This is a genomic window from Jilunia laotingensis (genome assembly GCF_014385165.1).
GTDB classification, from domain to species: Bacteria; Bacteroidota; Bacteroidia; order Bacteroidales; family Bacteroidaceae; genus Bacteroides; species Bacteroides laotingensis.
This window is the reverse complement of record NZ_JACRTF010000001.1, coordinates 3,056,586-3,114,256: the sequence shown is the minus strand read 5'-3', so window position 1 is coordinate 3,114,256 and position 57,671 is coordinate 3,056,586. Positions and strand designations below refer to the sequence as shown.

The 57,671-nt window shown below is 40.6% G+C and carries 56 protein-coding genes and 2 tRNA genes (2 of these 58 cut by a window edge); 28 read left to right on the top strand and 30 right to left on the bottom strand.

Going from position 1 to position 57,671, the window contains the following annotated elements:
- From H8744_RS11840 to H8744_RS11830, 3 genes are all read right to left on the bottom strand, one after another.
- Nucleotides 1-1,492: the 5' portion of a phospho-sugar mutase gene (locus H8744_RS11840; RefSeq protein ID WP_262435024.1), read on the bottom strand. The gene continues 254 nt to the left of window position 1, outside the view; only the first 1,492 of its 1,746 coding nucleotides appear in the window; it begins with the start codon at nucleotides 1,490-1,492; the stop codon falls past the left edge of the window.
- Between the two features lie 180 nt (nucleotides 1,493-1,672).
- The gene (locus H8744_RS11835) at nucleotides 1,673-3,310 is read right to left on the bottom strand and encodes a C69 family dipeptidase (protein ID WP_262435023.1); all 1,638 of its coding nucleotides are present in this window, start codon (nucleotides 3,308-3,310) and stop codon (nucleotides 1,673-1,675) included.
- Nucleotides 3,311-3,353: 43 nt separating this feature from the next.
- Complete coding sequence (locus H8744_RS11830; RefSeq protein ID WP_262435022.1) at nucleotides 3,354-5,003, bottom strand: M23 family metallopeptidase; 1,650 nt, start codon at nucleotides 5,001-5,003, stop codon at nucleotides 3,354-3,356.
- Nucleotides 5,004-5,202: 199 nt separating this feature from the next.
- Between H8744_RS11830 and ald the strand changes: the two genes are divergently transcribed.
- Entirely contained in the window at nucleotides 5,203-6,309 is a 1,107-nt protein-coding gene (gene ald, locus H8744_RS11825; protein ID WP_262435021.1) for an alanine dehydrogenase, read from the top strand.
- A gap of 140 nt (nucleotides 6,310-6,449) precedes the next feature.
- Here ald and H8744_RS11820 read toward each other — a convergent pair whose 3' ends face one another.
- The 7 genes from H8744_RS11820 to H8744_RS11790 all read right to left on the bottom strand — a co-directional run bounded on the left by H8744_RS11820 (nucleotide 6,450) and on the right by H8744_RS11790 (nucleotide 11,768).
- Nucleotides 6,450-7,391 (bottom strand): NAD(P)H-dependent flavin oxidoreductase, encoded by a 942-nt coding sequence (locus H8744_RS11820; RefSeq protein WP_262435020.1) that lies wholly within the window; start codon nucleotides 7,389-7,391, stop codon nucleotides 6,450-6,452.
- 119 nt (nucleotides 7,392-7,510) lie between these two features.
- Complete coding sequence (locus H8744_RS11815; protein WP_262435019.1) at nucleotides 7,511-8,212, bottom strand: DUF4858 domain-containing protein; 702 nt, start codon at nucleotides 8,210-8,212, stop codon at nucleotides 7,511-7,513.
- 21 nt (nucleotides 8,213-8,233) lie between these two features.
- A complete protein-coding gene (locus H8744_RS11810) occupies nucleotides 8,234-8,755 on the bottom strand; it encodes a DUF4943 family protein (RefSeq protein WP_262435018.1) in 522 nt (173 codons plus the stop codon).
- A gap of 20 nt (nucleotides 8,756-8,775) precedes the next feature.
- Nucleotides 8,776-9,834 carry a putative outer membrane beta-barrel protein gene (locus H8744_RS11805; RefSeq protein WP_262435017.1) on the bottom strand — a complete coding sequence of 353 codons (1,059 nt, stop codon included), beginning with the start codon at nucleotides 9,832-9,834 and terminating at the stop codon, nucleotides 8,776-8,778.
- The gene (locus H8744_RS11800; RefSeq protein ID WP_262435016.1) at nucleotides 9,818-10,363 is read right to left on the bottom strand and encodes an RNA polymerase sigma factor; all 546 of its coding nucleotides are present in this window, start codon (nucleotides 10,361-10,363) and stop codon (nucleotides 9,818-9,820) included. The genes H8744_RS11805 and H8744_RS11800 overlap by 17 nt, the downstream gene beginning before the upstream one ends.
- Before the next feature lie 171 nt (nucleotides 10,364-10,534).
- Nucleotides 10,535-11,383 (bottom strand): carboxylating nicotinate-nucleotide diphosphorylase, encoded by an 849-nt coding sequence (gene nadC, locus H8744_RS11795; protein ID WP_262435015.1) that lies wholly within the window; start codon nucleotides 11,381-11,383, stop codon nucleotides 10,535-10,537.
- Nucleotides 11,376-11,768 carry a DUF4783 domain-containing protein gene (locus H8744_RS11790; RefSeq protein ID WP_262435014.1) on the bottom strand — a complete coding sequence of 131 codons (393 nt, stop codon included), beginning with the start codon at nucleotides 11,766-11,768 and terminating at the stop codon, nucleotides 11,376-11,378. Before H8744_RS11790 ends, nadC begins: the two co-directional genes overlap by 8 nt.
- Before the next feature lie 127 nt (nucleotides 11,769-11,895).
- Between H8744_RS11790 and rlmH the strand changes: the two genes are divergently transcribed.
- A complete protein-coding gene (gene rlmH / locus H8744_RS11785) occupies nucleotides 11,896-12,369 on the top strand; it encodes a 23S rRNA (pseudouridine(1915)-N(3))-methyltransferase RlmH (protein WP_262435013.1) in 474 nt (157 codons plus the stop codon).
- 113 nt (nucleotides 12,370-12,482) lie between these two features.
- On the opposite strand, the gene H8744_RS11780 is transcribed toward rlmH, so the two are convergent.
- Nucleotides 12,483-15,953, bottom strand: coding sequence for a T9SS type A sorting domain-containing protein (locus H8744_RS11780; RefSeq protein WP_262435012.1), 3,471 nt, complete (start codon nucleotides 15,951-15,953; stop codon nucleotides 12,483-12,485).
- A 181-nt stretch (nucleotides 15,954-16,134) separates the two neighbouring features.
- Between H8744_RS11780 and H8744_RS11775 the strand changes: the two genes are divergently transcribed.
- Nucleotides 16,135-18,078, top strand: a complete 1,944-nt coding sequence (locus H8744_RS11775; protein ID WP_262435011.1) for a PKD domain-containing protein — start codon at nucleotides 16,135-16,137, stop codon at nucleotides 18,076-18,078.
- Nucleotides 18,079-18,198: 120 nt separating this feature from the next.
- Here the strand turns inward: H8744_RS11775 and H8744_RS11770 are convergent, their stop codons facing one another.
- The 6 genes from H8744_RS11770 to H8744_RS11745 all read right to left on the bottom strand — a co-directional run bounded on the left by H8744_RS11770 (nucleotide 18,199) and on the right by H8744_RS11745 (nucleotide 25,142).
- The gene (locus H8744_RS11770) at nucleotides 18,199-20,397 is read right to left on the bottom strand and encodes a DUF3857 domain-containing protein (RefSeq protein WP_262435010.1); all 2,199 of its coding nucleotides are present in this window, start codon (nucleotides 20,395-20,397) and stop codon (nucleotides 18,199-18,201) included.
- The gene (locus H8744_RS11765; protein ID WP_262435009.1) at nucleotides 20,394-22,220 is read right to left on the bottom strand and encodes a transglutaminase-like domain-containing protein; all 1,827 of its coding nucleotides are present in this window, start codon (nucleotides 22,218-22,220) and stop codon (nucleotides 20,394-20,396) included. The genes H8744_RS11770 and H8744_RS11765 overlap by 4 nt, the downstream gene beginning before the upstream one ends.
- Before the next feature lie 377 nt (nucleotides 22,221-22,597).
- Nucleotides 22,598-23,053, bottom strand: a complete 456-nt coding sequence (gene queF / locus H8744_RS11760) for a preQ(1) synthase (RefSeq protein WP_262435008.1) — start codon at nucleotides 23,051-23,053, stop codon at nucleotides 22,598-22,600.
- Between the two features lie 69 nt (nucleotides 23,054-23,122).
- Nucleotides 23,123-23,797, bottom strand: a complete 675-nt coding sequence (gene queC / locus H8744_RS11755; protein ID WP_262435007.1) for a 7-cyano-7-deazaguanine synthase QueC — start codon at nucleotides 23,795-23,797, stop codon at nucleotides 23,123-23,125.
- Nucleotides 23,798-23,810: 13 nt separating this feature from the next.
- Nucleotides 23,811-24,491, bottom strand: a complete 681-nt coding sequence (locus tag H8744_RS11750) for a queuosine precursor transporter (RefSeq protein WP_262435006.1) — start codon at nucleotides 24,489-24,491, stop codon at nucleotides 23,811-23,813.
- 153 nt (nucleotides 24,492-24,644) lie between these two features.
- Nucleotides 24,645-25,142 (bottom strand): RNA polymerase sigma factor, encoded by a 498-nt coding sequence (locus tag H8744_RS11745; RefSeq protein WP_262435005.1) that lies wholly within the window; start codon nucleotides 25,140-25,142, stop codon nucleotides 24,645-24,647.
- Between the two features lie 161 nt (nucleotides 25,143-25,303).
- Here H8744_RS11745 and H8744_RS11740 point away from each other — a divergent pair, with 161 nt between their 5' ends.
- On the top strand, nucleotides 25,304-26,590 hold the full coding sequence (locus H8744_RS11740; protein ID WP_262435004.1) for a DcaP family trimeric outer membrane transporter: 1,287 nt from the start codon (nucleotides 25,304-25,306) through the stop codon (nucleotides 26,588-26,590).
- Nucleotides 26,591-27,062: 472 nt separating this feature from the next.
- Here the strand turns inward: H8744_RS11740 and H8744_RS11735 are convergent, their stop codons facing one another.
- Complete coding sequence (locus H8744_RS11735; RefSeq protein WP_262435003.1) at nucleotides 27,063-28,583, bottom strand: OmpP1/FadL family transporter; 1,521 nt, start codon at nucleotides 28,581-28,583, stop codon at nucleotides 27,063-27,065.
- A 216-nt stretch (nucleotides 28,584-28,799) separates the two neighbouring features.
- Here H8744_RS11735 and H8744_RS11730 point away from each other — a divergent pair, with 216 nt between their 5' ends.
- The 6 genes from H8744_RS11730 (at nucleotide 28,800) to H8744_RS11705 (ending at nucleotide 33,526) form a co-directional block, all read left to right on the top strand.
- A complete protein-coding gene (locus H8744_RS11730; protein WP_262435002.1) occupies nucleotides 28,800-29,819 on the top strand; it encodes a 2-hydroxyacid dehydrogenase in 1,020 nt (339 codons plus the stop codon).
- Between the two features lie 45 nt (nucleotides 29,820-29,864).
- A complete protein-coding gene (locus tag H8744_RS11725; RefSeq protein WP_262435001.1) occupies nucleotides 29,865-30,569 on the top strand; it encodes a pirin family protein in 705 nt (234 codons plus the stop codon).
- Nucleotides 30,570-30,600: 31 nt separating this feature from the next.
- A complete protein-coding gene (gene pdxH / locus H8744_RS11720) occupies nucleotides 30,601-31,245 on the top strand; it encodes a pyridoxamine 5'-phosphate oxidase (RefSeq protein ID WP_262435000.1) in 645 nt (214 codons plus the stop codon).
- A 66-nt stretch (nucleotides 31,246-31,311) separates the two neighbouring features.
- On the top strand, nucleotides 31,312-32,043 hold the full coding sequence (locus tag H8744_RS11715; protein ID WP_262434999.1) for an MBL fold metallo-hydrolase: 732 nt from the start codon (nucleotides 31,312-31,314) through the stop codon (nucleotides 32,041-32,043).
- Between the two features lie 11 nt (nucleotides 32,044-32,054).
- The gene (locus H8744_RS11710; protein ID WP_262434998.1) at nucleotides 32,055-33,128 is read left to right on the top strand and encodes a DUF4468 domain-containing protein; all 1,074 of its coding nucleotides are present in this window, start codon (nucleotides 32,055-32,057) and stop codon (nucleotides 33,126-33,128) included.
- 11 nt (nucleotides 33,129-33,139) lie between these two features.
- Entirely contained in the window at nucleotides 33,140-33,526 is a 387-nt protein-coding gene (locus H8744_RS11705; RefSeq protein WP_305067368.1) for a VOC family protein, read from the top strand.
- Nucleotides 33,527-33,612: 86 nt separating this feature from the next.
- Here H8744_RS11705 and H8744_RS11700 read toward each other — a convergent pair whose 3' ends face one another.
- Complete coding sequence (locus tag H8744_RS11700; RefSeq protein ID WP_262434997.1) at nucleotides 33,613-33,801, bottom strand: hypothetical protein; 189 nt, start codon at nucleotides 33,799-33,801, stop codon at nucleotides 33,613-33,615.
- Between the two features lie 101 nt (nucleotides 33,802-33,902).
- On the opposite strand from H8744_RS11700, the gene H8744_RS11695 reads away from it, so the two are divergent.
- Nucleotides 33,903-34,640, top strand: a complete 738-nt coding sequence (locus H8744_RS11695) for a class I SAM-dependent methyltransferase (RefSeq protein WP_262434996.1) — start codon at nucleotides 33,903-33,905, stop codon at nucleotides 34,638-34,640.
- Between the two features lie 175 nt (nucleotides 34,641-34,815).
- Here the strand turns inward: H8744_RS11695 and H8744_RS11690 are convergent, their stop codons facing one another.
- Nucleotides 34,816-35,424, bottom strand: coding sequence for a TlpA family protein disulfide reductase (locus tag H8744_RS11690; protein WP_262434995.1), 609 nt, complete (start codon nucleotides 35,422-35,424; stop codon nucleotides 34,816-34,818).
- Between the two features lie 138 nt (nucleotides 35,425-35,562).
- Here H8744_RS11690 and H8744_RS11685 point away from each other — a divergent pair.
- A tRNA-Thr gene (locus H8744_RS11685) sits at nucleotides 35,563-35,636 on the top strand.
- 198 nt (nucleotides 35,637-35,834) lie between these two features.
- On the top strand, nucleotides 35,835-36,059 hold the full coding sequence (locus H8744_RS11680; RefSeq protein WP_262434994.1) for a winged helix-turn-helix domain-containing protein: 225 nt from the start codon (nucleotides 35,835-35,837) through the stop codon (nucleotides 36,057-36,059).
- 317 nt (nucleotides 36,060-36,376) lie between these two features.
- On the opposite strand, the gene H8744_RS11675 is transcribed toward H8744_RS11680, so the two are convergent.
- The gene (locus H8744_RS11675; RefSeq protein WP_262434993.1) at nucleotides 36,377-37,057 is read right to left on the bottom strand and encodes a hypothetical protein; all 681 of its coding nucleotides are present in this window, start codon (nucleotides 37,055-37,057) and stop codon (nucleotides 36,377-36,379) included.
- Nucleotides 37,058-37,449: 392 nt separating this feature from the next.
- Here H8744_RS11675 and H8744_RS11670 point away from each other — a divergent pair, with 392 nt between their 5' ends.
- The 8 genes from H8744_RS11670 to H8744_RS11635 all read left to right on the top strand — a co-directional run bounded on the left by H8744_RS11670 (nucleotide 37,450) and on the right by H8744_RS11635 (nucleotide 43,998).
- Nucleotides 37,450-38,769, top strand: a complete 1,320-nt coding sequence (locus H8744_RS11670) for a tyrosine-type recombinase/integrase (RefSeq protein WP_262434992.1) — start codon at nucleotides 37,450-37,452, stop codon at nucleotides 38,767-38,769.
- 186 nt (nucleotides 38,770-38,955) lie between these two features.
- A complete protein-coding gene (locus H8744_RS11665; protein ID WP_262434991.1) occupies nucleotides 38,956-40,074 on the top strand; it encodes a hypothetical protein in 1,119 nt (372 codons plus the stop codon).
- A 255-nt stretch (nucleotides 40,075-40,329) separates the two neighbouring features.
- Nucleotides 40,330-40,656 carry an excisionase family DNA-binding protein gene (locus H8744_RS11660; protein WP_262434990.1) on the top strand — a complete coding sequence of 109 codons (327 nt, stop codon included), beginning with the start codon at nucleotides 40,330-40,332 and terminating at the stop codon, nucleotides 40,654-40,656.
- Between the two features lie 3 nt (nucleotides 40,657-40,659).
- A complete protein-coding gene (locus H8744_RS11655; protein ID WP_262434989.1) occupies nucleotides 40,660-40,989 on the top strand; it encodes a hypothetical protein in 330 nt (109 codons plus the stop codon).
- Nucleotides 40,986-42,107, top strand: a complete 1,122-nt coding sequence (locus H8744_RS11650) for an AAA family ATPase (protein ID WP_262434988.1) — start codon at nucleotides 40,986-40,988, stop codon at nucleotides 42,105-42,107. The genes H8744_RS11655 and H8744_RS11650 overlap by 4 nt, the downstream gene beginning before the upstream one ends.
- 134 nt (nucleotides 42,108-42,241) lie before the next feature.
- A complete protein-coding gene (locus H8744_RS11645) occupies nucleotides 42,242-43,309 on the top strand; it encodes a DUF6371 domain-containing protein (protein ID WP_262434987.1) in 1,068 nt (355 codons plus the stop codon).
- Between the two features lie 4 nt (nucleotides 43,310-43,313).
- The gene (locus H8744_RS11640) at nucleotides 43,314-43,700 is read left to right on the top strand and encodes a RusA family crossover junction endodeoxyribonuclease (protein WP_262434986.1); all 387 of its coding nucleotides are present in this window, start codon (nucleotides 43,314-43,316) and stop codon (nucleotides 43,698-43,700) included.
- 4 nt (nucleotides 43,701-43,704) lie between these two features.
- Entirely contained in the window at nucleotides 43,705-43,998 is a 294-nt protein-coding gene (locus H8744_RS11635; protein ID WP_262434985.1) for a hypothetical protein, read from the top strand.
- A gap of 231 nt (nucleotides 43,999-44,229) precedes the next feature.
- Here H8744_RS11635 and H8744_RS11630 read toward each other — a convergent pair whose 3' ends face one another.
- From H8744_RS11630 to H8744_RS11610, 5 genes are all read right to left on the bottom strand, one after another.
- Nucleotides 44,230-44,727 carry a hypothetical protein gene (locus H8744_RS11630; protein WP_262434984.1) on the bottom strand — a complete coding sequence of 166 codons (498 nt, stop codon included), beginning with the start codon at nucleotides 44,725-44,727 and terminating at the stop codon, nucleotides 44,230-44,232.
- Nucleotides 44,728-44,962: 235 nt separating this feature from the next.
- On the bottom strand, nucleotides 44,963-45,580 hold the full coding sequence (locus H8744_RS11625) for a hypothetical protein (RefSeq protein WP_262434983.1): 618 nt from the start codon (nucleotides 45,578-45,580) through the stop codon (nucleotides 44,963-44,965).
- Nucleotides 45,573-45,740 carry a hypothetical protein gene (locus H8744_RS11620; protein WP_262434982.1) on the bottom strand — a complete coding sequence of 56 codons (168 nt, stop codon included), beginning with the start codon at nucleotides 45,738-45,740 and terminating at the stop codon, nucleotides 45,573-45,575. Before H8744_RS11620 ends, H8744_RS11625 begins: the two co-directional genes overlap by 8 nt.
- 453 nt (nucleotides 45,741-46,193) lie before the next feature.
- The gene (locus H8744_RS11615) at nucleotides 46,194-46,427 is read right to left on the bottom strand and encodes a DUF2442 domain-containing protein (RefSeq protein WP_262434981.1); all 234 of its coding nucleotides are present in this window, start codon (nucleotides 46,425-46,427) and stop codon (nucleotides 46,194-46,196) included.
- Nucleotides 46,424-46,690 (bottom strand): helix-turn-helix domain-containing protein, encoded by a 267-nt coding sequence (locus tag H8744_RS11610; RefSeq protein ID WP_262434980.1) that lies wholly within the window; start codon nucleotides 46,688-46,690, stop codon nucleotides 46,424-46,426. The genes H8744_RS11615 and H8744_RS11610 overlap by 4 nt, the downstream gene beginning before the upstream one ends.
- Before the next feature lie 168 nt (nucleotides 46,691-46,858).
- On the opposite strand from H8744_RS11610, the gene H8744_RS11605 reads away from it, so the two are divergent.
- The 4 genes from H8744_RS11605 to H8744_RS11590 all read left to right on the top strand — a co-directional run bounded on the left by H8744_RS11605 (nucleotide 46,859) and on the right by H8744_RS11590 (nucleotide 48,111).
- Nucleotides 46,859-47,023 (top strand): hypothetical protein, encoded by a 165-nt coding sequence (locus H8744_RS11605; protein ID WP_262434979.1) that lies wholly within the window; start codon nucleotides 46,859-46,861, stop codon nucleotides 47,021-47,023.
- A gap of 11 nt (nucleotides 47,024-47,034) precedes the next feature.
- Nucleotides 47,035-47,208: a hypothetical protein gene (locus H8744_RS11600; protein ID WP_159102447.1), complete on the top strand. Its 174-nt coding sequence runs from the start codon at nucleotides 47,035-47,037 to the stop codon at nucleotides 47,206-47,208.
- An 18-nt stretch (nucleotides 47,209-47,226) separates the two neighbouring features.
- Nucleotides 47,227-47,559, top strand: a complete 333-nt coding sequence (locus H8744_RS11595) for an SH3 beta-barrel fold-containing protein (RefSeq protein ID WP_025833788.1) — start codon at nucleotides 47,227-47,229, stop codon at nucleotides 47,557-47,559.
- Nucleotides 47,560-47,817: 258 nt separating this feature from the next.
- On the top strand, nucleotides 47,818-48,111 hold the full coding sequence (locus tag H8744_RS11590; RefSeq protein WP_262434978.1) for a hypothetical protein: 294 nt from the start codon (nucleotides 47,818-47,820) through the stop codon (nucleotides 48,109-48,111).
- A 334-nt stretch (nucleotides 48,112-48,445) separates the two neighbouring features.
- Here the strand turns inward: H8744_RS11590 and H8744_RS11585 are convergent.
- From H8744_RS11585 to feoB, 3 genes are all read right to left on the bottom strand, one after another.
- A tRNA-Cys gene (locus H8744_RS11585) sits at nucleotides 48,446-48,517 on the bottom strand.
- Nucleotides 48,518-48,568: 51 nt separating this feature from the next.
- Entirely contained in the window at nucleotides 48,569-48,787 is a 219-nt protein-coding gene (locus H8744_RS11580; RefSeq protein WP_262434977.1) for a hypothetical protein, read from the bottom strand.
- Complete coding sequence (feoB, locus tag H8744_RS11575) at nucleotides 48,784-51,255, bottom strand: ferrous iron transport protein B (protein WP_262434976.1); 2,472 nt, start codon at nucleotides 51,253-51,255, stop codon at nucleotides 48,784-48,786. The genes H8744_RS11580 and feoB overlap by 4 nt, the downstream gene beginning before the upstream one ends.
- Before the next feature lie 161 nt (nucleotides 51,256-51,416).
- Between feoB and tilS the strand changes: the two genes are divergently transcribed.
- Nucleotides 51,417-52,706 carry a tRNA lysidine(34) synthetase TilS gene (gene tilS / locus H8744_RS11570; RefSeq protein ID WP_262434975.1) on the top strand — a complete coding sequence of 430 codons (1,290 nt, stop codon included), beginning with the start codon at nucleotides 51,417-51,419 and terminating at the stop codon, nucleotides 52,704-52,706.
- A 221-nt stretch (nucleotides 52,707-52,927) separates the two neighbouring features.
- Here the strand turns inward: tilS and H8744_RS11565 are convergent, their stop codons facing one another.
- On the bottom strand, nucleotides 52,928-53,764 hold the full coding sequence (locus tag H8744_RS11565; RefSeq protein ID WP_262434974.1) for a 4Fe-4S binding protein: 837 nt from the start codon (nucleotides 53,762-53,764) through the stop codon (nucleotides 52,928-52,930).
- A gap of 268 nt (nucleotides 53,765-54,032) precedes the next feature.
- On the opposite strand from H8744_RS11565, the gene rho reads away from it, so the two are divergent.
- Together rho and H8744_RS11555 are read left to right on the top strand one after the other, a co-directional pair.
- Nucleotides 54,033-56,075, top strand: a complete 2,043-nt coding sequence (rho, locus tag H8744_RS11560) for a transcription termination factor Rho (protein WP_262434973.1) — start codon at nucleotides 54,033-54,035, stop codon at nucleotides 56,073-56,075.
- Between the two features lie 221 nt (nucleotides 56,076-56,296).
- Nucleotides 56,297-57,671: the 5' portion of a tetratricopeptide repeat-containing sensor histidine kinase gene (locus tag H8744_RS11555; protein ID WP_305067489.1), read on the top strand. The gene runs 416 nt beyond the window's last position; 1,375 of the gene's 1,791 nt are visible here — the first part of the coding sequence; the start codon lies at nucleotides 56,297-56,299; its stop codon lies beyond the right edge, outside the window.

Here is a 57,671-nt window from a genome sequence, read left to right as displayed (position 1 = left end):
TCCACAGAATAACTTTAGAGCCCGCCAGTTCGCGCGGTGGATTGTTACGGAAATCAACCATCATCTGTTTGATTTCGTCCGCGCCACTCTTACCCGGTTTCACTACGCTGATCCCTTTCTCTTTAGAGAAGCCGTATTCTACATAAATATCCAACAAGAGTTCGTACAACGTCTTACCATTATCCTTAGCCCATGCAGCTACTTCAGCAATCAGACAGCAAGCGGAAACAGCATCTTTGTCGCGCACGAAATCTTCGGCCAGGAAGCCGTAGCTCTCTTCGCCACCACCGATATAGACTTTCTTGCCTTCGTTCAGACGAATCTCGCGAGCAATCCATTTGAAGCCCGTGTAGCAATCCATCATCTCGATACCGTTCTTATCGGCAATCTTCTTAATCAATTCCGTGGTAACGATGGTCTTCACAACAAATTCTTTTCCCGTCATCTTGCCCAGTTTCTTATACTGAGTGATGATGTAATAAAGATACATCAAGCAAGTCTGATTACCGTTGATCAGCACCCATTCGCCCTTGTCATCCTTGCAAGCGATGCCTACCCGGTCAGCATCCGGATCACTTGCCATTACCAGATCGGCATCGATCTTTTTGGCCAGATCGACAGCCATCGTCAACGCCTCGGCATTTTCCGGATTCGGAGATACGACTGTCGGGAAGTTACCGTCTTTTATCATCTGTTCGGGCACGGTATATACATTCTCAAATCCCCACATCTTCAAAGCGCGTGGGATAAGCATCATACCTGTACCATGAATCGGAGTATAAACAATCTTCATATCTTTCTGGTGAGCGATCGCTTCCGGATCGATAGAAACAGTTTTCACTTTCTCCAAATAAGGCTTGTCGATATCTTCACCCACTACTTGGATCAGAGCAGGATTGCCTTGGAATTTAATATCGGCTGCAGAAGTAATCTTGTTTACTTCGTCAATGATCCCTTTATCATGCGGAGCCAGTACCTGCGCACCATCATCCCAATAAGCCTTGTAGCCGTTGTATTCCTTCGGATTATGAGATGCAGTCAGGATAATACCGCTCTGGCAGCCCAAATAGCGGATGGCAAAAGACATTTCCGGTGTCGGACGCATATCTTCAAAAAGATATACCTTAATACCGTTTGCAGAGAAGATGTCAGCAGATATCTTGGCAAAAAGATCACTGTTGTTACGGCAGTCATACCCTACGACTACTGAAATCTGAGGAAGATCTTTGAAATTCTTATTCAGGTAATTAGACAAGCCTTGAGTCGCAGCACCTACCGTATAGATATTCATCCGGTTTGTACCCACGCCCATAATACCGCGCAAACCGCCTGTACCGAACTCCAGATCTTTATAGAATGCTTCTATCAAATCTGTCTTATCCTCATTTGCCAACATGCGTTTCACTTCAGCCTGAGTTTCGGCATCATATGCCGGGGTAAGCCACTTTTCGGCCTTCTCAGTCACCTGTTTGATCAAGTCTTGATTATCCATCTATATCGTTATTTATTGGTTAATGATTTATTTCTTGTCTCAGTCACAAATGTAAATAAATTAATTGGAAAAACAGAGGTTTAATAATGAAAAATGAATAATGAAAAGTAGGCTGCGCTATCAGGCTGCAAAGTGTCTTAATCGTTCACTTTTCATTATTCATTCTTAATTATCAATTATTCACTTCATTTTGTATCTTTCTCCCGTCTGCTTCACATACTCGTCAAGGAACTCTTTCGGGTAGCCCGGACGAACCACTCCGGCAGGCTGACCGATGGAATTACGCTCAAACTTACCGTCTTTCATCTTACGGATCACCCCGTCGGCATATTTCACAATGATGAATTCACCCAAACGTTTCCAAGTATCGAAAGTACTCTGCGCTGTGATATTCGTATAATTCGTAAGAAAAGCTTTAGCTTCAGCGGGGTCTTTCTGATAAAGCCGGGTAGCCATGTCCTCAATACCAGCCTGTGCGTTGTGGAAAGTGCCTTCCAATTCTTTCTGAGTGTCACGGATATCACCGATCATCAGGTCATAACGCGGATACACCATATTAGACACCCAATTGAAAATCCAGAAAGAGGAATCCCAAGAGAAGGTGATATAATCGGCACCTCCGACACGGCTGTAACACACAGGAACCTTATCCGTACAACAATATACCGGAGTGAAAACAGTCATATTGGCATCATCCGTACCAAACCAGAGTACACCGCCCACAGGATCAGGCATACTGGCACGCATCTGTGCAACAAATACAAAACCGGATTGTTGAGTTGAAATAGGACGTTCATTGAAGTATTTTTGACCATCTACTTCAAATTCAAGCGGAGAAAGACGATAAGGAGTCTTGTAAGGACCGGCACCGAAATCATTAGTGATATCCAGCGGTGTTCCTTCATAATGATCACGCATAGCGTTCTGTACATCTTGTACCGAAATCTTACGGGAAGGCTTGATGAACAACGGCATCGGTTCGTCTGTTTCCCCCTGAATATAAGGAAGGTAAGCATTTCCTTTATCGGTAAACATATTGAAATAACTCCAAACGCGGGCTTCGCAATAACGCCGCGCACCGAAATCAAGCGGAGCATATGCCTTTGCAAAACTGAAATCCTTGTTTACACCATTGAAGTATCCCTTTTCACGAGCAAAAGAGATCACATCCGGTGAGTACATACAGTTTTCCTTATCATTCATATCGAACTGATGGATACGTGCCTGGTTGGCATGAGCCGAAATACAATCATCGGGCACACGAACTGCAACCCATACTGCACCGCGGACACCGGGACCTTTACCAATCATCTCCATAATCCAGACTTCGTTGGGATCGGCAAGCGTGAATGATTCTCCTTCGCTATAATAGCCATACTCCTGTACAAGATCGGTCATGATCTTGATAGCCTCACGAGCTGTACGCGAACGCTGCAGACCGATATATATCAGACTTCCATAATCGATTATTCCGGTAGAATCCGCCAATTCGGGACGTCCTCCAAAAGTAGTTTCCCCAATAGTGACCTGATACTCATTCATATTGCCAATCACATTGTATGTCTGACGAGCTTGAGCAATCTTACCTAGATACTTACCGGTATCCCACTCGTAAACATCTAGCATAGTCCCCTTTTTGTAAGTAGCTGCCGGATAGTGATACAGTTCACCGAAGAGTCCGTAGGAATCGGCAGAATAGGAAACGATAGTCGAACCATCGGCAGATGCATTCTTCCCGACAATAAGATTAGTACAGGCGAAAGTATCCGCCACAGCCGCCAAAAGAAAGGCAGCACAAAGAATCAGTTTCTTGTTCATTGTTCTATTATTACTTAAATATTAGTACTATAACATTCTTCTCTTACCATACAAAAGTGTCTCGCACCACAGTTTCATTGCCGCAATCATCCGTAGCCACCATCTCCACGACATGTTTACCACCTTTTTTCACATACTTCGGGTCAAGTTCACAAATATACTGTGTACGGGTCATGTTCGGTCTGCCGAACAAGGCATATTTCCCATCAATCGTCCCTCGATAGGAACAGATACCGGTCGCCTTATCTTTAATAGAATAAACTATTTTCCCTGTACGTCCCCAGTTTTTGGGACTTATCGGAGTAATGACAGGAGGAACCGTATCGACTGCCACCGTATAAGTAGCCAGTTCACGGATATGAGTTTTCATAAAACCGTTTTCATATTTTCCACCGACTCCGTATAAACCTTTCGGGGTGACACGTGCCACGTAATATTTTGTACTGTCAGCTACCGGTTTACGACGAAGCCCGATACGCAGTTCGCAACCGCCATGCAAAGGTACCCGTTCATCATTCAACTGATACGTAAAAGAAACAGCACCGCTATCTGCCTTCATCTGATAGTTCAAAGCAATGTCATCATATAGCATCCCTTTGGGTATAATCAAAGACAGTCCCGGTTCCTGCAGAATATTCGTCTTATTCCAAGCAAAGAAATATTTATCACGATGATGCAGCGTTTCAACCGGTTGTTTTTTACCTTGTACCGTAAAACGGGCATGAGAAGTATTTCCGAACGCATCTTTCAGCGTATACACGAAATGATACTCCCTCTCCTCATCGACCGTGACCAATCCCCGATTATTATTAGAAGCCTTTAAGAGCCGCAACGCATTGCCCGGTTCGATAAACGATTTCATATATTGCCCGTACGTCCAAGAGTTTATCATGCGGTTTTCTTCTTGCGAAAAACGATCCACCGTGCTACGGAACACCTCTTCCCCATCTACGGTGAGAATAACCGTATGCACACCGTAACGATTGTGTACGCCATCCATGTAATCATATGCTTTGATGCCGGAACCAATTACCCCCCAAGCCTCTATCGGACGCGGATGGTTCGGTTGAAAGGCTTGACGATCCTGACTCCCCTCCACTACACCTTTACCGGACTGTGGAAATAACATGATGCTTTCAGCTTTCGGTGCAGTGTTATCTTTAATGCGCGTCAGAAAAAAAGGCATCGGATCGATATAATCTCCGGTAGCCGTTTCAAACACATCCAAATGCAAGTGCGGTCCAAACGAATATCCGGTATTTCCACTCCATGCGATCTGCTGACCAGCCTTCACAGGATACTCACCCGGCTCGGGAATTATTTCCACCTCATAGCTTTCTTCTTTATACTGCAATTCTTCCACCCGTTTCGCAATAGCTCCCAAGAAACCGCTGAGGTGGCGGTTTATAGTGAAATATCCATTATCATAAGTAACATCGAGTACATAGCCGGAGCCATTGGTGACACGAATGCGGGAGATATACCCATCGGCAAGGGCACGGACAGGTTTTCCGATTACCCCTCCCGTTTTAAAATCAAGCCCTCCATGAAAATGATTGGCTCGTATTTCCCCGAAATTGCCACTCAATGTCAGAGGAAAGTCGAAAGGCGGAATAAAAGTAGCCTGCGTTTGATTCTGAGTAAAAGCTTGCATACTACAGGCAAGTAACAAAGCGGTGATATATCGTTTCATTTAATCTTTCGTTTCATTAGATTGACAAATGTACATCATTCCGGGTAAATATTAAAATCCACCGGAGAAATAATTGTCAAAATGGAGAAGTAGATATTTATAAAAACAACAATATGCTGTTAAACATCCCCTTATGCATAACAACGTAAGGGGAATTTCCGTACATTCGCATATGTTTAACCCTTAATACAGTAACATTATGATTATCGGAGTACCAAAGGAAATCAAAAACAACGAGAACCGGGTGGGTATGACCCCCTCCGGAGTTGCCGAAGTAGTAAAGCGCGGACATACTGTATATTTACAGCATACTGCAGGTCTCAATAGTGGATTCCCGGACGAAGCCTATACAGCTGTAGGTGCCAAGATTCTCCCTACCATGGAAGATGTTTACGCCACCGCAGAAATGATAGTGAAGGTAAAAGAGCCCATAAAACCGGAATACAAACTCATTCGCAAAGGACAGTTACTATTTACTTATTTCCACTTTGCCTCCGATAAAGAACTGACCCTTGCCATGATTGAAAACGGTTCCATTTGTCTGGCTTATGAAACGGTAGAGAAGCCTGATCACTCCCTGCCGCTACTTATACCAATGAGTGAAGTAGCAGGACGCATGGCCACTCAAGAAGGTGCCCGTTTCCTTGAAAAGCCACAAGGTGGCAAAGGTATCTTGCTCGGTGGTGTACCGGGTGTGAAACCGGCAAGAGTATTGATTCTGGGGGGCGGCATTGTAGGAAGCAATGCGGCACAGATGGCTGCCGGAATGGGGGCGGATGTAACCATAGCTGATATCAATCTGGCACGTCTCCGCTATCTGAATGAAGTACTTCCTAAAAATGTAAAAACCCTCTATGCTTCAGAATTACGTCTTAAAATGGAACTTCCTACCGCTGATCTGATCATCGGTTCGGTACTTATCCCCGGTGATAAAGCACCTCATCTGATTACCCGTGACATGTTGAAAATGATGCAACCCGGAACGGTACTTGTCGATGTAGCCATCGACCAGGGAGGATGCTTTGAAACGTCACACCCCACTACCCACAGTGAACCTACTTATGTTGTGGATGGAATCGTGCATTATGCCGTAGCTAACATTCCGGGAGCTGTGCCTTACACATCTACACTGGCATTGACCAATGCAACTTTACCCTATGTCATAGCCCTTGCCAACAAAGGATGGGAAAAGGCTTGCAAAGAGGATCACGCCCTCGAACTGGGACTGAATGTTGTAGAAGGCAAAGTTGTTTACAAAGCTGTCGCTGATGTATTCGGACTGAAATATGAACCGCTTAAATTATAATGAAAAGTGAAAATTAAAAACGAAGAGTGAAAGACGAAGGATAAAGAATCCAACCCAATAACATTCAGTTGGAATTCTTTATCCTTTATTGTTCACTTGCTGTTTCTTAATAGAAAAGGAATCATACCAAATGAAAGATTCTACATTCTTTCTTCCAAATTCTTAATTCCTCTCTCATATCCCTCGACCAATTCTTTCATTACTTCCGAAACTGACTGTTGTTGGCGGAACAATGCGGCAACTTGACCTATCTCCAGTTCTCCTTCTTCAAGATCACCTTCAAAAATACCTTTTTTAGCCCTGCCTTTTCCTAAAAGTTCACGCAATTCGTCGGCAGATGCTCCACGCCCTTCCGCTGCTTCCACAGCATCCCGGAAACTATTCGTCACAAGACGTGTAGGAGCCAATTTTTTAAGTAATAGTTTAGTATCCCCTTCATTCAACCGCAAACAATACTCTTTGAATACATCGCTGGCGGAACTTTCATAAGTCAATGCGAAACGGGTTCCTATCTGTACCCCTTCTGCACCTAAGACCATAGCTGCCAAGATACCTTCACCCGTAGCAATACCTCCAGCGGCAATCAAAGGGAGATTTGTTGCTCGGCGAACTGCCGGAATCAGACAAAACGTAGTCGTTTCTTCCCGCCCGTTATGACCACCGGCTTCAAAACCTTCGGCAACCACAGCATCTACACCGGCTTCTTCACATTTTACAGCAAACTTCGAAGAAGATACGACATGCACCACTGTAATCCCTCGTTCCTTAAGCCATCCTGTCCATGTTTTAGGATTTCCAGCGGAAGTAAAGACAATTTTGACTCCCTCTTCAACAACGATATTCATAACCTCCTCAATTTGAGGATACATCAAAGGAATATTCACTCCAAAGGGGTTATCAGTAGCAGCTTTACACTTACGAATATGTTGACGGAGAACCTCCAGATGCATAGATCCCGCACCAATCAACCCGAGTCCGCCTGAATTACTTACTGCAGATGCCAAACGCCAACCGCTGCACCAAACCATACCTCCCTGAATAATAGGATAACGAATACCTAAAAGAGTAGAAATTCGATTCATAAATTATATATATTTTCTAATTTGATAGATTCGTTGCCGAACATATTCTGCCAATCTTCAAAAGTAAGAAAAAGCAGTATGCCACTTACTATATTTAACAATTTTACACCTTCTAAAGTTCAACGAGTGATGGGCTGTAACACAGGAGCTGAAACATTTACTGTTGTAGAATCTCCATATGATTTAAGAATCTCCAAAGTTCGGGCACGACGGATATTTCCCTTTCTGTCCCAAAACCTTCTTGTAAAAATACTATTGAAATCAAGACCACCAATACCACTACTGCCGACACCTTCCCAAGCACCCACCATAGCATTATTTACCCTTCCTGCCAATGGATTATAGCGTAATCCCGTAGCCTCGATCTGTTCTATCGACGCACGTTCTCCTGCGTCAAGAGGCGTCTTTGCCCAATTTGTATATATAAATAGAGTTTTCAACTTATAATAAGGATCCCCCCGCCAAGTATCTTTCCCCACCTTTATCTTTTTTCTATATACCGGGTCCCAATTATAAGGTGTAGTCGGTTTATAAGGATAAAGCGTAAGAAGTTGCCTCATCTCCAATGACGGTTGATCAGGTAATGCAGAAGGCAATGTCTCATCCGGTAACATCCAGTTTTTATCCGTAGAAATTTGAGGAGCGCCTAATATTCCAGAATCAAAGTCGATTTGTTTCACAGCCTCCGGATTCAATTTGATCTCTCCGTTTCCATGCAGCAGATCATGAAGATTCAATGAATCCTTCTTCGTCCACTCCTGGGCATGAATCAGTGAAGTCACCAAACAAACCGATAGAAACAATATAAAACGCTTCGTCATTCTTTTCTTTTTTATATACCTCTACCACCAACGGTAACCGCTACCGCAAAGAGGTTCGTCATAACAAGGATCGATCGTCCAAGCTGTGCGCGGATAATGCCTGTTCTCCCACCAACGGCGATAACGGGCAGCTGCATCCAATACTTCCTCATCTGAGAGGAAATAAATAGCTTCATAGTTTTCGGCATTAGCCTCGACCATATTGCAGCCCATTGAGGCAGGAATTCCTAACCGTATACTTTCAATTACCCACAAAATACATTCACCAAGGCGTATCTTACCACTATTACTATTGTAAACCGATGGAAATGAAGGAATAATAGTCAAATCTTCGGCATAATTAAACAATTCGGGAATATCTTCCTCCGAAAAATGAGGTACTCCTATCACTCCCTTCTCATCTTTCGCATTATAGTTTCCGGCTTTCAATTGTTTCACAAAAAGATCAACATCCGGATGATCGTAATCAAGCGTTTCTTCACTGCATCCTGTAAATACGATCACAGTAAATAAAACCAGTAACATAATCCATGTCTTTCTCATAAGGCTCTTCTTTTTAATGGTTAATAAGTCATGCGGAGTCCGCAGATCAGATTAAAATTCGTCGGTCGTTTCGTACGCACCGTCTCAAGTTTGGAATCGGTCTTGAAATGATGCGAAACACCCGGTTCGGCAAAAAGTGCAATCCGATCGTTTATTTTGTAGTTCACTCCCAATCCGGCAATCACAGCCAATTGTACAGGTTCATTTTTAAAATCATTTTCCGCAGCACCGGCTATACATTTATCGGCTATACCTCCCAATGAAGCATATAAATCCAACTTAGGCGCTTCTGCCAAATATACATTCATCTTCACCGGAATTCCAAGATAATGAAGACCTTTTCCTTCCGATCTCAAGTTCGTATATGCCAATCCGGTTTCTATCCCTAAATATTTATTAAACCTTTTCTCCAACGTCAAACCTGCCATAACCGGCATTTTACACCTTCCGTTTGCTGCCGGAAGTGCCGTCCCTACTCCGGCTTTTAAAGCTAGCCCATGATACTTTTTCACAATCCCTGTAGTTGAATTCTGTGTGCCATAAAAGACCGGCTGATCACTCTCCTCAAACTCAAAATTCTCATTGCCTGTCCCAGCTTTCCACACTTTTTTCCCGTTATCGATCATATTTGCTCCTTCTTGTATAGTCTCAGCAGAAACAGAAAAACTGAATGACATGGTGACTGTGACCGAATCATCCTCTTCTCCTTCGTGACTTTGAGCCAATGTGCCATATACGTTAGGCGCAGATTTCTGTTGCATGGGCTGGGGTTGCACAGGTGAAAAAGATTGGTTTACATGGTCACCATCCAAATCACCTACACCAGTAACAGCAAGTTGCGTAAATGCCTGCTCTATTTCTTCTTTTGGTGAAATAAACCAAATGGTAGCAGACGATGCCGCCAAGACCAACAAGACAGAGGCAGCGGCAGCTACCCGGAAAAATGCAACACGACGACGATGACTTCGAATCGCCACATCTTTGTTTAATTCTTCCCAGAATCCGTCCCTTACCGTCATTTCGGCATTGCCGAGTCGCGAACGGAACAGGCCGGTTATTTCATCAGTTTCTCTCTTCATGGTTTCTATATTCTTTAATCTTTTTTGCTAACAAATATTTGGCCCTGTGAAGTTGCGAAGTAGAGGAGTGTTCTTTAATATTCAACATTTCCGCTATCTCCTTGTGCGACTTCTCTTCAAACACATAAAGGTTGAATACGGTTCGACATCCATCTGGTAAATCAGCAACAAAAGCCATTAATTGTTCTTCCGAGATCCCACATCCATTATCCCCTAAATCCGGAATATCGGGAATCTGTTCCTCGTGAGCTATTACCTGAGTGATTCGTTTCTGCTTTCGTAAATAATCAAGTGCTTGAGTTACCATCACTCTCGTTATCCATGTGGATAATGAAGCCTCTCCCCGAAACGAGAATTTAGTAAAAATCTTGATAAACCCATCATGTAACACATCGTGTGCCGCCTCCATATCGCCCGTATAACGATAGCAAATCGCCAGCATCTGCTTGGAATAAAGGGTGTAAAGTTCCTTTCGGGCGGAATCTTTTCCTGCCCGGCAGCCCTTTATCAGTTCTATCTCGTTTTCCAATGCCAGTGCTTTTTACGGACGCCTCTTTGCGTCATTTGTTAGTTAGACGCAGCATCATGGGAAATGCTGCTAAAAGTATATTTAAAAGAAGTTAAAGAAAAAAGCTTCCATAATGCAGAGACAGCACTACATTATGGAAGCTTAGTTAATCAATGCGATATGTAGCCTTCATCAACAGGCTTTGAAACTCATATCAAGCCCTTTTACTGAATGGGTCAATGCTCCTACTGAGATAAAGTCAACACCACATTCGGCATAGTCACGCAATGTATCGAAAGTGATGCCACCTGACGATTCCGTCTCATAACGACCATTTACCATCTCTACAGCTTTCCTTGTCATTTCAGGAGTGAAGTTATCAAACATAATTCGATCCACTCCTCCTAAATCGAGTACCCGTTGGAGTTCATCAAAATTACGAACCTCAATTTCAATCTTCAAATCCTTGCCTTTTTCTTTGCAATATTCTTTGGCACGAGTAATTGCTTTCTCAATACCACCGGCAAAATCCACATGATTGTCTTTCAAAAGAATCATATCAAACAATCCGATACGATGGTTCACACCACCTCCAATCTTTACCGCCATCTTTTCAAGAATACGCATTCCCGGAGTTGTTTTACGGGTATCCAGCACATGAGTATGAGTACCTTCAAGTTTTGCCGCATATTTACGGGTCATAGTGGCAATCCCACTCATACGTTGCATGACATTCAGCATCAGACGCTCAGTCTGCAACAATGATTGTATTTTACCTTCCACCACCATGGCGATATCACCCGGTTTTACTTCCGCACCGTCATTAATGAACACCTCCACTTTCATTTCCGGATCAAAACGATTGAAGATCTCCTTAGCCACCTCAATACCTGCCAAAACACCGGCTTCTTTGATGAGAAGTTTAGATTTCCCCATAGCTGTGGCAGGGATACATGAAAGGGTTGTATGATCTCCATCACCTATATCCTCTGCAAAAGCAAGATCGATCAACTTGTCTATCAATTCTTTTTCCTTATTCATTGGTTTTATCAATCCTTATTTGATGTATTAAATATTTGTTCTGTACTCTTTTGAAGAAACAATTCACCCGAAAGTTCCCATTTGCAGTTGTCAAGGTACCGATAACGAAACTTGATTCATCTCGCTTTCCCTGATGGTTCACATTAAAACTACTGACTTTATTATCAGCAAAAAAGGTACTCATAGCACTCTCTGCTTCCTGTTTGTCAGCGCTTGCCGTGCGATTCTGAATGACGAGGTCTACCTTATCACCCAAATATTTGTTCAGCTCCTGAGAGCTTCCCTTCTTAAATGCCACAACCACTCCTACCGGAACATCTTGTGCAAAAAGCGTAGATACGGAGAAGAGCAGTCCGGCAAACCATAAAAGCACTCGTTTTTTCATAACTACAAGCTTTTCAGATAGTCGTTTTCAGCGAAAACTTCCACCTAATGATACGCAAAGGTAAGCATTTATTGCAAAATAACATAAAAAATAGCTATTTTTGTGCGATAATCATAACTGTATCAAGATGAAAACGACTTTGCTCGTCGTAGGACGAACCGTAGAATCCCATTATATCACTGCTATAAACGACTATATTCAGCGTACCAAACGCTTCATTTCCTTCGATATGGAAGTGATACCGGAACTTAAAAATACAAAAAGCCTTTCAACGGATCAACAAAAAGAGAAAGAAGGAGAACTTATCTGTAAAACACTGCAACCGGGTGATTTCATCGTATTACTCGATGAACATGGAAAAGAGATGCGTTCCCTCGAATTTGCCGATTACATGAAACACAAGATGAACACGGTAAACAAACGCCTTGTATTTATCATTGGCGGCCCTTACGGATTCTCACAAAAAGTGTATGACGCAGCGCACGAAAAGATATCCATGTCAAAAATGACTTTTTCACATCAGATGATACGTCTCATTTTTGTAGAGCAGATTTATCGTGCAATGACCATATTGAATGGAGGTCCATATCATCACGAGTGATTTCCCAAGAAACATATATTCATATTTGGTGTAACAATTAAAAAATGGCTACCGCGTGGAATTACTGAATAAAACAACGGTAGCCATTTATGTATATCATTACTAGTCTAAAACTATGGAACAACTATTTTAATAGTTCGGATACCCGATTCGGAAGATGCACGTAAAACATAAGTTCCGGAAGTCAACACGTTAGTGATCTCATCCATATTTGTACATTTTTCCTTCTGCACCATAACTTTTCCGAGGATATCGAACACTGTGATATCAGGTGTTTCATTGAACGGAATCAAAGCAATTCCCACCTCATCTTTTGCATTTGCAGAAATTGGGATATATACATCAGCAGCACCCTTAGAGGATAATCTAATATATGCTTCATGCACACCTATCTCATTAGAGGCGAATTTTAAAGTAAATGAGCCTCCTTCAGCAGGCAATGTTTTTTCTGAAACAGAGAATTTACTTTTGTTCGGACCTCCCAAACTTATTGTTATTGGTTCTGTAATATTCTGTCCGGTCACAGTGATTGGCGCTGTTGTATAGTCAGTCCCCACAAGTGCTTCAAAAGCAAGCTGCGTTTCAGACGGAGTCAATTTCGGCAAATCCGTACGTCCGAAACTTACATCATCAATGTAATAGGTTGCCGAATTTTGTGTACCCCGAGTACTCTTAAAGCGGAATCCCATAAAAAAGATATCAGCTATATCTTGGCCTTCAAGTTCAATGTGGTATTCCAGCCACTCTTCATTCATATCTTTTAAATGCGGCATTTCAAAACCACCTACCGGAGAGATATACATCTCGTCCCCTTCCATATCAATATAACAAAGTTCCAATAAATCGGTCTGGTCATCACGAAGCAAATTTCCCATAACACGGAAAGTAAAGGTCTTGGAAGCTGCGTTCTTAAAGTCCAACGGAGGAGTCACCAATAACATTTCACAAGGAGTCTCTTTTCCGGATTCCACTTGAGAATCGTATGCCGTAACTTTGGCCACTTTATTGAGAACAGTTTCACCATCTTTAAAATCATACCCCCACCATGCTCGTTTACCTACCGTTGCCACATTTTTCCATCCTGTTACAGAAAGTGGTTTATTATTCACGGCACTACTAAACGACTCGTTGAGTAATGTCGTCGGATTACTTGTATCCAACGGTAGTTCATCCCCTTCTTTCTCTTCTCCGGGATCTTCACCGGCTGTTGCCGTTCCCGTTATCGTGAGATAGAATGTTTCAAGTTCTAGAGTTGAAAACTCGATACGTTCGGTATAAGTGCCCACTTTCTTTGGAGCAAATGTAATTTTCAAATCATAAGTTCCATTTTGCAGGAACATACTGCTGTTGATACGGAAACTTCCCTCTCCTTCATTCATCATTTTGGCGTATAAATAATCAGGAAGATTGGCCGTAGTCACTTGTATCGTCTGTTCTTGAGTTTTATTTGCCTCAACAGAGAATGCCGGCAAAGTTTCAGGATTTATGGTTACCACAGGAGGATTGGCAGGATCTATGCAAACACCGCTCAATGCAATTCCCTTATTAAATTCCGGCGCACCCATACATTCAAGATTCAACCGTCCTTCATGTTTGCCTATCTGTGTCGGAGTATAAGTAACGACCAGTTCGGTCTCGCTCGTGCCAGCAGGAATTTCTTCCTTATTTATGGTAAACATTGTTCCCGATTTTCCTGTAATATACAACGATACTTTGTCAGGAAGATTATTCGCCTTTATAGTAAATGTTACAAATTCAGTAGGAATATTCAGGTGGGCAGTCTTCGATTCTACTTTTTCAGGGGTTATTTCCAATGATGGGTCACCAACCGGCAACTTCACAATGTCGGTCAAAGCACGAGGGGCAATCACAGCTGCTGCGGCAGAAGTGGAAATACCGATCAATGTAACTGTTTCTGTAGGGATAACCGTTCCCATAATATCAGTTCCTTTAAAAAGTTTCATCCGTGCATCGGCAGTTCCGTCGTTGATGGCTGGACTTACCAAATCTTCGGTAAATACAGCCCCCTCTTCTACATCCTTAAATGTAACATTTTCCATCTTTATCAATTTACCTGCATAATCTGCAGGAGAAGCAGTCAAAGCCGCAGCAGTCACAACAACCGGTTCAACCACATTTCCTTTCGAAATAACGGTTCCCAACGTTCCATCAGCAGGAATAGCGGAATTAAGCCCTGCAATGGACTCCACCGTACATATGAAACCTGTTATTTTATCACCTATGCTATAAGAAACAGTGATGTCACCAAACCCATCATAAACGGGGATTGCTCCTGTGGCATCCTGCACATAATATGTTGTCTTCGTACCATCTTTATATATATAAGAAATAACACCTTCTCCCGTGTAGCGATACGTTTTATAATCCTCCTTTTTCTTTGTACTAAGTGTTTTCAGATCGGCAACATCAATCAGTTCTATGGAATTCCAAAAAACAGACAAGGTACCCTGAGCGGCTCCTTCACTGTCAAATAAAATATTATCCGTATACAAATCGATATCTTTTGGTGTCAATGTAACCGTCACATTAAAACCTTCGGGAGCTTCTGCATCCGCTTTTGAAATGGTAGTCACAGAAGTAGTTATTTCTCCGGTTTCCATTCCACTTAAAGTGATATCACTTTTGAGATTGACGCCTTTCACATTTATCTCCTGAGTGTAAACTTTACCGATAAAGACTTCCCCGATTGCCAAATTCTTCTTTGAAAGCGTTATTGCCGGAATCGGTTCAGGTGCTTCACTGCTAAATAGCTCCGGATAACTTCTTGCCACCCGGATGGCATCAATAATAACGTTCGGAGCAACCTTACTTGTCGTCCCTCCTTGGCGGCATTCGATAGCCTGAAAACCATTCTTGGCAGAGACATCTCCATCCAATCCATCGACATATTTGGCAACAGCAGCAACAGGTTCAGTTGCAAAATTTACCGGATTGACAAATAAGGAAACCTCATCATTGGTCACACCGTCCACGCATTCATATTTCACTACTACAAGGTAGGTCTTGTTCAATTCATATTCTTCTTCACTCATAACTGGTTTTGCCGACGAACGACTCACTCCTAGCTTGAACTTTCCTTCTTCCCCGGCTAAAGCAAATAATCTTGCATATTCGGTTCCGCTTTTCCCATCCGCAACATTACCAGTAGCTGTCTTAGAGACAATAGCCATAAAATAGACTTTATCATCTGCGTCTCCTGCCGCTTTTACATTAATTAAAGCGGAATAATAAAGTGTACCGCTATTTATGTGTTCATCACCTTCGGTAAATTTTTTCTGAAGATCTTGGCCACTTGCAACATTTAATAACTCCACGGCATTCCCATTAGCATCATCCTGATAACCTGTATACGTAAGAGGATTATTCACAACCTGAATCGCCCCTCCCGAACTCGAAGCATATTTCATCCATCCCCCTTGTCCATACAAATCACCTTCAGGATAATTAAAATTTTCGTTCAAATACATCTGTGCATGTACCCCAGAAGGTGCTAACAGAAGTATTCCAACCATAAATAACACCACAAAACAGAAAGTTTTTCTTGTAAAGTAATCTTGCTTCATAAAAAATAGTTTAATAGGTTTAAATACTGATTTGATAACAATCACATAGTCTATTTTGCAATTTTAGTTATAATTTTCAATAAATACAATATAAATGCATTATATTTGCATAAGAAAAGGAAAATAACTGTATCAAAGCAGTACCTATTAAAATATCACTAACTAGAAAAATAATTTGCTTATGACAAAGAATTACCTGTTCATCATTGTATTCCTTATCTGGCTTCCTAATCTACAGGCACAGATAGTAAAAGCCAATTTTACAGCCAAAGAAAGTACAAAAGAAATCTACAGACAAGGATTTGATTCTCAGGAAGAACTCAAAGATTGGAAACTTCAAACCACCAATTCATCTTACACCTGGCATCTCGTAACAAAACCGAACATCAATGGAATTCCTCCCTTCTCTGCTATCAATGCAGACAGCAAAAACTCCCTTGCCGTCTGGTATGATGACAAAGCAGAGCAAAATGAAATCATTACCTCTCCGGAAATACTAATACCGGAAGGTGGAAAATGCTCATTTTATGCCTGTTTCGATGGAGTATTCGTCCTATATGCTAACTTAACCCTCACCGTAACAGACGGATCTGAAGAAAAAGAATTATTCAATGCACATTCATGGGCTCAGGAATCGGGACATGAAAGACCGAAATGGCTACCTTTTAATCTTGATTTGGCAGAATTCGCAAATAAAAAAGTAAAATTCTCATTTCATTATGAAGGGAAGGGAGGAGATGACGTCCTTATTGATGATTTTATCATCAGCCAAGAAGATCATACAGGAGAAAGTCCTGCAATAATCAATGAAGGGTCACAGGTGCATTTTACCGATTTATCCACAGGTACTCCTACTTCTTACATTTGGACATTTGAAGGAGGCGAACCTTCTACATCTACCGAACAAAATCCAGTAGTGACTTATCAGAAAGCGGGCACATATCCTGTAAAACTTGTCGTAAGTAATTCTGTAGGAAACGATGAATGCGAGCGTGTAGGATTTGTCGTTGTCAAAAGCATTGCACCGACAGCTATCATCGGATTTCCGGAAGAAGGATATCTGTCTCCATGGGTGGCCTGCTATTTACCACTCGATACAGAAGTCCACTTTACCGATCGTTCGAAAGGTAAACCGTCTACATGGAACTGGCAACTGCAAGGTAGTAATAAAGAAACCTGCAACGATCAGAATCCGATAGTGTCCTATCCTTCAAAAGGATTATATAGCTTATCACTTACTGTCGGAAATACTGCCGGCACGCATTCAGTCGTATACGAACACGCACTACAGGCTGGCGGCGAACAATATATATGGAATGTAGAAATGGATGAAACCGAAAATCTTGCTCCTATCGACCTTGCATTTTATGGTTATTACGGTGGCACAAACTGGCTGGATATAACAGCTTTCGCTGAACGGTTCGACAAACCCGCAGTCAAAGGACTCATCTCCGAAGTAGCCATCTATTTTGCCTCGGTAAAAACAGTTACCCCGGATGCATTAATAACAGTCTCCATTGCTCGTGAAGAAAACGGCCTGCCGGGTGAAACATTGGCTTCTGTCCAAGTACGGGCTGATGAACTGAAATATTCGGATGACACCTTTGAGGCTACTTACTTTAGATTTGCGGAAGCAGTGGAAGTAGATGAAGCATTTTTTATTACTATCAGCGGTTTCCCGAACAACAGTACAGATGAAGATACCGATGCCATAGCAATGTTCTGCTCTCCCCGAAGAGAAAACGGAGGTAAATCTACTGTTTACCATCAATTAGCAATATTGGATGATAACTTCCAACCTACCGGTGAATTGGAATGGACTAAAAATAATGATGAATTCTTATCGTTTGCAGTATGCCCACTCTTTGCATTCAAAGACAAATCAAGTTCCATCCACACCGAGCAATCAGAAACAGCCCCACTTATTTACATATCGGATGAGATTTTGTGCATAAATACCTCAAAAGACATCCAATCCATCAGTATATATACTACTACGGGACAGAAAATATACACCAATGGACATCCGTTATCCTCATTATCCATTAAGGATTGGGAAAAAGGAATCTATATAGTAGTTGCAGTGATTGATGGCAAGAAAGTGGTACAAAAAATTAAACTATAGCCTTTAAATCAAAATTTAAAGGGGAACTTATTCTTTTATATTAATAAGATCCTATGTCAAATCTGCTCGGTTTTCTTTTCGAAGGAAAATATAAACAGATTTTAAGTTCCCCTTTAAATATTATTTCCTTAAAACCATCACCTGCGAATAAAAACCGGAAGTAGCATCAATAAGTTCAAGTAACTGAGGCCAATGAGATACAGGTTCATAAGCATTCATATATTGTTTCTGTATTTTCATTACCAATTTCCGATCTGTCAAAACAATATCCGAAGTAAAAAAGCCACATCTATTCCGTACATTTACCTTTAGCTTATCCAAACTCCCTTCATTAATATGATACCCATCCGGCAAAGTAAATGTTATTTCATAATTGAAAAGGCGCGCACAGGGCATATATACGTCTTCCGTACGGTTTCGTCCATTCTCATTCAAATTCAGTTGGCAACCAATAAGTTGTCCTATAGATAAAAGCAAATTCTCACCCGCTTTTTTTACCATATTCTCCATTACATATTTCACATCATAGACCAGCACAGCACTGTCCGCCACTACACCCGGACAAACCAACCGGTATGTCATAATTTCCTTGGGCTCTTGCTCATGATAGATAGCAACTTCCGTCAAATAACTCTTTTTCAATCCTTTTCTATCCTCTTCCAATCTTTCTATTAAATTGTCTACATACTTTCGATGTTCTCTTGTATATTCCTCTATCAAGCTTGCAGGTATTTCCAAACGACGACGCATCGCTTTATCCCAATCTTCATAATTTAGTAGCAGATTCTGAAAAGGCGCTTTCATTCCTCCGGTGAGTTCCATATTCCGCTCTATCGATAGCTCAAGTGGATTATCATCTTTCAAGGATACATCCATTTTGACCCGGAACTGATTAGCCACCGCAAGAGAAGCGGGAAGTGTGTCCTTCAAAAAAAGACTTCCGGCACCATAATCCATATTCTTAGCGGGAATCAACACGACTGGTTCTCCTTCAAAACCATCCGGTAAAACTCCTGAGGCATCATACATATCAGGGTACATATATGCTTTTTTATCTCCTTTCCTCATCAAAAGGAAACTGACATCGTACATCTGGAAAAGATCGTCCATCCGCTCCATGTTACGTCCGGTTACCAGTCCTACCATATATGACAAATCAAAAGATTCCATTAACTTATGCAGACAGACAACAAATCGCTTAGATCCATAATTCGGATCGGAGGGCCAATTAAAAATGAGCGCTTCATATAGATAATCCATCAACTGTTGTTCTGTAATGCCAGGATGCGATTTCTGATATTGTTTCGCCATTTTCCGTACTTTATTAACCATATAGCCACAAGACATATAATTATCACGTGCCATCCTATCCATCAGATAAAACGCATCTTGCTGAACGGCAGCAACAGGAAGATTTCCATAAACACCGGACTTACGGGCATTTTTGGGTTTATATTCGAATGCTAAATTATTGTCTAAAACATTCATACAGATCATAGGACTTTGTCTCATCGGCACATACCACAAAGAAGCATCCTGTTGTTTAGGCAAATTGGCTGCTGTAGCATCTAACACGATGTTTCCATCAGCATCGGAAGATTCAATAAACCTCGGAGCGCCATTCATGGAACGATACTCGGTAGTCAACTTACGTGCAATCTCACAATGCACAGTATAGTTCAATATCGGATACCGATCCACGAAACAATAGATATAAGGTTCCAAACGAGCATCTTCCAAACGAATTTCTTCATGAAAAAAATAATCGAGTATATCTCCTATTTGCAAATCCGGAATAGCGAGTTTCTGTCTGTCCTCTTTATCTTTCTTACCACGGGTCACATTGACAGCCTCATCAGGGTCTACTTCATGCACCGTACCATCAGGTTTAATGATGCGCGCTCCGAAAACAATCCGCTGCCTGTTCCGGCTCATCCCAGACATCTGTTTCTTTTCCATCTGGTAATCGAATTCTGAAAACTCATCAAGAGCGGCTTTATCATTAATTCGTACCATTGCCCGATAAACCTCTTCAGCGATGATCTCCTTACTGATGGCACCCGTAGCCATCATAAACTTACCCCAATTAAACTTATTCTTACCGGTAGCATTCAACCGGTTATAGACAGCCAATAATACAGCGGATTCATTCTTGTACTCATCCGGAATATCACGTTTTTCAAATTCGGGAAGTGACCAACTCCATACTTCCTCACGTACCCTACGTGCATATTCGTCATAATTTTCAGCCCACGAAGAGACAGGCAAAAGTAACAATAGAAATACACTGACAATCCGGGTTATTACATTGAATTTCATTTTGATATATCTTTAATTAAAATAATCTGTTCGGAAGCGGCTTCCATCAACTGTTTCACATCCTTATTCCAGGTCACAAAATCGTCTCTACGGATGAAAGGATTATGAATCCTTATTTCCCGGAGATACAGTACACTATCGGCTCTCTTTGTATAAGAGAGACTAAAAGTCCCTTGTTTATTCTTCCTGACAAACGGATCCGGTAAATGGGATATCTTATAACCTTGCGGCACTTTTAGAATCACCTCACACACATAATGGTAAGGAAATGCCATATGAAAATCATGCTGCCGGTTTAACGTATCTATTTGTGTAGTATAAGAATCGAGTTGGGGATCCAGTTCAATATAATATTCATCGTCTAATTGCTGGCAAGAAGAATTATTATGGATAGTGAATGCAATTTCCAAAGCCAATGCCTGAGGATCATTTCCTGTCAGTTGAATGTCTGTAACTTTATTAACGGTCTTTCCTAAAGTAAAATGACTGCTCAGGAATTCGCTCCGTCTACTGGTTTCCAAAGCATCATATGAAAACAAGAAACAACATTTCAAATCGCCAAAAAGTTGCTCCCGCCCTACTCCCGACAGCCTGCCATTCTCTAAGGAATATTCGTAATGAATACTATCAGTATTCTGATTAACATCTGATCTCGGCAAAATATCGACAATACAGCTATCTCCATTCTCTATCAGTACCTGTTGCCCTTGAATATGATAAGGATAATAACCTAACGGAAGATACCTCATGGTTGCATCCAGATAATATTTCTTTCCGCCAAAAAATAATGCGCATATCATATGATTGCCCGATGCCAGTGTTGGTACATCTGTGAATCGAGTAGCAATTTCATTCGTACCCATCCAACAGAGACGGGCATCAAATTGTAAAGCAACGAGAAATGCTTTAAGCAAAGCAGACATCCCCTTACAATCCCCATATCCTTTACGTAACACTTCCGAAGGGCGATCCGGCTTATGCCCCGATTCACCATCTTCAAACGCAATATACCGAATATTTTTCTGTACCCAAGCATATACAGCCTCGATCTTCTGTTCCTCCGAAAGACACCCTTCGGTAATTGCTAAAGCTTTCTGTCGAACAACCGATGAATCTTCAGTATCTACCAGCCCACTCAACCAATGATATAAATCATGATATGAAATAAATGCACCCAACACCAGTAAATGTGGATAGACAAAAGCGCGGCCAGGCATAGAATATTCTTTCTTAAAGGGTTTTTGATCAGTTACGAAATAAGTATAAATCGTATTCCCGGTTTTCGCATCCAACACTTTCTTAACCGTTATATTTGAAGAGAAATTTTGTTCAAGCAAATTGATATTTAATCCGGGAGGTATGATAATATTAATCTTTTTCTGTTTTACAAAGTAAATATCAGGCAAATACACGGAAGTAAAATAGCGTATGTCATGATAAGTTTTCTCAAAAGTCACTTCCGCTTTTTTCCCTTTTCGATCAAAATAAAGATTAAAGAAGCATACTTTTGTGTCATCATAAAACACGTTTTCAGGAATAACCTGCTGGTACAAAGCCTTATTAAACAAGCTACCGGCACTTGCCTTATCAATCGTAATGTATTTGCCGTAGTAAGTAGCCACTTGTATTCTCTCACCTGCCTTTGTCGCTTCATATTCAGTCGAAAGGCGTACATGAAGCACCGGATTTCCCGATTCCAACGAAAAAGTATAAGTTTCTTCCGCTGATGTAATAATGACATTATCACTGTCAATAGACTGTGCAGTCACAGGTAACAAAGTGAAAAGGAATACTAAGCAGCATAGTATCAATCTATTATCCATAGTATTATGATTTTTCAGTATTTTACGCCTAACTCATTCTTAACCTTGTTAATATACTTTTCCAATTGGTATATAGTTGTCGTAAACATAGGCCGTTTTACACCATAAAAATAGGTATTATTACAATATGAAAGAACTTATTTAACATATACTTAAAATACATCCTTTATCAGAGATCAAAAGTAATGTTTATTTTCCTATAAAATCTTTCATATCACACTAATACATACTTATTTATACATCTAATCTTCTTTTAGATCCTTTCTCATTACCAATTTCCTTCGCGTAAGACTTTCTCTAAAATCCTGCTCCGTTTTCGATTATACTTATTGGTTTGTTAATTTCAAAATTTAAAGAATCTGCTCATTTCTTTTTCATCATTCATGATTCATCAACCGATGTGCCGCCATTTGCTCATATTTCGTACCGGGACGACCATAATTAGCATAAGGATAAATAGAAATTCCTCCACGTGGTGTGAAAATTCCAGTAACTTCAATATACTTTGGGTCCATCAACTTGATTAAATCTTTCATGATAATATTTACACAATCTTCATGAAATGCACCATGATTACGGAAACTGAACAGGTAAAGCTTCAGACTTTTGCTCTCTACCATTTTTATATCCGGCAGATAGCTAATGCGTATCTCTGCAAAATCCGGTTGCCCAGTAATAGGACAAAGACTGGTAAATTCGGGACAATTAAACCGTACCCAATAGTCATTCTCCGGGTGTTTATTATCAAATGCTTCAAGTACTTCAGGAGCATAGTCTTGTTTATACTCGGTTTTTCCACCCAAGAGAGAGAGTTGATCTTTTAATTCGACCATAAAAATGAGATTTATTATCTTGAACACATACCTCTATAAAAGAGGCACATTGAATGCAATATTATTTTTTTATTCTGATAAAGCAATGGAGTCTTTCTTCCTCAAATATTCTTCCAAACCTTGACGACGCAGTTTACAAGCCGGACAATGGCCACAACCATCACCTTGAATTCCATTATAACAGGTCAATGTATCCTGCCGGATCAGTTCGAGTACCCCCAATTCATCAGCCAACGCCCAAGTTTGTGCTTTATCAATCCACATTAATGGAGTATGAATAACAAACTGCTCATCCATAGCCAAATTCAAAGTAACATTGAGAGATTTGATAAAAGCATCCCGGCAATCAGGGTATCCGCTGAAATCCGTTTGTGAGACTCCGGTAACGATATGATTGATTCCTTTTTCACGAGCGTAGACTGCTGCAATGCTAAGGAAAAACAAATTACGTCCCGGCACAAACGTATTCGGGAAACTGCCGGCAGGTTTATCCTGATCCATTGCAATCGAAGTGTCCGTCAGAGAATTATGTCCCAACTGACCGACAAAAGATACGTCCATCACTTCAAACTCTACCTCAGCCTCGCAGGCAATTGCCTTCGCAAGTTCCACTTCTTTTTTATGCTTTTGCCCATACAGGAAACTCAATGCATATACCTTCTTAAATTCACGTTTCGCCCAAAACAGGCAAGTGGTGGAATCTTGTCCACCGCTAAATACAACTAAAGCAGATTCTTTATTCACGTTCGGATAAAGTTTAAATTTCTTTTATTTTCAAGACATTATATGAAATGTTTTCATCATATACATCACTGCCATCAATCCGTTTAATAGCATTCACCACCCGGATGGTAACTGGAAGGATGATGACTTCATACATTGATTTCAAAACAATCTGTATTCCCATCATTAATAACAGTTCGGGCCATGCAATGATACCACCGAAAGCAATGGGGAAAAATATAAACGAGTCTGCCGTTTCCCCTACCAATGTAGAAAGGATGGCACGAGCCGAGAAATTTTTCCCGCCACTGGCCACTTTCATCTTACTCATGACATAGGCATTGAGGAAAGAACCGACCAAAAAAGCCATCAAACTGGCTGCTACAATACGGGGTGCCATCCCAAAGACAAAATCGAAATGCTCCTCCCCTTTCCAGAATGGTGCCGCAGGTATGGCAACAGCAATCAAGCCAAGTGCCACAACAAAGAAGTTCATGGCAAATCCACTCCAGATAATGAGGCGTGCCTTCTTGAAGCCCCAAACCTCGGCAATGCAGTCATTAATAATATAAGAAATGGGAAACACAAGCAGTCCGGCTGTAACCGTGATACTGCCGATCTGAATCACTTTTGTTTCAAGAAGATTGGCTGCTATCAGGCATACATTGAATAATATGCCGAGCAACATGAAGGGAACTGATACTTTTTCTTTCATACTCCTGTTTTTTACGTGGTGTTCTAGAATACACGACCGCTATTCACGGCATCATACATTGATTAATTCGGGCGGCAAAGATAAGGCTTCTTTTGAAAACAGGCAAATGAACGAGTACAAATTACATAAATTACACAATCCCCTCCATTAGATTTACGAGAAATCCTTCAGATCTTTCTGTAGCCTTTTCCGCACAAAGAACAGACGGCTTTTTATCGTTCCCACCGGAAGCCCCATCTTTTCAGCTATTTCATTATATTTAAATCCTGCTACATACATCAGAAAAGGACGTCTCATAGATTCTGGAACAGAATTGATTACTTTATACAGTTCTTTAAGATCATATATGTATTCGAACCGTTCGGCATCTTCCGACCCGATCAGACTCTGCTGGCTGATGGTGTAATCATCATCTATCATGGCGGTCTCGCGGAGAGCCCGACGGTAATTATTAATAAAAAGATTTCTCATAATGGTATACATCCACCCTTTAAAGTTTTGCGCATGTACGAATTTCTCCTTATTATCCAATGCCTTCAGCATGCAATCTTGTACCAAATCATTTGCAGAATCCTGATTAGCAGTCAATTTGAATGCAAAGTGACGCAGTTCCGATTCCATTGCTACTATCTTACTTGTTAATTTATCCATCGTTGTCTTGTCTTCTATATTAATATCGGATGCAAAGATGGACTAATTACAACTTTTATCCTATAGCAATATTTCCGCAAAATTTGGCTATTTTTCCTTCGATCTTCAACCATTTCGCATTTAAGTTGTTCTTAGCACATTCACCTAAAACTTAACTTATAATGAAAACAACATTTAGATCAGTAGCCCTGCTACTCGGGGTCGGATTGCTGCCACTCTGCGCAAATGCCCAGAAAAAAGTAATCATCGAAGATGAAGAACCAAACTCGATTATGTTCGTCTCAAGGGACAAAGCAGGAGACGAAATCATACGGATCATGGAAGATACACGCTTAAAACGCTTCCAAGAACCGAATACTCCCCGCTTCCTTTTGACAGACCGCCAAGGGAAATTCGCCTTGGGCATCGGAGGCTATGTACGAGCAACGGCCGAATATGATTTCGGAGGGATCGTGAAAGACGTGGATTTTTACCCGGCACTAATCCCCAATAAAGGGGAATCTTATGTTAGAAACCAATTCCAAATGGACCCTACTACCTCCACACTTTTCCTGAAATTGGTAGGACACACAAAGCATTTAGGGGACTTTGTTATTTATACAGCCGCCAACTTCCGTGGCGATGGCAAGACGCTTGAACTTCAGAATGCATACGCTTCGTTCTTGGGCTTCACCTTGGGATACAGTTATGGTAACTTCATGGATTTGGCAGCGTTGCCTCCAACAATCGACTTTGCCGGCCCAAACGGTTCCGCTTTCTACCGGACCACCCAACTGAGTTATTTATATAGCGGAATAAAAAATTGGAAACTAGGAATTGCGGCTGAAATGCCAGCGGTAAACGGCACGACAACCAGCAATTTATCAATCGGGACTCAACGTATGCCGGATTTTACAGCATCCGCACAATATAACTGGGCAAAGAACAGCCATATCCGTGTAGCAGCGATTCTCCGCAGCATGACTTATTCAAGTGAAGTTCATCAGAAAGCTTATTCCAAGGCAGGCTTTGGTTTGCAGGCATCTACCACATTTTCCGTCACTCCTAAATGGCAGATATACGGTCAGCTTAACTATGGTAAGGGAATCGGGCAGTATTTGAACGACCTCAGTAACCTAAATGTAGACCTCGTACCCGATCCTGAAAACAATGGAAAGATGCAAGCTCTTCCAATGTTGGGTTGGTACGCAGGATTGCAGTACAACTTGACTAAAAACGTATTCGTTTCGGGAACTTATAGTTTATCAAGACTTTATTCAGAGCATGGCTATCCCAGCGAAGACCCATTATATTACCGGAAAGGGCAATACTTGGTTGCCAACGTATTTTGGAACGTAACGAACAATCTGCAAGTCGGAGCCGAATATCTGAGAGGATGGCGTACTGACTTTAATGACCTCACCCGTCATGCCAACAGAATGAACTTATTGGTTCAATATTCATTCTAAAATAGAAGAAAATATTCAGAACCTGTTTTAATGCCCACTCTAAAAGAACTGAAATCCGAGATAAATCATCAGCTTGCATAATGTCAACAAATTTCAGTTTTCAATAGATGTGCTGCGAAGCCAAACAGGAACAGATAAATAGTTGATAATCAAAGGATATTCCCTCTTGTTTTTACCTCGGTGATGAACACCCCCTTGGTCGGTGATGAAAGGTCCCTTCATCACCGACCAAGGGGGTGTTCATCACCGAGATCCAATGCCTTCAGTCGGAAGCTAAATCTATGTAAGGAACTTTCTATCGATTAAGCAACAGACGGAACCACGGAAGTAAGTATAAAGGTTTATCCGGTACTTAAGTTAAAACATTAAAATCAAGTTCCCATCTCAATAAAAAAAGGAGGTTTCATTGACTTCGATGACCGAAGTAATAATGAAACCTCCTTACATATATAAAAAGAATTATTTCGCCCTATCAGAACTTATAGTCAAGTCCGATCCCGAACACCTTATTTGTACGGCTAAATACGTCTTTGCCCGGAATGGCTTGACCCGCCAAAGCAGAAATATTATTGTAATCATCCCACTCCTTGGTATAATCTTCATAATTAGTCCAGAAGTAAGCTACATTAAGTTTCAGATTTTTAGCCAAAGTGAATCCTGCACCAAAACCAAACGAATAAGAACTTACAGCAAAGCTCATGTCACTTTGGTAACTGTCTTCGATGCCGTATTTGGTACGTTGCATACCTGCACTGACCTGAGCCCATTTACAAACATCCCATTCAACACCTGCCAGATACTCATTGGTACCTTTATCAATAAAGTTTTGCTTTCCGGTTCTTTCACCTGTGATCAGATTGGTCGCATCAGCCATTCGTGCGTGTGTATCAAAGAAATGATGGTATCCAACAGAAGCACGCAATACCGGAAGTATTTCATAAGAAACACCCACTGTCAACAAACTCGGAATATCATGGGGCGTATTAACACCCGGTGCGAACAATCCGGTATCATCTACGCGGGTTTTATTTTCAACATTCAATTTGGTATTGAATTCATACTTTACACCGACATTCCATTTGCCCATTTTAAAATCGGCACCGATAATAGGCGTTACCCCCCATCCGGACTGGTCACAATCCAAATATTTATCTTTCGTCATCCCGGCATATTGGCTTGCCATCACTGCCGCTGTTTTATATTTTTGAGCGTCTTCAATTTTACCGGCAATTTCAGCAGCAGCAGCCATTTGTTTAAACTGCTCCGCATAAGTTGTCAGCATCTGATTGACATTTACCATCTTATCATCGATATTTGTCTCGATGTTGCGGATATGACCTTCATAGCCATTGCTTACATAGTTCATACGGAGTCCACCGAATACGGACAGGAAATCCGTTATTTTATAAGTGGCACCCAACTGAAGACCGAAAATCATCTGTTTTCCACGCATGTAACTGTCTACTGAATATCTGTTGGTCTTGGCAAAAGGATTTACCTGCAATACCCCTCCATCAACCAAACTTTGTCCGGCCTGGAACATCAATTTAGGAATCATGGACACCTGTGATTCAAAAGAACCGAGACCTTCGTTGAAAGTGGCCTTACCGCCACCACCAGTCACGGCAAAATTACCGGAAAAGGCCCAATTACCTTTCTTATATGCAGCAAACAAGCTAGGAATAAAAGGGGCGGATGCCTCACCCTTATATACTTTTGTGCCATTATTACCAAACCCGGCGAACGGTGCAAAGGTAGAAGTTATGGTTCGTGTCTGGAATGCACTCTGACCATTGAAAGACAGATGAAAGCCATCTTCAAGGAAAGCCAGACCGGCAGGATTGGAATATACTGCATCAATATCAGTGGAAGCATCGCGTGCCAACATTCTTAAAAATAAAACGTGTTGATTGGTATTTGTCAGGAGACCTCCTGCAAAAGTTGGAATTGAAACGATTAACAACACAATGCTAATCAACGATAATTTTCTCATCTAAATATTTTTTAAATTATTTCGGCTGCAAAGGTACAACAAAATTGCACATGACAAACTAATATGTGCATCTATTTTCATTACAGCCTTCAATTTGATTGAAACATGAAATAGTTTTTAATGAAACAAACCCTGAAACATAGACCTACTCCTGCCCTTTAAACATTCCATCCACCCGGATTGTTAATAATAAGAATTATAAAGAAAAAATGAATTATGGCCTATACAATTGCATTCTTCGGAACCAAGCCTTATGACGAAGCTTCCTTCAACGAAAAGAATAAAGAATTCGGTTTTGAAATCCGTTATTATAAAGGACACCTGAACAAGAATAATGTACTTCTGACCCAAGGAGTGGACGCGGTATGTATTTTCGTAAATGATACGGCTGATGCGGAAGTTATCCGGATAATGGCAGAAAACGGAGTAAAACTTCTGGCCTTGAGATGTGCAGGATTTAATAACGTGGATCTGGATGCCGCTGCAAAATACAATGTAACGGTAGTTCGTGTTCCCGCCTATTCGCCTTATGCAGTAGCCGAATATACGGTAGCCCTGATGTTATCACTGAACCGAAAAATACCACGTGCCTCCTGGCGTACCCGTGATGGCAATTTTTCCTTGCATGGATTGATGGGATTTGATATGCACGGCAAGACAGCCGGCATTATCGGTACCGGGAAAATAGCTAAGATACTGATCCATATCCTACGCGGATTCGGAATGAACATTCTGGCATATGACCTCTACCCGGACTATAACTTTGCCCGCGAAAATCAAGTGGTATATACTTCCCTGGATGAATTGTACCACAGTTCGGACATCATCTCCCTCCACTGCCCACTCACGGAACAAACGAAGTATCTGATCAACGACTACTCCATCAGCAAAATGAAGGACGGCGTGATGATCATCAATACGGGACGTGGACAACTGATCCACACGAATGCCTTGATTGAAGGGTTGAAAAACAAGAAAGTCGGCTCGGCAGGACTGGATGTTTACGAGGAAGAAAGCGAGTACTTTTATGAAGATAAATCAGACCGTATCATCGATGACGATGTACTGGCACGCTTACTTTCCTTCAACAATGTGATCGTAACCTCCCATCAGGCCTTCTTTACGAAAGAGGCGGTAGGAAATATCGCAATGACTACTCTTGAGAATGTCCGTGATTTTATAAATCATAAACCGTTGCTAAATGAAGTGAAGAAAGAAAACCTTTCTTTTTCCTGAAATGTTAAAGACGCATATTAACTTATTAAAAACAAAGGAGACTATATGAAAAAGGTTATACATAAAGCTGACACACGCGGACGTTCACTTAACGATTGGCTGGACAGTCATCACACTTTTAGTTTCGATGAATATTTTGATTCCGACCGTATCAACTTCGGTGCGCTCCGTGTATTGAATGACGACCGCGTAGCACCGGGCGGTGGTTTTCAAACCCACCCCCATAAAAATATGGAGATCGTATCCATCCCCCTGAAAGGGAAACTGGAACATGGAGACAACAAAAAGAACAGCCGCGTCATTACAGTGGGCGATATACAAGTAATGAGTGCAGGTACGGGGATCTTCCATAGCGAAATGAACGGAAGCAAAGATGAACCGGTTGAATTCCTCCAAATATGGATCATGCCGCGTGAAAGAAATACGCATCCCCGTTATAACGATTACAGCATCCGCGAACTGGAACGCAAAAACGAACTGGCACTGATCGTATCTCCGGACGGAAGCACTCCCGCCTCATTGTTGCAGGACACATGGCTTTCCATCGGGAAAATCGAAGCAGGCAAAAAGTTAGGTTATCATACGCACCAGACGCATGGAGGCGTATACATCTTCCTGATAGAAGGAGAAATCGTAGTAGACGGAACTGTGATGCACCGCCGGGACGGGATGGGAATCTATGAAACCAACAGTTTTGAATTCGAGACTTTAGAAGATTCGCAAATCCTTCTGATAGAAGTTCCAATGTGACCAATTATGAATTACTAATGATGAAATAACAATGAAAACCGACTTAGCCGGTATCCGGCAAGAATATACAAAAGGCGGATTGAGGGAAAGCGATTTACCCGAAGATCCGCTTTTACTGTTCAGCAAATGGTTGCAGGAGGCAATAGATGCCAAGGTGGATGAACCTACCGCTGTCATCGTAGGCACCGTTTCACGGGAGGGACAACCTTCCACTCGCACGGTATTGTTGAAAGACCTACATGATGGTAAGTTCATTTTCTACACAAATTATGAAAGCCGCAAAGGCAGACAACTGGCAGACAATCCGCATGTATCCCTTTCGTTCGTATGGCATCAGCTAGAGAGGCAAGTCCATGTAGAAGGCATTGCAAACAAAGTCCCAGCTTCCGAATCAGACCAGTATTTTAAAACGCGCCCCTACAAAAGCCGCATCGGTTCGCGCATCTCTCCGCAAAGCCAACCCATCAACAACAGAATGCAGTTGATGAGAGCTTTCGTAAAAGAAGCCGCCCGGTGGATCGGGAAAGAAGTAGAACGGCCGGAACAATGGGGAGGATTCGCTGTCACGCCTCATCGTATCGAATTCTGGCAAGGCAGGCCGAACCGGTTGCATGACCGTTTCCTCTTCACTTTGCAGACTGACGGAACATGGAAAAGGGAACGCCTTGCACCCTGATTTTTCAGATTTTCCTTGTTTGTCAAACTAAGAATATGTAATATTGCACATCTAAACCAATAACTTATGAAACTGGATTATATTTACCACAGTGGTTTTGCAATTGAAGCCGAAGAGGTGACTATCCTCATTGACTACTACAAAGATTCATCGGAAACCGAACATAACCGAGGCATCGTACATGATTATCTATTGAAGAGACCCGGTAAGTTATACGTGCTTGCCACCCATTTCCATCCCGATCATTTCAATCGTGAAATACTGTCATGGAAAGAGCAGCGTCCGGACATCATCTACATTTTCTCCAAAGATATCCTGAAACACAAACGAGCCGCCAAAGATGAAGCAATCTATATCAGCAAAGGAGAAGCCTACGAAGACGAATGCTTGCGTATCGATACATTCGGTTCGACGGATGTCGGCAGTTCTTTCCTCCTCCATCTGCAAGGCATGAAAATATTTCATGCAGGCGACCTCAACAACTGGCATTGGAGTGAAGAATCCACCGAAGAAGAGATACGGAAAGCAAACGGTGACTTCCTAGCAGAAGTGAAATACTTAAAGCAACAAACTCCCGGCATCGATCTCGTCCTATTTCCCGTGGACAGAAGAATGGGAAAAGATTACATGAAAGGGGCGAAACAATTCATCGAACAAATAAAAACTACTATATTTGTACCCATGCACTTCAGCGAAGATTACGAAGGAGGAAACGCCTTCCAGAGCATAGCCGAAGCGCACGGTTGCCGTTTTATTCGTATTACCCATCGCGGTGAAAGTTTTGATATAACTAAATAAAACATAGAATCATGAACAAATTAACACACTTACTTCTTGCAATTTTCCTATTTTGCCTGCCATTAAGCATAATGGCACAAAAAGATAATGATGACGATGATAGCAGATATCTTGTAGGCGCTGTTCCCTTAATAGAAGGAAAAGTTATCTTTTCAAAAGAATTCAATATTCCGGGAATGTCACAGGAGGAGATTTTCAACCGTATGATGAAATGGATGAAAGAAAGACTGCATGAAAACAAGAATCCAGAAAGCCGTGTAGTTTATTCGGACGAAGAAAAAGGTTCCATAGCAGGCATAGGTGAAGAATGGATCGTATTCAAATCCACTGCTTTGTCACTAGATCGTACATTAATAAATTACCAAGTCACCGTGGGGTGTAAACCGGGACAATGTTTAATGGAGATAGAAAAAATACGTTTTACGTATCGGGAAAAAGAAAAGTATAAGGCAGAGGAATGGATTGTCGATCAATATGCATTGAACAAGAGTCAAACAAAACTGATACGTGGTTTGGCTAAATGGCGCAAAAAGACAGTGGACTTTGCCGATGACATGTTTGCAAGTGCTGCTCGCGCACTCGGTGCAGCAGAAGTGAAAGAGGAACCGAAAACTCAATCCGGCAAAGTAACAGTTACTACACCCGAGCCAGTTGTCATTGCTCCTTCCCATCCTGTAGAAGCAACGACTCCCGCAACGAGTATTATTGCTCCTTCACCTTCGAACAACATGCCCGGTTATAAGGAAATAGCCCCTGAAAAGATTCCGTCTGATGCTATCGGTATGGGAACGGGTAAACTAGTAATTGCCATTGGCAAAGATGCGTTTAATATGACTATGATGACAGCCAATGCAGGTGGTTCTTTGGGAAAAATATCAGGAAAACCTGTCGTGTTCACCATTCTCTCTCCCGATCAGGCATATGAACAAATGGATAAGGCTGAAACGTACTCAGTCAGGTTTTATCCGATAGGAGCCAATGAACCATCAGTAATTTTAGAATGTAAGAAACTTCCGGCTCCTGCAGCTATGGAGGGACAACCCCGTACGTATGCAGGTGAAATTGTAAAAGCCTGGATTAAATAATTTAATTGATTATGGAAATAAAAAGCAGATTCGATCATTTCAACATCAACGTAACTAATCTGGAGCGAAGTATCTCCTTTTATGAAAAAGCGCTCGGATTGAAAGAGCATCATCGCAAAGAAGCCGAAGATGGTTCATTTATATTAGTCTATCTCACAGACAATACTACCGGCTTCCTTTTGGAACTTACGTGGTTGAGAGATCATACAGAAGCCTATGAATTAGGTGAAAATGAAAGTCACCTATGTTTTCGCGTTGCCGGAGATTATGATGCCATTCGCGAGTATCATAAGGAAATGAACTGCGTTTGTTTTGAAAACACCGCTATGGGACTATACTTTATCAATGATCCGGATGATTATTGGATAGAAATACTTCCTTTAGTGAGAAATGAATAGTGAATAGTGAAAACGGGCTGTACATAAAATATAGTATTACTGCGCAGCTCGTTTTTCATTATTAATTATTCATTATTAATTTCCCACTATTTTTTATGCCTATTCGCCCGTTTTCTCCTTATCTCAGCTTTCATCTTAGCAGCTCCGGAGCCATGCAAACCTTTGATATAGGTTGCCTTTTTAGCTTTCGTCTTTACTTTATTTTCATCTTTTTGGGGACCGTCTTTCTTTCCTTTAAAAACGATACCACCCATCATTGCATCTTCAATACTCATAATATATCTTACTTCACTAATTCATAAATTTCTGTGGACAAAGATAATCTTTTTCCACGAAATATCTATCTTTGCCATTCATAACAACAAATAACGACCTGATGGATACAACCATACTCACTGCCGATAAAGATCCCATGGGAGCAGCTATAGCCGATTATTTCACCCATCATAAAGCTAATAAACTACGTGTCTTCTCATCACAATTCGATGAAGACGAGATACCAGTCAAGCAATTATTCCGTACAGCAGCAACAATGCCTATATTGGAACGTACGGCATTAGAAATTGCCAATGGAAATATTCTGGACGTTGGTGCAGGCAGTGGTTGCCACGCTCTTGCACTTCAAGAAATGGGTAAGAAAGTATGTGCCATCGATATCTCTCCCCTTTCTATTGAAACGATGAAGCAACGTGGTGTATACAACACTCGGCTTATCAATTTGTTCGATGAACAATTCACTGAAACATTCGATACCATTTTAATGCTGATGAATGGATCAGGCATTATCGGACGATTGGAAAAAATGCCCGATTTCTTCAAAAGAATGAAGCAATTGCTTCGCCCCGGTGGTTGCATATTAATGGATTCAAGCGATTTAAGCTATCTTTACGAAGATGAAGATGGTAGCTTTGAGGTCAATCTTATGGGTGATTATTATGGAGAGATTGACTTTCAGATGCAATATAAAGATATAAAAGGAAACCCTTTCGAATGGCTATACGTTGACTTTCAAACACTCAGCCTCTACGCTTCCGAACACGGGTTCAAATCTGAACTTGTAAAAGAGGGAAAACATTACGACTATTTGGCTAAAATAAGTCGGATTAACGATTAAAAAAAACGTATGAAATAAATGAGTGATAATTTCTGTTTGTCTTGAGAGAGCTAAACAGCCGTTCAAAAAACATATGTTTGCTCCTTCTACAGATATGAAATATATCCCATTTCTGGAATGTAAGTCATGCCGATAGAAGGAGCAATTATGAAATACTCCTTCTTCTTAACTGCTCTTATTTTTTCAACATTTCATCGATTTTCTGCACTAACAATGTGAATTCTTTTTCATTATAAAGGCGCGTCAACATACTAATTTTACCATCTGCTCCGATCAATACATTTCGTGTAATTCCCGAATCACGCAGAGCGTATTTAGCAAAAATGTCGGCACCCGGATCAAGTCCTAACGGATAAGTGACTCCAGTAGATTTGGCAAAAGCAAGTACTTTATCCAACGGTTCGTCTCGATCAATACCAATTAACACAAAATCAGGATTATTCCTATGTTTCAGCCAAATATCTTTTTCTATAAAAGGCATTTCTTTTCGGCAAACGCCACACCAACTGGCAGTAAACTGCAACATCACTACTTTGCCACGGAGGGAAGAAAGAGTGATAGTTTCACCATCGGTAAGAGTAACCGTAAAATCAGGCGCCATTTCACCAACTTTTACAATATAGCCGGTACTATCTGCCTTCTTTACATTATTTTCTTCCATTTTCACTTCAATACTATCTTTCTCGAGAACTGTATCATTGTTCTGTTTTCTCTGTCCGGTACAAGCCATGAAACTTATAGCTACCAAAGCCAATGAACATCCATAAAAAAAATTCTTTTTCATATATCTTTCTAATTTATTGATTTGCAAATATAAGTAAAACCAAAGATTTATCAAACATATGGCTCATCATCTTTTTTCCAAACCAGAATTTGGATTTACAAAAGAAATCATTACCTTTGCACCCGCTTAGAATGAAACGCCTCTTTAGCTCAGTTGGCCAGAGCACGTGATTTGTAATCTCGGGGTCGTTGGTTCGAATCCGACAAGAGGCTCACTTATCAAGAACGTTTTCTGTAAATCGGGAAACGTTCTTTTCATTTATTACTTATTTTCAAAATTCATTGATATTGCTTCGAAATATTCCGAAATAAGGAACAATTCAACTTCCCATACGTTCACTATGTAGCACAATAATTTACTTTTTTCGAATTATCTTTGTTATATCATCATCAATTAAAAATATAAGAATTATGGAAAAATCTAGAATTGGAGAAAACTCAGGAAAAGTGTGGCATGTTCTCAATAATATAAAAATAATATCCGTACATGAGCTTTGTAAAGTCACCAATTTAGCAACAGAAGATGCAATGTTAGCCATAGGCTGGTTAGCTCGTGAGAATAAAATCTTCATTGAAAAAAGAGGAGATAACATTTATATCAGAAATGGTTCAGAATCTCACTTTTGCTTTGGCTAAAATCGGAATATCCGATAAAGATTTAGCTTTATGGAGCTGACAAAATATTTAAATCCGTTTCACCCTCTTTGCAAACATTTAAGTCAGCTCCAAACGATTAGGTATCAAAAAAATTAAATCAAGCTTGATATAAATCTTTTCTTATTAGGATCAAAATCCTTTTTATCGCTTCCTTATCACCAGGTAGATTGGGTAAAAAAGATTTCCCTTGTTACTTAAATACTAAAGAGAGCAAATATTTGATGATTTTTATGGGAGACAATCATATTCCTCATTATATATATTGTTAATTATCAAACAATTAACAACTACATAGGCTATATCAACGCTGCTCTAAGTAAATCAAAACAACTTTTCAAATTATTTTCAGACAATATCGGGTTAAGATAACTACTGGTAGAAAAACATTTTTCATAGTTCGCTAATTCTGGCACTGCATTGATCCACTTCTTTCTACTTCTTAAAATAACAATAATAGCTCCGCGTTCGATAGCTCTTCCAACCAAATAAAAATTATACAATTGGGATTTTAGTTTTTGTTTAGAAATTCGTACCGGAAAATCTTTATACTTCATTGAATGATATGGAAAGAATTGAATCACAAAAATCGAATTTGCCACTTCTTCTTTACTGGATATAGCAATTAGTGGACTAAGCTTCTTTAACCAATAATCAGAAGATTCACAGTATTCCTTTTCCAAACAGAATAGTCGAAGGTTATCGACAGAGGATTTATGCTGGAGTTCATTTTTCCAAAAATGGGCATATCGTCTATAATAACCCTTTTCAAATTCGTTATTGTTAAATCCCGGGTTAAGAGCGAGCAGTACAATAGGTGCATCCACATATCCCATAAATGGAGCTGGAAAAATATCTGTGTGAATTTTATATTTATCACTAACCGACTTATTAAAATCTTCAACGACACTCTTATCGTCAGGTAAGATGAATGTACCTTTATCAAAGTCATCAATAATTTGTAACCAAGGATTCTCCATAATCAAAAAAAGCTTCATTTAAGCATTCACAATTTGCGATACAACTATCGCAAAATTACAACTCTAGTATTATTGCCCTAAACAAAACAAATATTTAAATTGGTCTTCAATCACCCCAATAAGAACCCGATTGAAAGCCATAAAAATTAAGATCCTTCAAAGTACTTAACTTTGAAGGATCTTAAAATAATTGTTGAGGTTCCTGGCGAACCTCTTTTTTATGCTTTCATTTGTTGTTTAGATAAAATCTAAATACTAATTTATTGATATTCAGTATGTATAATATTTTAATAACCAAATAAGACAAAGCGAAACAAAATTCTGTGGTAACACCATGGTAACAACGAAAAAGATTTTGTATCTTTGCATAGTGAATTTAAAATCAAACAATTATGGCAACATTCATTTTACGGTGTAAAGAGGAAAAAGGTACTGCAAACGTCTATGTTCGGGTTCATTCCAACAAACCCAAAATAAACCTGTGTGTATCGACTTGTTTAAGCGTTGATATAGAGACGTGGAACAAATCACAAAAGGACGTAAAACAGATGCTTAAATTCCGAAAAGAAGATCCGCAGCTGTGGAATAAGCTGGATTCTATTTCCGCAATGCTGGAATCATTCGTGAAGCAAGAAATAGCAATCACTTCGGAAATAGCAAAAGAACGTATTCACTCAATCGTGTACGCTGAACAAATCGCAGCCGAGAAAGAGCGTGCCGAGGCTGAAGCTAAAGCTCTGGAAGAAGAACAGGCAACTAACTTCAATGATTTTATATCCCAGTTCATTCGTGAGTGCGAAACCGGGAAACGAAAGAAGAAAGGCGGTACAACCAATGTCGCACCTGGAACAATTAAAAGTTACAAGGGTTTTCAGAGCCAGCTCAAGGAATACCAAGAAACCCGGCTACGGGTGATTGACTTCACAGATTTGACATTGGACTTTTATAACGATTTTCGGCTATTCTTAACTGATAAAGAATATTCCCCGAATACTATTGCCCGAATGGTGAAGATATGCAAAACCATCTGCTATGCTGCCGAACAACTTAAACTTATGGATGCAAAGAACGTTCGTTCCGGTTTTGATGTAATTTACAAAGATGTTGACAACGTCTATCTAACAGAAGAACGCATACAGGAACTTTACGAGTATGACCTATCCAACCGTCCGGCATGGGAGAAAGTAAAAGATGTGTTTGTAGTTGGTTGCCTGACCGGGCAGCGTGTTAGTGATTATAAGCGTATCAATTCAAAGATGATTGTAACTCTGACTGATGGGAACCGTTACATCAAACTAAAGCAAGAAAAGACCGGGAACACGGTTTACATACCTTTGGACTATCGGGTAGAATCCATCCTCAATAAATATAAGGGTGAATTACCAAAGGTTTATGACCAAAAGATTAATGACCATATCAAAGAAATTGGAGAGGCTTTAGGTTGGACGGAGACAGTAGAATTAGAAGAACAGCGGGGAGCAATGGAGTACACCGCAAAGAAACGTTTCTGTGACCTCCTTAAAACTCACACGTGCCGGAGAAGTCTTGCAACCAATATGCAAAAAGCAGGAGCATCCCTTAGCTCCATCATGGCAATAACCGGGCATAGTAGCGAACAGCAGTTAAAAACATACCTCAAACTTGATGAATCGGAAAAGAGTATGCTTGCTGCAAAGGAGAACTACTTTACTAAGTTAAGGATAGCAAAGTGATATAATGATGGGCGTTTCAGTTGGATATGTTATGCACAGCGATATTCCTCATACGGAAGTTGGTAGGCTGAACAGATACAAGAAGCCAGACATTGTAAAACTTATGAATAGATGAGTTTTTGGACGTTTATAATAATATGGTTGCTTCTTAGTGCAATCGGCAAAATAGGCAAGGAGGATTAAGATATGAACAAGACAATAGAAAATAGATTCTTTGGCATATTCATTCAAGGTGGTATTGCATCCATGTGCGTGGATGTACTTAGGAAAAAATACGATTTAGGTTCATCGAAAAGGAAAGATCCGCTTTTGGGTGAGTGGCAAGAATTTTACTTTAATGAGTTGTCACAAAAGATAAAAGAAGCGGAAGGGGCTTTGGAATTTGATGATAATGCCCTATTCTCCGAGATAGAGAACAATATCGAAGAAATAAAAAACAACCCTAAGGAATTGGATAAATATTGCGCAACCCTTCTGGCACCGTTTGCTGAGTTCCTAAGAATGGTTAGACCCATTAAACACCGAAAAAAAGAATGGCAAAAGAGAATGGAGGATGCGGAACTACTATTGAAGTCAAACAATGATGAGGATAAAGAGTTTGCCGAGGAACTAAAATTGCGTGCGAAAGAGGAAGAAGAACGACAGAAGGAAATAGAAATGGGATATTGGGAAATAACACAAATGGCTACCAAATGCCCACCAACAGAAAACTTTGACACTTATCTTGCTGAACGTCATGTTGAAGCCGTATTTAACTACATAATGCACATCTTAGATAATTATTCTATTAGGTTAGACTGGGTACTTGCCCAAAATGGCATAGACTTGATGCGGTTGCAAGAAGAATGCTCGATTTACTTGTTGGAGGATAGGCTTATGCCTCGTTACACCCACATTGCCGGGACAACAGAAATAGCACGAAAAGTTTTTGGCTCTTTAAGAGAACAGCAAGGGGCTTCTAAAACGGAGGAAGTTGCATCTGACAATCAGCCACCACAACATGAGCGTATTATCAATAAAGAAGAATTAAGAAACTATTTCAATAATGAATTTTGTGGAGTTAAACCGTCAATCGTCAATTACTTCAAGTACTTGATTGATGATTTGAAGATAGACAGAAACGGTAAAGATGCGGCTTGTATTGCAAAGCTGATTTATGAGAGCAAACACATGACAAATAAGCCTAACACGTTTTCTGCATGGCATAGAGCATTTTGCAATTTAGCCGACTTTCCATATGTAGAATATCGTCCAAACAAAATCAATACGGACAATATCAAGGAAAATTTCAAATATTTGCTGTAATTTTCTCGGGGATAGTATTAAGCTATCCCTTTTTTTATATCCCATTCCCAAGACAAATCCCCGTTTTGTTGCATTTGTCCCCTATAAATCCCCCGACATAATCCCGTATGTTTTTGATATATCACAGATATTTAAGCATTTAAAATTGAGGGATAATCCCCTTTTCTTGTGCCTGTAATGTTTGCTCTACTTTTGCATCAAGAAGCCGAGAGGTGCGCACCCAAGAGCTTCATAACAATTAAATTTTGATTGATTATGAACGAAAATTTTACTCTCACTTCAATGCAGATGCAACAGGCAGTAACGGCTATCGCAGCGTTATTTATGCCACTAATTCAGACAGCGGTAAAAGATGCAGTAGCCGATGTTATTGCTGAACAGCAGCGTGAACACGACAACCGTACTTATACCCGGCAAGAAGTTGCGGAGCTGTTGACAATTACTTTACCCACGCTGGATAAATTGGTAGCCAATGGAAAACTTACTTCAATTCGCTTAGGCAGAAGAGTAGTTTTTCCAGCCAAAGAAGTAGATGCCATTGTGGCAAGTGGTAAATCTCTTAAATACGTAAGAAAGGGCTAAGCTATGGTAGAAAAGAAGAAAGCTGCCATAACAGCAGCCCCCAAGAATACCACTACAAAAATAGAGAAAGACAATGACATAAACAAGGTGTTTAGATATTTTCTTTCTGAAACAGAAACCACTTTAGGCTGCATGGTTTTCACTGGTATATTAAGGAACAGCATTACTTTTTATGTGCGACAACTTGAACGGTTGGGATTATTGCAGGTTGTGTACCGCGCACCAGACAAGCGCACACACCGAAAGGCAAAGCACTATTCAAGCGATAAATCACAATGGATTATAAAGGATGCGCAACTTAATCTTTTCGATGGTAAGGAGGACAGAGTATGAGATATAATTTAAAAGAAGAACCGCAAGAAAATGCCGAAGTTATCAATCGGATAACAAGAGAATTTGACGAAAGGGCGCAAGATGATGCAGATCGTAAAATTGTGCGAGCATCCGATTTGCTGAAAAGGAAGGTACAAGAAATCCCGATGCTATTCGCCCCTGTTTTCCCACGAAAAGGAGTAGCCTTGTTTGCTGGAACATCTGATGCCGGAAAGTCTATGCTGCTTCGGAATATGGCTATCTCAGTGGCCACAGGACGAGATTTTTTGGGATGGAAATTCAAAGGTGTACACCGTTCTTGTATATTTGTCGCAACAGAAGATGATGAAGATGCTACATCTTATTTACTTGGTAAGCATGAAGAAAGGTATGGAGATGCTGCCGATGATTTGGAAAAACTTCGCTTTCTGTTTGATAGTGAAAACATAGTATCGGAACTTGACAAGGAACTAACGTTAGAACCTGCCGACCTTGTTATTATTGATGCCTATTCAGATGTATTTGACGGAAAGGAGCAAAACAACGCAGCGCAGACCCGTACCTTTATCAATAAGTTCAAGAACCTTGCAGGAAAGCACGACTGCTTGTTTCTGTTCCTTCACCACACTGGAAAGAGAACGGAAGACCTTGCACCTTCAAAAAACAATTTCCTTGGAAGCCAGTCCCTTGAAGCATCCGTTCGATTGGGTATAGAATTACGAGCAGACCGTAGCAATTCCGATTTACGTCATTTTTGCATCGTAAAAGGTAACTACCTCGGGAGCCAGTACAAACAATCCTCATTTGTCCTCAAAATGGATAAGAGCTTTACATTTACAGAAACGGGTGACAGAGTACCGTTTGAAGATTTGGCTTTGCCGAATACAGGGAAAAATCAGCCAAAAGGGAAACACCCGGAGGACTACACAAAGGAACAGCACCTTTCCTTTTTACGGGATGCAGTCCAATATCCAGTATCAAAAAATAAAATGACGAGTGCCATACAGGAGCGTTTCGGTGTCAGCGACCAACCTGCACGGAAATTCGTTGATTATTATATTGAAAAGGAGTTCTTGAAAGCAATAGAAGGTGGAACTTATCCAGTATATCAAATAAATGAAGGGGAACTTCCTTTTTGACGAAGGTATGGTATGGTACACTACCATAGTACCGCACCACAGATAATAAGGTGTGGTATGGTACTCCCCTTATAGGGAGTACTACCATACCATACCTTTTCTTTATCATCTGACTTTTTTAAAAACTTAAAATTATGGATAACTTTAGATATATTCTTCAACCATACAGACGTAGCAGTGACAGGCACATATGCCCTTCATGCGGTCACAAAGGAGAGTTCTCTTTTTACATAGACAGAGAAACAGGACAACCGCTTCACCCATCAGTAGGAAAATGTAACCGTGAGCAAAAATGCGGCTATCATTACAGACCATCCGAATTTTTCAAAGACAACCCGGATGCACGACCAAAGGACGACTGGAAACCAGACTATGTAATGCCAATGCCTCAGCAAGAAGCAAAGATTACATACCTGCCCAGTTCTTTTTTGATAGTTGACAACCAGCGTTCCCGAAACAACCTTTTTCGTTTTATTGCCGGAAAGTTCGGGATAGATAGAGCTACTTCTGTTTTTGATGCTTATAATGTCGGCACGTCTAAACATTGGCGCAATAATGATGGTGTCGCAACATCATTTCCCCAAATAGACCACAAAGGACGGTTGTGCCAAATTAAAGTCATGGCATACAACCCAACAACCGGGAAACGACTGAAAAAGCAGGATTATGCAGAATATTGGAATTTCGCCCGAAAGGAGTATGTAGGCGACAACAGGCCGCAGGATAAAATTTGGTTTGCAGGGAAAACACTATTAAACAACTATGATGCCCATTTAAGACAAACATTTTTCGGATGCCATCTTATTCCAAACGCTTCACGTATCGGGGTTGTGGAGAGTGAAAAAACAAGTCTGATATGTTCCATTTTGATGCCGGAGATAACTTGGATAGCAACAGGAGGATGCCAAGGATGTAAATGGACTGAGCCAGCCGTTTTTCAACCATTAATCGGCAAACGGGTAGTTCTTTACCCCGATAGTGGAATGCTGGCAAAATGGGAAGATAAAGCATCAATTTTACGCAATGGTGGTGTGAATGTTTCCGTAAGCCGGATATGTGAAGGATTGGCAGACAATACCGATGTGGCAGATGTTCTTTTGGAAAAGAAAATGCCAGTGGAAAAACCGCCCACGATAGGCGATATTTGTCAATGGATGAGCGAATTAAATATACCGAGAGGACGTATTACTTTTAATATTTGAAGCTATGGAAGTAGAAGTAATACACGGTCAGATCATCGCCAAGGCCAACCATTACCAAGCCGTGCCGGGAAAGTTCGGGCAAAAGCGCATTATCAAGGACGAGATTATAAGGGCTTATGAGCGTTCTTTCATGGAACAATGCAAAGTGTATCGCAACAGGCGCATTTCAAGCCGTTTCCGGCTCTTTGTCCGGGTGTGGCATAGTTCGGAACGCTTCGACCTTGACAACTCGCTAAAGACGCTCCTCGATTGTCTGCAAATGGCAGGAGCGATAGCCGATGACAAACTTTGCTATCAGATTGAAGCGGAAAAGCATTTGGATAAATATCGCCCTCGTATTGAGTTTGCAATACTGGAAGTAAACGAGCAGAAACAACTTTTTAATAATTGAAGATATGGAGTATAAAAAGATTATAGAACGGACAGACCGTTACGACATCGTGCAATGGGAATTTCAAGGAATGCCAATCACTTTCCGCTTATGGAAAGACGGCAGCGGAATTATAGAGATTAAAGTAGATAAGTACTTTGCCATCGCCAACGGCTACAAATCCGTCTCAGACATGGCAGAAAACACTATCGGTCAAGCAAAGTTCAACGAGATGTTCGGAGGTGTGCCGGAATGGATAAGGGCAACTGGGAACGGAGATCTCCTCTTTGTCGGACTGCCAAAGCACCTGCAAAATTAATTGTCAAGAACAAGGAGGACGGTTGCCGATTGGTAGCCGTTCTTTTTTCGCACCCTCACTAACGGAATGTTATGCAGGGTGTAAAACATTTAACACCCGTTGGCGTAAATGCTTGATTACCAATTTTAGGGGAATTTTCCCCCTTACAAGAAAATCCGTTAATTCCCGATATGCAGATCCACATATCCAAACTACAAAATTATAGTTTGGCGAAATCAGCACCCCTCACCTTCATGCGCCCGCAAGGGTTGCTCCTACCTCATCCACCAACTTTTGAAGGTACTCCAATCGCTTGCTGTAATCCTTGTAGTCGTGTTTATTATCCTTGTTTTTGCGGTAACGCTTTGTAGGCGGTATTTCAATAGAAGCAGGCTCTAACCGTCTATAATCACCTTCCACAATCATTTGGTAAGTTTCATCAGTCAACGTGCCGACCATCAAAGAAAGATGTTCTACTTTGCGACCAATCAAACAGCGTATCAGATAGATAAACATTGCAGATTTAAGAAAGAAAAGCACATGGTACTCATTCGCCTCATCTTGCAAGGTAACGCGCCAGTAGGGGAACCCGTGCCACTTAGTTTTTGATACAGATACAAGCTTACCCTCTATTTGCGTAAACTCCAGTTCCTGGTCTGCATAAGGCGGCACGCAACGCAACCGGCCACGTGAAACCCGGACATCGATAGGAACACCGCCAAAACATGGCATATCATCGTTTATGTTCATCGCCTTATCAATTAGACATATTAGACATTCATAGGGGTATGCCGATTTTTCAGCCAACCCGGTTTGAGAATTAAAAAGGGGAGTAACGTTTTGCTACCCCCCCCTCATTTGCGGATTACAAGCACTGGAGTTACCTCGCTCCCTCACACCGCTTTAGGTTCTTTCATCGTGCCGGCCATTCGGGATTTATTTAACGCTGCCCGGGCAACAGCTTGCTATAATGGAGATTTAGAGCCTATTCTCTAAGCTGGTCTAACAGGTAGGGGTTCGGCTGATACACTTCCCCCGCCTTGCGGTCATTTATGGTAATGTACCCTTGCCACCGTCCCCAGCATTCCACACACTCGGCAGAAGCGTTGTTAAGACGTATCTCTTTATCCAGATCGTTCAAGACCTTTGCAGCCTTCACACTCAACTCATACACTTTCTTTGCCTTGTCGTTGCCGTAGATGCTACAATGCTTTTTGAGTACTTCCTTTCCGTCCTTTGTCAGCGTACAAACACCGTCCACTATTTCGTTTGCATCAAACGACATTCCGAAAGGCTTGCTCAACTTCTTGTGTATCGCCAACACCTTTGCAGGAACACCGCCATCGGAGAACGGAGAAGATGCTTTAACGCTTTCGGGCGCATTACTCATCCATCGGTCATAGTCCGCTTTTGCTTTGCCTACAAGTTCACCCGCAAGGGATTCGGGTGCAGATAAGAAAGTTCTAAGTTGCTCGTCCGTAAGCTCGCCTGCAAGGAGTTTCAAGGCTGCAATGGCATTGTTCACTTGCTTTGAGTAGTCCTCATTATAGGAAATCTGCATTTGCAGTTTCTTCTCGTCCGTATAAATCAACTGATTATTCATTGTCGCCCCCTTTCTTCATTGATTGTTCGCAGATGCGCTTTTGTTCACCGAATACACTTGAAATAAAGTCCGGGTATTTCGGGAGTTGGCTTTCCCTTTCGTCCTGCATGGCTTCCACTATATCGTCAAAGTCATGCGTTTGTTGCTCTAAATTCTCCATTCCGTTATCCTTTTTAGTTTTACCTATCACAAAGATACGAATAAATAACGGAATTACAAATAATTACATTGTAATATTAAAGTAACACTTTAAACAAAAAGAGCCGTTTTAAGGCGTTATCTCAAAGCGAGGTTATAACTTGTATTGCCAAAGAGGAAAAAATGGCTTAGAGGGGCTGAGATGAAGCGAGAAAGGGCATAAGGACTATTTGCAGGATGGGGGCAAAAAGAAAAAGGGCAGGCTACTATTATTCACCTACCCATAGAACTGTTGCGATGCAAAGGTAATATTTCCTTTTGACATTCCAAAGTAATGCGCTGATTTTCACCAATGTCGGTTTTTGACCTATGGCTTCGGGGTGTCCCCCAAATTGGTGGTACTCGGAAAATTTCAAAAAAAATTTGGGAGAGGTCGGTTAAAATCCAAAAACCACCCATACCGGGGAGGGGGGGGCTAACATGGTGTGCCGTTCTCAAACAGGTATTCGGGGGCAATGTCCGCACCGTTCGCCCAAAAAACCGTGCCATCCACCCCGTAACGCTCAAACTCGCTTTCGTCTTTCAGCTCCTCAAAAGCCGGGTATTTTAAGAGCGGTGTTAAATCTACCTTTCTTCTTTCTCCGTTACTGAATGTGCATATAAGCGTATAGTTGCCCATGTATTCAGCCGATTCTACTAATAGTATCACGCCTTTTCTATTGTTGTCTTGATGGTTATCGGTTTACCGCAATAAGGGCAGGTTTCGCCCTTGGCTTCTTTTGTCACTTCTGCCGGTGATGCAAAGAGTTGCCACATAGGAACATCTAAGGCGGTGGCTATTTTTTCATACGATGTTATGTTTGCCGTTCCGTTTATTTGGGTGGATAGTGTAACTCTATTTAAACCCATTGTTTCGGCAAGTTCATTAATTGTAATTCCCTTCTCTTTGAGAATGTCTTTAATTCTATTCATACTTAATCCTTATTTGTTTCTACAAAAATAAGTAAAACTATTAAATGTAGTTAGTTTATGCTACAAAAGAATGTTAATTGCAGTGTTTTTGTGCTTCAAATACTTGTTTGTGTAGTATAAAGTAGCTACATTTGCAATACAATAATAAACCAATAAGATATAAGCCTTATGACAAGAGAAGATTTAAACCGGATGTGCAGAGAATACCAAGCGGTATTATTAATGAGCGAAACGGAAGTGTTCGCCATGTACGAAGAAAGCAAAGCGGAGTGCATGGCTTCTTATGAGGCTGAAATTGACTATTGGGAAAACTATTTCGGATACAACTATTAAAACATACGATTATGAGAACGAAAGACTTTCATTCACTGGAAACACTGATTTCCGCAGCGGTAAAGGTAGGGCACAACAAGCAGGAAGCAACCGAGATTATCGCAAAGAGCTATGACTACATTAAAAGGGTTTACCCTAACGTGTCCGCAAAGAAAGCGGTACACATTGCCTATGTAATTTACTAACCCCAAAACGCTAAGGATATGAGTACACAATTTAAAAGCCTGATGCGTGAAGTTATGCGCATGGCTTGGCAGATGGTCAAGAAGAACGGTTATTCAATGAGTGAAGCCCTTAAAACGGCTTGGATGAACATCAAACTCAAAGCAGCCATGAAAGAAAGAATAGTTAAATTCTACTTTCAAAAGGTGGACGGCTCGATACGTGAGGCTTACGGAACACTGAAAGAAAGTTTGCTACCCGAAAACAAGGGCACGGACAACCGAAAAAAGAGTGAGACGGTACAAGTGTACTTCGATACGGAGAAAAGCGAATACAGGTGCTACAAAGTGGCAAACCTCGTAAAGATAGCATAAAGTATTAACACGGTGGGTATGCCTCAACGTACCCACCACAAAGAAGAAAGGAAACATCATGTTTTTTATTTGTGTAGTGATATGGTTGCTTTGCGGAACTGCAAAGGAATTGACCGGGAAGAATGGTTTTTAAAGTGTGGGTTATGGAAATAGTTATCATGTTTCTTTCGTTGGCACTGGGAAAAGTGCTACACGACCACAATAAGAGATTCAAAGATTTTATAGACAAGGAAGATTATTAATAATACAAACTTTATTATGAGAACAAATACATCAGATTTGAGGAGCCAGGTAATTTCTTTAGCAGAAGAGCATGAGCAGGTTCTTAAGGAACTGAAAAACATACAATCCGTTACAGGATACATAAGCCGCCTGCTTGATGCGTACGGCATAATGTCTAGGAGGGTGGATGAACTTGAAAATGAAATACAGGAGATAAGACGTAACAACTCCAATGTAAACGCCTCAACAAGAAAGATAAAGGAAGCCGGGTACAGGATAGAAAAAACAAAGTTTCCTAATATGGAATTAGTATGGACGGGCAACAGATAACACCGCATACTACATCCCTGCGGACGGATTGAACGGCATCGGGTAGCGAGAACCCGGCAGGGAACGAATACACAGCTTTTGGCGGATCGTCCTGCTTTCCGATGCAGGATGCAGCAGGGGTTGATATATCAGAAAGAAAAGCCTACCTTTGTGAACAAATGCCATATTAGCATTTTAAATTCACTTTGGAGGTCGTGTTGTCGTGAGATAACGTGCCTCCTTTTTTATGATAGCAATAAATACGCCATGGTAACACTATGGTAACATTTCTTTGTTTTGGGCAAAAAGTAAAACGCTAACTACCTGTTTATCAGTAATTAGCGTTTTACCATTGAGGTTCCTGGCGGATTCGAACCGCCGTACACGGTTTTGCAGACCGCTGACTAAGCCACTCATCCAAGGAACCTTATTTCTCGTTTGCGGTTGCAAAGGTAGTACAAATTTTGAAACTACCAAACTATCCACAGCAATTTTTGTTTGAGTTTCCTTTGATTTCTTTACATTCCTGCTGTTTTTTTTCAAGCTGACGCTTTAATTCACAACCACTTGCACAACTTGCACAAGGATTATCATTATTTCTCACATGATGGAAAAATTTATAAAATCCATAAAAGATACGAATTATGCAAAGTAAAATCAAAAGAGCAACCGCCCATTCCTGCCAATTCCAACTCATAAAAATAATCCTCCTATCTGATAAACAGCAAAAGTTAACGCCCATGCCAGAACGGTTGTATACCCCGCAGTGAAAAGTGCCCATTTCCAACTTCCGGATTCCTGTTTGATAGCCACCAACGTTGCAATACATGGAAAATAAATCAAGACAAAAAGCATATAACAAAATGCAACAAACGGGGTTATCGGTATTCTCTCTGCCAAACTTACCGAGTCTGCATCAGCATCATTCGTATACAATACACCAAGTGTACTTACTACCAACTCTTTAGCACCTACTCCAGAAATCAAACCGATACCGAGTTTCCAATCAAAACCTAACGGCTTGATAACAGGTTCAATTGCTTTTCCAACTTGCCCGATATATGAGTTTTCCTGTTGCTCTGCTACGGTTGCATAGTCCTTATGATTGGGGTAATAGCCTAAAAACCAAATAATAATAGATGCAATCATTATTATTCCACCCATCTTGCGCAGATATTGCGCCCCTTTTTCCCAGGTGTGGCGTAAAATAGATTTCGATGTAGGCATTCGATAAGGCGGTAGCTCCATTACAAAAGGAGTATCATCCCCCTTCACCAAAAACTTACTGAACAGACGCGCCAATAACACTGCCAGCAAAATGCCAATGGCGTAAATTATCAATAACACAAAACTACCATTATTCGGGAAAAATGCTCCTACCAAAAGTAAATAGATAGGCAAACGCGCACTACACGACATTAAAGGATTGACAAGCATCGTAATAAGCCGACTTTTCCGGTTTTCAATGGTACGCGAAGCCATTATAGCAGGTACGTTACATCCAAATCCCATTATCAAAGGAATAAACGATTTACCATGAAGACCCATTTTATGCATAATCTTATCCATAATAAAAGCGGCACGCGCCATATAACCAGAATCTTCCATCAATGAAATGAAAAAATATAGTATGAGGATATTAGGAAGAAATACAATAACTCCCCCTACTCCACCAATAATTCCATCCACCAACATATCCTTCAATGGCCCCTCACTCATATTGTCCCGGATAAGATTACCAAACGCTTCTACCAACCATTCAATACCCATCATCGGATATTCACCAATCACAAAGGTCCCTTCAAACATGATATACATAAAAAGAAAGAAAATAGGATATCCCCAGATACGATGCGTTACAATCGTATCAAGCACTTTGGTTATTTGCTCCTTCTCCTGATGATTGTTTGTAAAGGTTTCTTTCAAAGCGCCACTAATAAAACCATATTTCGCATCCGTTATAGCCGATTCACTATCTTCATTCAACGTACTTTGTATACGTTTGGCCACTTTATCACGAATAGCAACCACAGTTTCCCCGTTAGGCAATGTCCTAATGAACTGCTCCACATCAGGATCATTTTCCAACAGTTTTATTGAAAGATAACGAGTAGAATATTTATGTCTTATAAACTCATTTCTAGATATCGCCTCTTTCACTGCATCAATCGCCTTTTCCAAATCAGGTCCATGATTGATATGTATATGACGATAAAATCCACGAGGATGATCGTTTTCCTCCTTATGGCTACCGAATTCATGATCCGGAACATAAGTTTTGTGCCAATCTCTCAGATCTTTTAATATTTCTGAACGAATTTCACCTTTTTGATCCAAGAAATCTCCCCCTTCATAGATACCGATAATGACATGAAATAGTTGATCGATTCCTTGTCCTTTGCGACTGACCGTCGGCACCATCGGAACTCCAAATAACTGACCAAGTTTCAAGTAATCCAAATCATTCCCACTAGCTTCCAGCTCATCGTACATATTCAGAGCCACCACCATGCGCACATTCATGTCAATCAGTTGTGTGGTCAAATAAAGATTACGTTCAAGATTGGAAGAATCAACAACATTCACAATTACATCCGGTGTCTCCTCGATAATATGTCTGCGAACATAGATTTCCTCCGGAGTGTATGCAGAAAGAGAATATGTACCCGGTAAATCGACTATTTTAAAATGATAACCTTGAAAATCAAAATATCCTTCTTTGGCATCTACGGTAACACCGCTGTAATTACCAACATGCTCATGCGCCCCTGAAGCCAGATTGAAAAGTGTAGTTTTCCCACAATTGGGATTACCAACCAACGCGACATTGATCGTTCTGCGTTTTCCAAGGGCAACTTGTTTCAATTTATTTCCTTCAGCACGGATACCTTCAAGCAAACCAGGATGATAATCAGATTCTTTAATGTGTTGCCTTGCTTCCTGTTCACTAATTATTTCAATCATATCGGCCTCTTGCCGACGGAGTGAAATTTCATAATCTAATACTTTATACTTAATGGGATCTTTGAGAGGTGCGTTCAGCAGTACTTCTACAGTTTTACCTTTGATAAAACCCATTTCCACAATACGCTTACGAAAGCCTCCATGGCCAAGTACTTTAACAATAACGCCCTTCTCTCCTGTTTTCAATTCGGACAAACGCATACCTTGTTCTCTATAATTTTTGCAAAGATAATAGATTAGTTCGGAGCTTACAAATTATTTAGAATGTTTTTAAATAGCGCATCTTTTCTACTAGGAAATTGTCTAACAGAAATCAACATAAAACTGACTTATTAATAAAAAGTAAACATTATCTTTGCACTATGTTAGAAAAGAAAATTGCAAAATATATCGATAATGAACACTTACTCTCCAAAGAAGATAAAGTGATCATAGCACTAAGCGGTGGAGCAGATTCGGTTGCTTTGTTACACGTCATGCATTCTCTTGGATATAAGTGCGAAGCGGCTCATTGCAATTTTCATCTCCGGGGGGAAGAGTCAAACCGGGATGAAACTTTCGTTCATGAATTATGTAAATCCATGCAAATACCTTTACACATCATTCATTTCGAAACCGAAAAATATGCCATTGAAAACAAAATATCCATTGAAATGGCTGCCAGGGAGCTTCGTTATCAATGGTTCGAAGAAATAAAAAAAGAAAGTGCAGCCAATGTTATCGCTGTAGCCCATCATCAGGACGACAGTGTAGAAACCTTACTACTAAATCTTATTCGTGGTACAGGACTTAGCGGCTTATTAGGAATACGTCCCCAAAATAAAGATATCATCCGCCCTTTATTATGTGTTAACCGTCAAGATATTATTGAATATCTAGGTAGTATCGGTCAAAACTATGTAACCGACAGTACTAACCTCGAAGATGAATATATCCGAAATAAAATACGACTAAACCTGATTCCACTAATGGAAGAGATCAATCCATCTGTGAAAAAAAACATTATTGCAACCAGTAATTACTTGAATGAAATAGAGCTTATATATAACAATGAAATAGAGAATGGAAAACAAAGAGTGTTAACAAAAGAAGGAATCCGTATCAGTGACCTGTTAAAAGAACCTGCACCCAATGCTTTATTGTTTGAGATTCTACATCCACTCGGATTTAATTCGGCTCAAATCCAGAACATCTTATCCTTATTATTAAAAGGACAAACGGGAAAACAGCTTATCAGCAAAGATGGCTGGAGAATTATAAAAGACAGGAATATGTTATTGATTCAACCAAAAGAGAATTTAGAAGAAACTCCTTTCCAACTCATTCGGGAAGAATTAATATACACAAAAGACTTCGTAATACCCCGTGAAAAAAATATAGCCTGTTTTGATGCGGACAAATTGGAAGATACAGAATTTACTATCAGAAAGTGGAGGAAAGGAGATACATTTGTTCCCTTTGGCATGAAAGGGCAAAAAAAGATTAGTGATTATTTAACCGACCGTAAATTATCGCTTATACAAAAAGAGCGTCAATATGTACTTTGCCAAAGAGATAAAATAATATGGGTCATAGGTGAACGCACGGATAATCGCTACCGCATAGACGATAAAACAAAAAGAGTTATAATAATAACAATGCGTGAAAAGTGAATGATATTGATAATATCCAATATGATCACTTTTCACGCATCGCTCAAAGCCTACTTAAATTCCATCCTATTTTCTTTACATAAATTCTTCTTGAATTCCCTATTTACACAAAAAACATAGCAGGCTATATGACGAATAAAAACGAGAAAACAAGCTGAGAAGAAAATCAAAAGAAGCTGAATAAACTACTTTTGAGGAAAGTTCAAACCGGCTCTTAATTACTATAAAATACTTTTGGGTTCTTTTTGACGCGTAAAGCACTGAGATAATAAAACCGCAAAAGGAGTATCAAATACTCTTGCCTTCTGAGAACATGATTTGACACAAGCACAACATTTGATACATTTATCCGGATCTGTATGTGTCTCATCTCCTTTTATTATGGCTCCTGCCGGACAATTACGCACACATGCCCCACAATGCGTACACTTTTCTTCATCTTCTATCCATGGAGTACGCGGTAATGGCACTCCGCTTTTACGTAACTTAACAGCCTTCCGAAGAAAACGGAATAAAGGAAGAAAGGATTGTTGCGGCCGGGGAATAGACCGAAGATTGACTGGATAGAGTGTTTCAATACCGGATGCAATATCTACTTTAGTCCTAAGTTTCTTTCCAAAATCTACAGCCAATGTAATATCATGTTCATCAGGGCGACCTGCAGCAATGGGATATTTGGTACTACTATACGAATGCTCACCGATGAAAGTCGCTCCTGCGATTACTTTAAATCCACGAAGAAGAACAAATTGATCCAACTCCTGCAACGCCTTTTCATAAGCGCGATTACCATAAACAACCACTAAAGCAACCGGTGTATCCGTACCTTTGATACACGCCAAACGCTCCAAAGCCAAGGGAGCCACATGTCCGCCATATACCGGCACAACGATTACCGCCAAAGCAGATGCCGGTAATTGCATTTCATCAATCGGGCTCAATGTTAAATCAGTAGTTATAATATTTGTTATTCCCAGTCCGTGAACAATTCCATCGCCCACTTGTTTAGAGGTATGGGTAGGTGAAAAATAAATAAGATGAGCTTCAGTGATTACCATAATGTTTCTTTTTGAAAAACAAAGATACACTTTTAAATGGAAAAAAAAGACTATTTATTTATGAAATCAGAATTATTTATTATCTTTGCACCGTTGAAACACTCTGATATTTTCCTAAAAGGATTAGTAAGCAGATATCCAATTCAACAAAAACATCCCTGATTCATAATAACTAAAAGAATATGTTCGCATAACCCCGTCATTTGTGAAGTCGTGTTGTGCCATCCATATCTCAACAGAAAAAAATATTAATAAGTTACTATACTGTATGTATAACATTATCCAATTAAACGACAAAGATTTGTCGGAATTGCAAACTATTGCCCGCGAACTGGGAATCAAAAAGACAGAATCACTAAAAAAAGAAGACCTTGTTTACAAAATCCTTGACGAACAGGCCATCGCTGGTGCTACAAAAAAAGTGGCAGCAGATAAGCTGAAGGAGGAACGTAAAGAAGATAAGAAAAAACGTTCGCGTGTTCCGGCAAAGAAGGAAGATAAAGTATTCTCAGCCAAACAAAACGGTGAGTTAACAAAAGCGGAAACAGAATCTCCCAAACCAGTAGCCCAAGCAGCACCAGCTTCTCCAGATACCATACAAAAAGAAGCAGAACCTGAAAAGAAAACCGATACTCCCGAACCAGAAGCGAAAGCGCCATCGGCACCAAAGAAAAAGGTTGGCCGTCCCCGTAAAAATGTTCTGGAAAATAAGAACAAAGAGGAACAACCAGTCAAAGCAACCACTACTGAAATAATTGAAATTCCCGCAGAAGAAAAGCCTATCGAGGAAAAGGTGACTGAAACGGTTGTAAAACCCATTATTAAGCCCAAAGCGCCCGCTGTAATTGATGAGGAAAGCAATATACTGACTGAAGGCGGTGATGATGATTTTATCCCCATCGAGGACCTTCCTTCCGAAAAAGTGGAGTTGCCTACCGAATTATTCGGCAAATTCGAATCCACCAAAGCTGAACCGGTAGTTCCTCCTACTCCCGAACAATTACAAAACCAACAGCGTCCACGTATTGTCCGTCCACGTGACAATAATAGTAATAATAACAGCACTAATGCCCCTAGAAGCAATAATAATCCCCGCCTGCCTATGCCTAAATCCGCACAGCAGCAAAACATGGGTGAAAATGCTCCAGTACAGGAACGTAAAGTAATTGAACGAGAAAAGCCTTATGAATTTGACGATATATTAACGGGAACCGGTGTTCTGGAAATCATGCAAGATGGTTACGGATTTCTTCGTTCTTCCGATTATAACTACCTTTCATCTCCCGATGACATCTATGTTTCTCAATCGCAAATCAAACTATTCGGCTTGAAAACCGGAGATGTAGTAGAAGGAGTCATCCGTCCTCCAAAAGAGGGTGAAAAATATTTCCCTTTGGTAAAAGTTTCAAAGATCAATGGTCGCGATGCTGCATTCGTACGTGATCGTGTTCCTTTCGATCATCTTACTCCACTTTTCCCGGATGAGAAATTCAAACTTTGCAAAGGAGGTTATTCAGACTCTATGTCGGCACGTGTAGTCGATTTGTTTTCACCCATAGGCAAAGGGCAACGCGCATTAATCGTGGCTCAGCCCAAAACAGGTAAAACGCTGTTGATGAAAGATATTGCAAATGCCATTGCAGCCAACCACCCGGAAGTATATATGATCATGCTTCTGATTGACGAACGCCCGGAGGAAGTAACAGATATGGCTCGCAGCGTCAATGCCGAAGTCATTGCTTCCACATTCGACGAACCTGCCGAACGCCATGTGAAGATTGCAGGTATCGTACTCGAAAAAGCCAAAAGACTAGTCGAATGCGGACATGACGTGGTTATTTTCCTTGATTCGATAACTCGCCTGGCACGCGCATACAATACTGTCTCTCCTGCATCGGGAAAAGTATTGTCGGGAGGTGTGGATGCCAATGCACTTCATAAGCCCAAACGTTTTTTCGGTGCTGCACGTAACATTGAAAACGGGGGCTCACTTACCATCATCGCTACCGCTTTGATAGACACCGGATCTAAGATGGATGAAGTCATCTTCGAAGAATTCAAAGGTACGGGTAATATGGAATTACAGCTTGACCGTAACTTGTCTAACAAACGTATTTTCCCTGCTGTTAATATCGTGGCATCGAGTACACGTCGTGATGACTTGTTGCTTGATAAGACAACACTCGACCGCATGTGGATCTTACGCAAATATCTGGCCGACATGAATCCGATTGAAGCAATGGATTTTGTAAAAGACCGTTTGGAAAAGACCAAGGATAACGACGAATTCCTGATGAGCATGAATAGCTAAACAAATACATTTCTTGGCAACCCATATTTGGAAAGTACTAAAGTGCAAGCTAGCATAAAAAATAAATTATTAAAAAGAGTGGAGAATACTTAGGTTCTTCACTCTTTTTGTTTACATTTGCAGCACTACATCACAAACAGTAATCAACAACAGTGAGAATTTATATATTCTACATACTTGGAACACTCGCCGGACTCTTCAATATCCAGCCGATCAGTTCTATGAACGATGATACTAATCACCTTGCAAAATTACAACACCTTATAGACAACAATCTTTCTTACACCAGAGATGTTACAGCAGATAGTATTATATCATGGGAGAAAGAACTTGATTCGCAATTAGAAAAAGAAAAGAAATATGACTTGCTTTTCTTTGTCAAACAGCTTGTAGCCAGTTCATACGCCACCCGTGGAGATATTACCATTGCTGTAGAGCGCGCCCACGCCATGTATGAGCAAGCTAAAAGGATAAATTACGAACCAGGAATAGCCCTTTCTCTGAGAGCTATCGGAAATGCTTACCTGGAAGCAAACATGCAACAACAAGCCATCGACTCATATAAAGAAGCAATAAGAATATTGCAAGGTAGTACGAACAGTACAATCCTTCCTAAAATGCAGATCATGCCAAATCTTATTCTCACATTACTGAAAATGGGAAAATTGGATGAAGCGTCCATCTACCTGAGAATGTTTGAAAATCTCGTTGATGAACATCCCGGAAGTACCAACCTCTTCTACGCCTCAATATGCCATTGTTATTATAATATTATCACGGACAATCCTAAGAAAGCTCACAAATTTCTGAATGAAGCCGATAGTTTGTATCAAAAGCACAACTTCATATATTTGAGTTATATTTTGAGTTTTCTCCACGCAAGTTACTATGAACTGACACAACAATATGACTTGGCTCTCCAACAATACAATTTACTCACTGAAAGCATTCGACCCGATTACGCACCAAACCGATATACCCAACTAAAGTTACAGCAAGCTCAGATATTATCACTGTTGGGTAAAACCGATGAAGCGTGCTTCGTTTATCAAAAAGCGAACGCTTTGCAAGACTCTCTCGACAATATCAGTTACACAAGACAAATCAACGAATTGCGTACACTTTACCAAATTGATAAATTAGAACTAGCCAATCAGGTAGAACGAAATAAAACCATAACCTATGGAATATTGGCCGTTCTTATTTTATTAGGACTGATCACCAGCCTTATTTTGTACTTACGAAAAAAGAATAAACATCTTCTTCATTCAAAGATAGAATTGGAAAAAGCACAAAAAAATGCAGAAAACTCCATCCGGACAAAAAGCCTTTTCCTATCCAATATGAGCCATGAAATCCGAACCCCTTTGAATGCTTTATCAGGATTTTCCGCTATATTATCCGATGATTCTATAAACAATGAGACAAGACAACAATGCAATGACATCATTCAGCAAAATTCAGAACTGCTACTCAAGCTCATCAATGATGTCATAGACCTATCCAGCCTGGAAATAGGAAAACTTACATTCAATTTCAGAGAATGTGATGCTGTCATTATCTGTCGGAATGTCATCGATACTGTCGAGAAAGTGA

What these genes read in the sequence shown, in the direction of transcription:
- H8744_RS11835 (WP_262435023.1), bottom strand. Translation starts at nt 3,310, where the DNA reads ATGAACAAGAAACTGATTCTTTGTGCTGCCTTTCTTTTGGCGGCTGTG.
- H8744_RS11830 (WP_262435022.1), bottom strand. Translation starts at nt 5,003, where the DNA reads ATGAAACGATATATCACCGCTTTGTTACTTGCCTGTAGTATGCAAGCT.
- ald (WP_262435021.1), top strand. Translation starts at nt 5,203, where the DNA reads ATGATTATCGGAGTACCAAAGGAAATCAAAAACAACGAGAACCGGGTG.
- H8744_RS11820 (WP_262435020.1), bottom strand. Translation starts at nt 7,391, where the DNA reads ATGAATCGAATTTCTACTCTTTTAGGTATTCGTTATCCTATTATTCAG.
- H8744_RS11815 (WP_262435019.1), bottom strand. Translation starts at nt 8,212, where the DNA reads ATGACGAAGCGTTTTATATTGTTTCTATCGGTTTGTTTGGTGACTTCA.
- H8744_RS11810 (WP_262435018.1), bottom strand. Translation starts at nt 8,755, where the DNA reads ATGAGAAAGACATGGATTATGTTACTGGTTTTATTTACTGTGATCGTA.
- H8744_RS11805 (WP_262435017.1), bottom strand. Translation starts at nt 9,834, where the DNA reads ATGAAGAGAGAAACTGATGAAATAACCGGCCTGTTCCGTTCGCGACTC.
- nadC (WP_262435015.1), bottom strand. Translation starts at nt 11,383, where the DNA reads ATGAATAAGGAAAAAGAATTGATAGACAAGTTGATCGATCTTGCTTTT.
- H8744_RS11790 (WP_262435014.1), bottom strand. Translation starts at nt 11,768, where the DNA reads ATGAAAAAACGAGTGCTTTTATGGTTTGCCGGACTGCTCTTCTCCGTA.
- rlmH (WP_262435013.1), top strand. Translation starts at nt 11,896, where the DNA reads ATGAAAACGACTTTGCTCGTCGTAGGACGAACCGTAGAATCCCATTAT.
- H8744_RS11780 (WP_262435012.1), bottom strand. Translation starts at nt 15,953, where the DNA reads ATGAAGCAAGATTACTTTACAAGAAAAACTTTCTGTTTTGTGGTGTTA.
- H8744_RS11775 (WP_262435011.1), top strand. Translation starts at nt 16,135, where the DNA reads ATGACAAAGAATTACCTGTTCATCATTGTATTCCTTATCTGGCTTCCT.
- H8744_RS11770 (WP_262435010.1), bottom strand. Translation starts at nt 20,397, where the DNA reads ATGAAATTCAATGTAATAACCCGGATTGTCAGTGTATTTCTATTGTTA.
- H8744_RS11765 (WP_262435009.1), bottom strand. Translation starts at nt 22,220, where the DNA reads ATGGATAATAGATTGATACTATGCTGCTTAGTATTCCTTTTCACTTTG.
- queF (WP_262435008.1), bottom strand. Translation starts at nt 23,053, where the DNA reads ATGGTCGAATTAAAAGATCAACTCTCTCTCTTGGGTGGAAAAACCGAG.
- H8744_RS11750 (WP_262435006.1), bottom strand. Translation starts at nt 24,491, where the DNA reads ATGAAAGAAAAAGTATCAGTTCCCTTCATGTTGCTCGGCATATTATTC.
- H8744_RS11745 (WP_262435005.1), bottom strand. Translation starts at nt 25,142, where the DNA reads ATGGATAAATTAACAAGTAAGATAGTAGCAATGGAATCGGAACTGCGT.
- H8744_RS11740 (WP_262435004.1), top strand. Translation starts at nt 25,304, where the DNA reads ATGAAAACAACATTTAGATCAGTAGCCCTGCTACTCGGGGTCGGATTG.
- H8744_RS11735 (WP_262435003.1), bottom strand. Translation starts at nt 28,583, where the DNA reads ATGAGAAAATTATCGTTGATTAGCATTGTGTTGTTAATCGTTTCAATT.
- H8744_RS11730 (WP_262435002.1), top strand. Translation starts at nt 28,800, where the DNA reads ATGGCCTATACAATTGCATTCTTCGGAACCAAGCCTTATGACGAAGCT.
- H8744_RS11725 (WP_262435001.1), top strand. Translation starts at nt 29,865, where the DNA reads ATGAAAAAGGTTATACATAAAGCTGACACACGCGGACGTTCACTTAAC.
- pdxH (WP_262435000.1), top strand. Translation starts at nt 30,601, where the DNA reads ATGAAAACCGACTTAGCCGGTATCCGGCAAGAATATACAAAAGGCGGA.
- H8744_RS11715 (WP_262434999.1), top strand. Translation starts at nt 31,312, where the DNA reads ATGAAACTGGATTATATTTACCACAGTGGTTTTGCAATTGAAGCCGAA.
- H8744_RS11710 (WP_262434998.1), top strand. Translation starts at nt 32,055, where the DNA reads ATGAACAAATTAACACACTTACTTCTTGCAATTTTCCTATTTTGCCTG.
- H8744_RS11705 (WP_305067368.1), top strand. Translation starts at nt 33,140, where the DNA reads ATGGAAATAAAAAGCAGATTCGATCATTTCAACATCAACGTAACTAAT.
- H8744_RS11700 (WP_262434997.1), bottom strand. Translation starts at nt 33,801, where the DNA reads ATGAGTATTGAAGATGCAATGATGGGTGGTATCGTTTTTAAAGGAAAG.
- H8744_RS11695 (WP_262434996.1), top strand. Translation starts at nt 33,903, where the DNA reads ATGGATACAACCATACTCACTGCCGATAAAGATCCCATGGGAGCAGCT.
- H8744_RS11690 (WP_262434995.1), bottom strand. Translation starts at nt 35,424, where the DNA reads ATGAAAAAGAATTTTTTTTATGGATGTTCATTGGCTTTGGTAGCTATA.
- H8744_RS11680 (WP_262434994.1), top strand. Translation starts at nt 35,835, where the DNA reads ATGGAAAAATCTAGAATTGGAGAAAACTCAGGAAAAGTGTGGCATGTT.
- H8744_RS11675 (WP_262434993.1), bottom strand. Translation starts at nt 37,057, where the DNA reads ATGGAGAATCCTTGGTTACAAATTATTGATGACTTTGATAAAGGTACA.
- H8744_RS11670 (WP_262434992.1), top strand. Translation starts at nt 37,450, where the DNA reads ATGGCAACATTCATTTTACGGTGTAAAGAGGAAAAAGGTACTGCAAAC.
- H8744_RS11665 (WP_262434991.1), top strand. Translation starts at nt 38,956, where the DNA reads ATGAACAAGACAATAGAAAATAGATTCTTTGGCATATTCATTCAAGGT.
- H8744_RS11660 (WP_262434990.1), top strand. Translation starts at nt 40,330, where the DNA reads ATGAACGAAAATTTTACTCTCACTTCAATGCAGATGCAACAGGCAGTA.
- H8744_RS11655 (WP_262434989.1), top strand. Translation starts at nt 40,660, where the DNA reads ATGGTAGAAAAGAAGAAAGCTGCCATAACAGCAGCCCCCAAGAATACC.
- H8744_RS11650 (WP_262434988.1), top strand. Translation starts at nt 40,986, where the DNA reads ATGAGATATAATTTAAAAGAAGAACCGCAAGAAAATGCCGAAGTTATC.
- H8744_RS11645 (WP_262434987.1), top strand. Translation starts at nt 42,242, where the DNA reads ATGGATAACTTTAGATATATTCTTCAACCATACAGACGTAGCAGTGAC.
- H8744_RS11640 (WP_262434986.1), top strand. Translation starts at nt 43,314, where the DNA reads ATGGAAGTAGAAGTAATACACGGTCAGATCATCGCCAAGGCCAACCAT.
- H8744_RS11635 (WP_262434985.1), top strand. Translation starts at nt 43,705, where the DNA reads ATGGAGTATAAAAAGATTATAGAACGGACAGACCGTTACGACATCGTG.
- H8744_RS11630 (WP_262434984.1), bottom strand. Translation starts at nt 44,727, where the DNA reads ATGAACATAAACGATGATATGCCATGTTTTGGCGGTGTTCCTATCGAT.
- H8744_RS11625 (WP_262434983.1), bottom strand. Translation starts at nt 45,580, where the DNA reads ATGAATAATCAGTTGATTTATACGGACGAGAAGAAACTGCAAATGCAG.
- H8744_RS11620 (WP_262434982.1), bottom strand. Translation starts at nt 45,740, where the DNA reads ATGGAGAATTTAGAGCAACAAACGCATGACTTTGACGATATAGTGGAA.
- H8744_RS11610 (WP_262434980.1), bottom strand. Translation starts at nt 46,690, where the DNA reads ATGAATAGAATTAAAGACATTCTCAAAGAGAAGGGAATTACAATTAAT.
- H8744_RS11605 (WP_262434979.1), top strand. Translation starts at nt 46,859, where the DNA reads ATGACAAGAGAAGATTTAAACCGGATGTGCAGAGAATACCAAGCGGTA.
- H8744_RS11600 (WP_159102447.1), top strand. Translation starts at nt 47,035, where the DNA reads ATGAGAACGAAAGACTTTCATTCACTGGAAACACTGATTTCCGCAGCG.
- H8744_RS11595 (WP_025833788.1), top strand. Translation starts at nt 47,227, where the DNA reads ATGAGTACACAATTTAAAAGCCTGATGCGTGAAGTTATGCGCATGGCT.
- H8744_RS11590 (WP_262434978.1), top strand. Translation starts at nt 47,818, where the DNA reads ATGAGAACAAATACATCAGATTTGAGGAGCCAGGTAATTTCTTTAGCA.
- H8744_RS11580 (WP_262434977.1), bottom strand. Translation starts at nt 48,787, where the DNA reads ATGAGTTGGAATTGGCAGGAATGGGCGGTTGCTCTTTTGATTTTACTT.
- feoB (WP_262434976.1), bottom strand. Translation starts at nt 51,255, where the DNA reads ATGCGTTTGTCCGAATTGAAAACAGGAGAGAAGGGCGTTATTGTTAAA.
- tilS (WP_262434975.1), top strand. Translation starts at nt 51,417, where the DNA reads ATGTTAGAAAAGAAAATTGCAAAATATATCGATAATGAACACTTACTC.
- H8744_RS11565 (WP_262434974.1), bottom strand. Translation starts at nt 53,764, where the DNA reads ATGGTAATCACTGAAGCTCATCTTATTTATTTTTCACCTACCCATACC.
- rho (WP_262434973.1), top strand. Translation starts at nt 54,033, where the DNA reads ATGTATAACATTATCCAATTAAACGACAAAGATTTGTCGGAATTGCAA.